The following is a 54,898-nucleotide window of genomic DNA, read 5'->3' as shown; positions in this document are numbered from 1 at the left end:
ACGTGCCGACGTCCGCACCGTGCCGACGTCCGCACCACGGCGGCGTCCGGACCGCGACGACGCCGGCAGGGAAACGAAGGAGACCACCCGCATGTCCAAGAAGAGCCGGACCACCAGCACCCTCACGCGCGCCCTGCTGCTCGGGGTCCTCAGCGGAGGCCGCTCGGCCACCCCGCTCGCCGTCCTCGGCCTGCACCAGGGCGACAAGCGCCTGTCCGGCGACTGGCAGAAGTGGAAGACCTTCGACTCGTCGCTCGGCCGCGCCGGGCTCGTCGCGGGCGCCGCCGGCGAGATCATCGGCGACAAGATGCCGAAGACCCCGAACCGCATCGCCCTCCCCGCACTGCTCGGTCGCATCGGCGCCGGCGCCTTCGTCGGCGCGGCGTTCGGGACCACCACGAAGTCCGGGAAGTCGGACCTGCGGATCGAGGGCGCCATCGTCGGCGCGATCGGGGCGCTCGTCGGTTCCTACGTCGCCTGGGCGGCCCGCAAGGCCGTCGGCACGGTCCTGCCGGACCCGGTGGTCGCCGTCGCCGAGGACGCGGCCGTCATCGCCGGTTCGCGTGCGGTGGTCCGCGGCGCCTGAGCCGCGGTCTGCCGGTCGCACGACCTGACGGACGGGAGGCCCGACTCACCTGGTGAGCCGGGCCTCCCGTCCGTCGTCGTGTCGGCGGCTACCAGCGTTCGTGCACGGTGGCGCGGAACCAGCGGTCGTAGAGGTCGCGGACCGTCGCCCCGAGGTCGGCGGGCAGCTCGAGCGAGCCGGCCTCGGCGTTCGACCGGGCCTGCTCGGCGTTGCGGGCACCGGGGATCGCCGCCGTGACGCCGTCCTGCGCGACGACCCAGGCGAGGGCCGCCTGCGGGACGCTGACGCCCTCGGGCAGGGCCGCCGCGAACTCCTGTGCCGCGCGGACGCCGTCCTCGAACGGGACGCCGCTGAACGTCTCACCCTGGTCGAACGCCTCGCCGTTGCGGTTGTACGTGCGGTGGTCCTCCGGGGCGAAGGTGGTGTCCGTCGTGTACTTGCCGGACAGCAGCCCCGAGGCCAGCGGGACGCGGGCCAGGATCGCGACCCCGGCCTCCCGGGCGGCGGGGAGCACGCGGTCGAGCGGCTTGAGGCGGAACGCGTTGAGGATGATCTGCACGCTCGCGACCCCGGGTCGGGCGATCGCGGTGAGGGCCTGGTCGGCGGTCTCGACGGAGACGCCGTACGCGGCGATCGACCCGTCGGCGACCAGCGCGTCGAGGGCGTCGTAGACCGCGTCGTCCTCGAAGACCGCGGTCGGCGGGCAGTGCAGCTGGACGAGGTCGAGGGTGTCCTGGCCCAGGTTCTCCCGCGACCGGTCCACCCACTGCCGGAAGTTCTGGGCCACGTAGTTCGACGGGACCTGGTCCACCCGGCGGCCCATCTTCGTGGCGACCGTGACACCGGCGTCGGCATGCGCGGCGATCCACCGGCCGATGAGCTGCTCGCTGCGGCCGTCGCCGTACACGTCGGCGGTGTCGAACAGGGTGATGCCGGCCTCGGCGGAGGCGTCCATCACGGCGAAGGCGTCCTCCGCGGCCACCGGACCCCAGTCACCGCCGAACTGCCAGGTGCCGAGGCCGATCACGGATACGTCGCGGCCGGTACGGCCGAGGGTGCGTCGCTGCATGCCCACGACGGTAGCCCCTGCTCGCCGAGGGCCCGCGCGTACGGTGACGGCATGGACAGCAAGCGCATCGTCGTCATCGGCGCGACCGGCCACATCGGCTCCTTCCTCGTCCCGCGCCTGGTGCGTGCCGGACACGACGTCGTGACCATCAGTCGCGGCAGCCGGTCGGCCTATGTCGACGCACCGGAGTGGCAGCACGTCGAGCAGGTCACCGCCGACCGCGAGCAGGAGGACCGCGACGGCACGTTCGGCAACCGGGTCGTGGCGCTCCGGCCGGACGTCGTCATCGACCTCGTCTGCTTCACGGTCGAGTCCGCCGCGGCACTGGTCGCGGCACTCCGCGGGACCGACGCGCACCTGGTCCACTGCGGGTCGATCTGGCGCGCCGGACCGAGTGCCGTGCTGCCGGTCACCGAGGACAACGCGACCCCGCCCGTCGGCGAGTACGGCATCGGGAAGGACGCCATCGCCCGACTGCTCAAGGAGGAGACCGCCGATGGGGGTGTCGTGACGACCTCGCTGCACCCCGGCCACATCAGCGGCCCGGGCTGGGCACCGATCGGCCCCGTCGGCAACCTCGACCCCACGGTCTGGCAGAAACTGTCCGCCGGCGAACCCCTGCTCGTCCCCGGACTCGGAGCCGAGTCGATGCACCACGTGCACGCCGACGACGTCGCCCAGGCCTTCGAACTGGCCGTCGAGCACCGGGACGCCGCCGCCGGCGAGGACTTCACCGTCGTCGCCCCGACCGCGCTCACGGCACGCGGGTACGCGGCGCTCGCGGCGTCCTGGTTCGGCCAGGAGGCCCGGCTCGAGTCCGTCACCTGGGACCGGTTCCGGAAGGTGGTGCCGGCCGAGCACGCCGACGCGAGCTGGGAGCACCTGTCCCGGAGCCACGTGTTCAGCATCGACAAGGCACGGCGGCTGCTCGGCTACGCCCCGCGGTACACCGCGGAGGAGACGGTGCTCGACGCGGTGCGCTGGCTCGTCGACAACGACGAGGTGGCGGTCGCGCGGCCCCTCGTCGTCTGAACCGAGGCGGTCTGACCTGCGCTGGTGGAACGGCAAGACCCGCTTGTCCACGTGTGTGGGGCGGGTCCGCATGCTGACGGTACCCGATCGGCGCCGGCGCCCGTTCCGTCGGCGCCCCGCGACATGTCGGTGTACGACATCATCGTCGCGGCCCTGTTCGCGGTCACCGTGGTCCAGCAGTACCAAGTCGACGCTGCCTCCGGTTGGGACGCCGTCTGGGAGTTCGCCGTCCTGCCGTTGATGGCCTCCGTCGGCTTCCTGACCGCCGTGTACGGGATCCTCGACCTGTACGGGCGTCCGGGCACGGACGAGGCGACCAGGACCAAGCGGACGGACGAGTGGGCGGCCGCGCAGGGATGACGACGACCTGGCCCTGCTGGTCCACCGATGGGAGGATCAGCAGCGTCTCCCGCCGCCCGAACACCCGAGGTCAGCACCGTGAAGTCGTACACGATCCGTCCGAGCCCGTTCGGGCCCGGCGAAGACGCCGTGCTTCGGGGTCCGTGGGACCCGAAGATCGGCAAGCTCGTGACGTCCGGCAAGGTGCAAGGCCTCAGCATCGGCGCGGGGTTCCCCGACACGCACATCGAGTTCGTCCGGGACCTCCCGCTCCGGCGCTTCTTCATGATCGCTCGGCACGTGGACGACGTCTCGGCGCTCGGGACGCTGCACGATCTGGAGTTCCTCCACCTGCACGCCGGGTTGAAGGTACGGATCGACCTCGCGGCGTTCCCGCGGCTGCGCCGGTTGGCCGTCGCCTTCTGGAAGTACCTCGACGGCGGGGTCACGAACGCGGCGCCGCTCGACGACCTGTACGCGGGGCACTACTCAGCGGACGACCTGCAGCCGCTCTCCGCGATGACCTCGCTCCGCAAGCTTCGTCTCGACGACTGGCCGAGCCTCCGGTCATTGCACGGGGTGGAGGCACTGATCGGGTTGGACGACCTGACCGTGGTCATCGCCCGACGACTCAGCGACGTCAGCGGAGTCCGCGGGCTCGCGGCAAACCTGCGGGAGTTGAACCTCGAGAGCAACCGGAAGATCCCGGACCTGGACCCCGTGGCCGGTCTGACACGGCTCCGTCATCTCAATGCCTCGAACTGCGGCGACTTCCCGACCCTCGACCCACTCCGGGGATTGACCGCTCTCGAGACGCTGCACCTGTACGAGTCGACTCGGATCGTCGACGGCGACCTGCGCGTGCTGCTCGAACTGCCCGGACTGCGGGACGTCCGGATGTCGAACCGCCGCCACTACGTGCCGACGGTCAGAGCGGTGCACGAGGCGCTCGGCGCTCGCTGGTCTGCCTGACCCTGGCCCTGCCGGTCCTACGACAACGGGTCGACTCCCTGCGGTCGTCGCCGAGCACGACGCTGGACCCATGACAACGACACTCATCACCGGGGCCACCCGCGGCCTCGTTAAGGAAACCGCCCGTCAGCTCGTCGAGGCGGGCCACACCGTCTGGATCGGCGCCCGCTCGGTCCAGCTCGACGTCCGCGACGACGACTTGGTCGCCGCGGCCTTCGCCCACGTCGACGCGGTCGGCGGACTCGACGTGCTGGTCAACAACGCTGGCATCGCCGTCTGGGGGGAGAGCCGCTGCCCTTCTGATCCACCCACCTCAAGGACCGCGATCGTCGATACGTGGATGCAGTTGCTTCTCCGAGAGCGTCCATCGCCCGGACCATCGCCGCAGAGGCTTCCCAGTCGATCGACCGGTCGTCGTTCATCACCGGCTCATCGGAGGGGCCACCCCTACCTGCCGAAGCGAGTTCGAACAACTGCACGAAGGCTCGGCGGGCAGCATCATCAGTCGGCTCGTTTCCCAACAAGGCCGCGCGTTCCCTGAGGTAGGACGCGGTCTCATCCGCGCCCCTCTTCCGGAACACCGGGACCAAGTCCTCACAGATTGCCGCAACCTCGCGTTGACGAGTGGGGCTGGTCCAGGGTCTCGTGAAAATCATGAGCGTGTCTCCTCACGGCCGAAGTGGCCACATGTCCGTCACTCGGACCGTAGCCCGGTCACGGGTCCGTCATGGAGTTCCGGTATGTGCCCTCGTTCTGCGAGCGTCGCGGCCAGGAGAAGGGCCAGGCTGCGGACAGCGCGCGCCGGGCCAGGTCGTGCGCCCGCGCCGCCCGTGCACCCTTGAGGAACAGGGACGCGGCGCCGAACATGACGAATGCGCTCACGCAGGCGAGGACGTAGTACAGGTAGCTGGCGAGGGCGGCGGCGGGATCGAGCGGGAACAGGTCGGGCATGGTTGCTCCTAGGGCGGGGTTCTCTGGCTGGACCGAGCGTTTTCCTCGGTGCAGGGTCTACGGCGATCGGCTTCGGTTCCTCCACCTCGCGTCCGAGAAGGGGCCAGCCGCGGGCTGCTGCTCACGGTTGGTGGGGATCCCCACCGTACGAAGAGCATGCGCCGGGCCCGGACCCCCGAACGGGGGGTTTCGTGACCTTTCGAGTCGATCGTCGAGTTGTCCTGTTGTTCTGAACCATCGACCGCTGCCGCCCTCACTGACGATCGTTTCTGACAGGATCGCCTACGTCGTCGACGGCCCTGGCGAATCCGGGGACGCGGTTCCTTCGAAACTCACCGTCAGAACAGTTCCAGTCAGAACCCCTGACCTACCGTTCTTGCAGTGGCCCGGGTAGAACCAGGGAACGACTGGGGAGGACCCGATGGCCACCACGACCAAGACCACGCAGCTCACTGGGGCGGAGCGTGTTCCGTCAGTAGATCGTCGACGAGACCCGTACGTCGGCCGCCCTCGAGGGCGGCCGCGCGTCCGACGTCACGCACGCCGCTCAGGACCGATGGATCCGTGGTGAGCTCACGTTCGACGAGATGGCGGCCGAGGTTCGGCGCGCGCACCCGTCGACTGCTGACCGCTGAAGAGACATGGCCTCCGAAGACCGGCCGTGGGTGACCGGCGCCCCATACGATGGGCGCTGGGCTGCCGCCTGAGCACGTCAGGATCGTCGTCGTCGACCGCGCCGCCCAGATGATGCACGGAGCCGGGCAACGAGTTCGCGTGGCATCGGTACGACAAGTCCCTCGCCGAGCGTGCTCCGTTGCGGTGTCCCCTGACGATCTGACCCGAACGCAGCGAGACCCCCTGGGCCCGCATGTGCGGAGGGGGTCTGCACTGACGACCATACCTGTACTCGCCGACTCCGCCCATGCCATGCCATGCCATGCCTCCGCTGCACCTGCGCCGCCTGCGTGACGTGAACTGGACGTCGAGCTCGGGCTGAGACCACGGCGTCGGCTGGGCGGTATGCAACATTCTCGGCTGCCGCCGTCCACGACTGTCACGCTCCCCGCTGAGCCCCGAGCGGGGCATGAGAGGAGACACACGTGGGGAACAGGAAGAGCGCAGTGGTGACCGGTCTGCTGCTGGCGACCGGGCTGGTCGTGGTACCGACCGCGGGAGCGTCGGCAGTCGACGTCCTCGGGTCCGCACCGGGATCCGGCGGGGTCGTCATCACGGACGACACCGGTCCCACCGGCGAGGTCAGGGGATCGGCGACCCGGCGCGACGGCGGTGGTGGCAGTTTCTGGCAGTGGGGTGTCGGCCGGGACGACACCTGGTCGAACTACATCCGCGAGCGCCGCTGTCACGGGGCGACGGCCGTCGGGCTGAAGACCAAGCGCGTCACCGGTGTCCCCGGCGGCCGGTACGCGCTGGCGACGACGCCGAAGGCCCGCAGCGGCAACAAGGCGTACTACCACAACTGCTGAGCGTCGGACACGGCAGTGGGCGTCTGCCCTGGCCCTTCGGGAAGGAGTCCTCGGTGATGCGGAGCGTGCGGATGGCGTACGTGGTCCCACCGGTCCTGGCCGTCGTGCTCGCCTTCCTCGGGTGCGTGCAGCTGAGCCAGACCGGCGTGGTCGGAGTCTCGACCGTCGTGACGGCGGCCGTGGGATCCGGCTCGACGTCGAACGAGATGATCGCCGGATCGCTCGAGCGGGTCGCTCAGGAGCACCGCGCGACGATCGTCCGGACGGTCGCCGATCGCTCGGCACCGACGAGTCGGCGGACGGCGCTCGTGACCGGTGCCCCGGGGACACGGGGAGCGGAGTGGCTCCAGGACGGCTACGACGAGTTCGACCCCTCGATCACGACGACGGTGCGTCCCATGTCCGCGCTCGACCGGTACGACCCGGCGGGGGCGTACGAAGTCGTCGGGGACGAGCAGGCGGGACGTGCGACGGCCGACGCACTCGTCGCCGCGGGGTTCGAGACGACGTCCGAGCGCGTCCCCCTCGCGACCCGGCTCGGGGTCACCGCCGGAACAGAGGGGACCGGTGGCCTCATCGGAGCCCTGGTGCTCGGCTGTGTCGTGCTCTGCCTGGTCGGCACCGTCGGCGCCCCGCGCAGGACGGTCGTCCGGCGACTGCACGGGCGCAGCACCTGGGCGGTCGTGCTCACCGAGGTCGCGGAGGTCCGGACGACGCTCGTCGTCACGGCCCTCCTGGCGCCGGTCGTCGCGCTGGGGCTCTGGGCACACAACGGACTCGCGACGTGGACGACCTTCGCCGTGGCAGCCGCCGTGTGCTGTTCGCCGCTGCTCGTCCCGGTCGTGGCCTGCCATGCACTCGGCACCGTCATCGCCTCCCGACGGCCGATCGCCCTGGCAGTTCGCGGTGACCGACCCTCCGCGGCTCTCGTGCTGGGCGCACAGGCTGCTCGGCTCCCGGCGGTGGTGGTGCTGGTGGCGGCGGTCTTCGACCTGACGTCCGCAGCGGCGGTCGCCCGGTCGGCGTCGGCGGCGCAGGACCTCCGGGCCGCCGGCGACACCGTCCAGCTCTGGGTGACGCCGGACCCGCGCCCGGGATCGGACACGCAGCCGTACTGGGACCGGATCGGGGGCGTCGCGGGTGCGGCACTCGACCAGCACCGGGCGCTGCTCTCCGCGGCCACCGAGGTCTCGACCGGCGTCGGTCGTGGCACGGTGCCGGCCCTGTTCGTCGACCCCGGGTACCTGCGGCGGCAGGACCTCCGGACCGCCGCGGGGGATCGGATCACCGGGACCGGGGACCGGATCACGGTCTGGACGCCCTCCGGCTCCGACATCGACCGCGCTGCGCTCGTCCGGGCCCTCACGGAGTGGGAACTCCGCGGGGCGACGGGCACGGAGAAGCGGGAGGTCGGTGGTGGCGAACTCGCTCCCCGTCGGATCTACACGTACCCGTGTGACGCATCGACGGCGTCCTGGCTCACGGATGTCGTGGTCGTCGTCGTCCCCGCTCCCTCCCGCGTGTTCACGGCAGACCAGCTCGGTGCCTGGTTATCGACCGGGGACGTGGTGTTCACCTCCGAGCGCGCGGCGGACCGGGCGATCGACGCGGCGGGCCTGCGGGACGAGTTCAGCGCCGTCGTGCCCGTCGGGCAGGCGGCGGCGGAACACCAGCGCCGCGCGACGACCGGCGTGGCCATCGGCGTCCTCGCGGTGGTCAGCAGTGCGGTGGTGGCGGTCGTGCTCGCCGGCCTCGCCGTCGTCGCGCACCAGCGACGCAACGGACGGTCGGTCTTCGCCGACGTCGCTGCCGGCAGGTCGTTCGTCCACACACACCGGCTGCTCCTGACGGTCGAAGGAGTCCTCCTGACCATCGCCACCGTCCTCATCCTGGACACCTGGTCGCAACGCAGACCGGACGGCACGGGCGCGGCCTCCGTGCTCGACCCCGCGGCGCAGGCTGCCGGTCCGGCAGCAGTGGGCGCTGCGCTCGTCGTCCTGCTCGTGAGCGTGGTCTCCGTCGTGGTGACGACGCGGTCATCCCGGTCGGTCGTCCGACTCCGAGGGACGGGATCGTGATGATCGCCGTCCGCGAGGCCCGCAAGCAGCGCGGAGGCCGGACCCTGTGGGAAGGCCTCTCGTTCGACGTCGCGCGGGGCGAGGTCCTGGCACTGACGGGTCCGAGCGGCGCCGGCAAGTCGACGCTCTTGGACTGCATCGGGCAGATCGACGTGCTCGACGTCGGGACCGTCAGCATCGACGGCGTCACGGCCGGGCGGAGTGGGCGCCGTGCGCGGTTGCTCCGTCGGGACCACCTGGGGTACCTCTTCCAGGACTTCGGGCTCGTCCCCGACCTGTCCGTGCAGGCGAACATCGAGATCGGGCGCGTGCGCTGGCGGGATGGCGTGCACCGCGGAGTCCGGACCGCCGAGGCGCTGGAGCGGGTGGGGCTCGCGGGTCGCGCGACCGACCGTGCGCACGAGCTCAGCGGCGGTGAGCAGCAGCGCGTCGCACTCGCGCGGCTCCTCGTGAAGCAGCCGGACGTCGTCCTCGCCGACGAGCCCACGAGTGCCCTCGACGAGGAGAACGCACGGATGGTCCTCGACCTCCTCGATGAGTTCGCCTCCGGAGGCGCGGCCGTGGTCATCGCGACACACGTCCCTGCCGTCGTCGTCCGGGCGGCGACCCGGCTGCACCTGGACCCTGCCTGCGCGACGTGATCCGGGCCTCCCGGCCACCGCGCGAGCGGGCGGCGGAAGAGGGCACCGGAATACACCCAGGCGACAGGTGTTGTCTCCGGTCCACCGCCCCCACGGAAGGACCCGCATGACCGCGACCCCGCACGCCCTCGTCGTCGGCGCCACCGGCATCGCCGGATCGGCGATCGTCGACCACCTCGTGAGCGACGGCTGGACCGTCACCGCGCTCTCGCGCCGACCCGGAGCCGAGCGCCCCGGGGTCACCTGGCAGTCGGCGGACCTCCGGTCGGCGGCGTCCCTCGCGGCGGCGCTCGCCGACGTCCCGGCGACACACGTGTTCTTCACGGCGTGGTCCCGCCAGGCCACTGAGGCCGAGAACATCGCGGTGAACGGCGGCATGGTGCGCGACCTCCTCGCCGCACTGTCCGGTGCGCCGGTGCAGCACGTGGCGCTGATGACCGGCCTGAAGCACTACCTCGGTCCGTTCGAGGCGTACGGCCAGGGCGCGATGCCGGACACCCCGTTCCACGAGGACGAGCCCCGGCTGGACGTCGACAACTTCTACTACGCACAGGAGGACGAGCTGTTCGCCGCCGCCGCACGTCAGGGCTTCACCTGGTCGGTGCACCGCTCGCACACCGTCCTCGGGTACGCCGTCGGCAACGCGATGAACATGGGTCTGACGATCGCCGTCGCCGCCGCGATCAGCCGCCACACCGGGCGCCCGATGGTGTTCCCCGGCAGCGAGACGCAGTGGAACGGGCTGACCGACGTCACCGACGCCGACCTGCTCGCCGCGCAGATGGTGTGGGCCGCGACCGACCCGGCCGGTGCCGACGAGGCGTTCAACACCGCGAACGGCGACGTGTTCCGCTGGCGCTGGATGTGGCCGCGGATCGCCGCGCACCTGGGCGTCGAGGCCGAGGGTTTCGACACCGCGCCGCGGCCGTTCGAGCAGCAGATGGCCGACGCCGCACCGGTCTGGGCGGAGGTCGTCGCCGAGCACGGTCTCGTCGAGCCCGACCTGGAGCGCCTCGCGTCGTGGTGGCACACGGACGCCGACCTCGGCCGCGACATCGAGGTGATGACCGACATGTCGAAGAGCCGGCTCGCCGGGTTCACCGAGCACCACCGGACGCTCGACTCCTTCACCCGGCTGTTCGACCGGTACCGGGCGGAGCGGCTCGTCCCTTGACGTGGGGACGTGACGACGTGACGACGGGCCGGCCGGTCACCCGGTCGGCCCGTCGGTCGTCCGGCCGGTCAGTCGGTCAGCCCGTGGTCAGCGGGACCTGCACGATCCGGTCGTCGCCCTCACCCGGGTCGCCGCGGCCGTCCGTGTTGTTCGTCACCAACCAGAGCGTGTCGTCCGGGCCGGCGAGCACCGTGCGGATCCGGCCGTACTCCCCGGCGAAGTACTCGTGCGCGGTGCCGGGGTCGTCGACCGGGACGCCGCGGAGCACCCGGCCCTGCAGGTTCGCGATGAACACGGTGTCCCCGACGACGGCGAGGCCGCTCGGACTGGCGTCGTCGGTCGACCACTGCTGGACCGGGTCGACGAACCCCTGGTCCTCGCCCCCGGTGCCCTCGACCTCCGGCCAGCCGTAGTTGCTCCCCGGCTCGATGACGTTGAGCTCGTCGCGGGCGTCCTGCCCGAACTCGGACGCGAACATCGTCCCGTCCGCGCTCCACCCGAGGCCCTGCACGTTCCGGTGCCCGAGGCTCCACACGGGGGAGCCGGGGAACGGGTTGTCGTCGGGCACGTCGCCGTCCGGGGTGAGGCGGAGGATCTTGCCCGCGAGCGAGTCCCGGTCCTGCGCGTCCTCGCTCGCGCCGGCGTCGCCGACACTGGCGTAGAGCATGCCGTCCGGGCCGAACGCGATCCGCCCGCCGTCGTGGAACGTGTTCGCGGGCAGGTCGTCGATGAGCGTCGTGGCGTCCCCGAGCACGGTCGACCCGGCTCGTCCCTCCAGGTCGTAGCGCTCGATGCGGTTGCCGTCCTCGCCGGTCGAGTACACGAACAGGTCGTCCTCGTGCAGGGCGAGTCCGAGCAGGCCGCCCTCGCCCCCGTGTCGGACACCGGGGACCGTCCCGACCGTGCGGCGTTCGCCGTCGGCCGTCAGCTCCAGCACCTCCGCGGAGTCCCGGAGGCTGATGAGCGCGTCGGGACCGTCACCGGTGCGCACGACGGACCAGGGGGCCTCCAGTCCGGTGACGACGTCGGTCGTCTCGCCGTCCGGCGCCAGCTGCCCGGCAGCCAGGTCGGCCGGTGCGGAGGCCCGGGGCACGCGGTCCGGGCCGGCCTCGGATGTACCCGTGCAGGCGGTGAGGGTCAGGGCGACGAGCGCGACGCTCGCGGCCGAGACGGTACGACGTGTCCTGCCCATGGTGTGCCTCCCGGTGCGTGTCCGTCGATTGCACCCCGCGCAGGTGCACAACCGCTGGGTGGAGCGTCGCCGTCGCCGTGGCCGTGGCCGTGGCCGGCAGCCGCTACCGCGCCAGCACCCGCATGGCGAGCGCGGTGACGGCACGGGTCGGCAGCAGCCGCAGCACGGTCGCGGCGAGCGTGTTCGCCCGCCCGTCGACGACGGACGGGCCGGAGCCGTCGAGCGCCGCGAGGACGGTCGCGGCGACCTGCTCGGGTCGGCGTCCCCACCGGCCGGTGGCCGCGTTCATCGGGGTCCGCGTCGGGCCGGGACTGACGGCGACGACCCGCACGCCGCTTCGCCGTGTCTCGGCCCAGAGCGCCTGCGTGAACGACAGGACGTACGCCTTCGAGGCCGCGTAGGCCGCCAGGACCGGTGCCGGGGCGAACCCGCCGGTGCTCGCGATCGAGACGACGGAACCGTGCCCCCGCTCGACCATCCGCGTGACCACCGCCGTCGTGAGTTCGGTGAGTGCTCCGACGTTGAGGTCGACGAGGCGGCGCAGGGCGACCGGGTCGCTGTCGACGACGAGGCCCCGCGAAGCCACGCCGGCACTGCCGACCAGCAGTTCGATCTCGGTCCCGTCGCCTGCCAGGCGGTCGAGCAGGCGGGCGACGGCTCCGTCCTCGGCCAGGTCGAGTGCGATGGTCGTGACGGGGACACCGTGCCGGTCGCGGATGCCGTCGGCGGTCTGCTCGAGCCGGGTGGCGTCCCGGGCGACGAGGACGAGGTGCGCTCCCGCTCGCGCGAGGGCGTCGGCGACGGCGGCCCCGATCCCGGTGGAGCCCCCGGTGACGAGGGCGGTGCGGTCGCGCATCTGTGCTGCTGTGGTCATGCGGGTACCGTAGACATTGACGTCAGCGTCAAGGTCAAGCGGAGGGCGGCGGGATCGTGCTGATCGGCGAGTTGAGCGCGGCGACGGGTGTGAGCACGCGGGCGCTGCGGTACTACGAGCACGAGGGGCTCATCACGAGCAGACGGCGTCCGAACGGGTACCGGGACTACGACCCGGACGCGGTCGAGATGGTCGCGCTCATCCAGGACCTCTTCGCGGCCGGGCTCTCGTCGGGACTCCTCCGTGACGTGGTGCCCTGTGTGGCCGGAGACGCCGGGGGACCGCCGCCGGCGGACCTCCTCGCCCGGGTCGAGCAGGTCCGGGACGACCTGCTCCGGCAGGAAGCGCGGCTCCGGGCTCGGCGGGAGACGCTCGACGACTACCTGTCCGGCCGGCGGCGACCGGCGCGCATCGACGCCCTGGTGTCGGCCGACGCGTGCCTGCCGGACCGGACCTGACTGCCGCAGGAGGCCGCCTGGTTCAGTGGAACGACCACCACCAGTCCCTGGAGGACCACATGACCACCATCGCCATCGTCGGCGCCGGCAAGGGCCTCGGGCTCGCCGTCGCCGAGCGTTTCGCCCGTGAGGGCTTCGCCGTCGCCCTGATCTCCCGCAACCAGGCCCGCCTCGACGAGCTCGCCGCCTCGCTCCGGGAGCAGGGGCACCAGGCCGCCGGGTTCGCCGCGAACGTCCGCGACGGGGACTCCCTCCGCCGCGCGCTCGAGCAGGCCACCGAGCAGCTCGGCCCGATCGAGGTCCTGCAGTACAGCCCGCTGCCCGCGAAGGAGTACATGCGGCCGGTGCTCGAGACGACCGCCGAGGACCTCGTCGGCCCGATCGAGTTCTCCGTCTACGGCTCGGTGAACGCCGTCCGCCAGGTCCTGCCCGGCATGCGCGCGATCGGCTCCGGCACGATCCTGTTCGTCAACGGCGGCAGCGCGGTCCGTCCGGGCGCGCGCGTCACCGGCACGTCGGTCGCCTTCGCCGGCGAGAGCGCCTACGCGCAGCTGCTCCACGACGCCGTGCGGGACGAGCAGGTCCACGTCGGCCAGCTCATCATCCCGTTCGGCATCGACGACGGGCAACAGGACCACTCGGGCGCCGCGATCGCCGAGCGGCTCTGGTCGATCCACACCGAGCGCGGCGACTTCCGCACGTACGCGGAGCCGCTCCCCGAGTAGACGGTCGCGGCGCCCGACATCGCGCAGCGGACCCGGCACCGCGCGAGTGCCGAGCGCGGTTGCCGTTCCGGGGTGTCGACGACCCCACCGGCGGGCTACCGTGGTGCGCATGCGACGCAGGGACCGGCCGACCGGTGACACCGCGCTGACGGTGGACGAGGCCACCGCGATCGCCGACCACGCCGAGGCCGGCCGTCTCGACATGGAGGACCCGGAGGTCCGCCGCCTGGTCGGCGAGGCGAACCGTGTCCTCGTCCGGGCCGGCGTGTGGGGCGTCGACGAGACCCCTCGGCAGCGCCGACGCCGACGGATCCTCGCGGTCGGCGCGTCGGTGCTGGTGCTGTCATGGCTGGCCGGGCTCTTCCTGCCCCTGCTCGCCCGGCTCGCCGACTAGCGCGTCGAGTCCGCTGCCGGCGACGTGACCGCCGGACGGGAGGCTCGCAGCCAGCTGGCAGCGGGCCTCCCGTCCGTCAGGCGGTCCGTCGGACCGCCACACGCCGTCGCCGACCGGCGACCGCCCAGACCCCCGCGGTCACGAGGACCGGCAGCCCGAGTCCGAGCACCGCGAGCGACACCGGGTCCGGGGCGAACGGCATGTGGACGACGCCGTCCGGTGTCGGTGTGAACCGGAGCGTCAGGGCGCGGAGCGGCAGGGTCCCGAGCGCGACCCCGACCAGCGAGCCGACCAGCGTGAGCAGCGCGGCCTGCCACGTCGAGACCAGGCGGCGGACACCGGGCGAGGCGCCGACCGCGTCGAGCACCTCGTCGTCACGACGCCCGTCGGCCCGCGCCAGCCCGATCGCCACGGTCGTGGCACCGAGCGTGACGATCCCGGCCAGGAGTGTGACGACGACCGCGATCGGTCGGAACGGGTCCTCGGGGCCGTTCTCCACCGAGAACCACGGGTACCAGAGGTCGGCGTCGGCACCCGCCGCGGTCTGCCAGGTCGCCGCGAGGGTGTCCGTCTGCTCGTCGGTGATGCCACCCGGGAAGGACCCGACCAGGAAGGAGCGCTCGGTCTCGAGCCCGTGCCGCTGGGCGCCCTGCGGCGTGAGGAACAGTCCGAGGTGGAGGGGTTGGTCGGTGTGCTCGACCACGGCCGGCAGGGTCGTCGAGCTCGTCGCCCGCGAGGTCGGCTGCTCGCCGTACGCGGTGAACTGCGAGAAGGGTCGGGTGTCGAGCCGGACCACGCCGTCGCGCACGTACTCGGGCCGCATGGAGACGGCGTCACCGCGTTCGAGTGAGGCGCGTGCGACCCGGGACGGCCGGTGGCCGAGGAGCTCGGCGAGGTCGTCGACGTCTCCGGTCAGGACGTGCGGGCGCGAGGCGTCCGGTGCGCTCAACCAGTCGGAGCACGCTCCGGTGCTGCTGTCGGCACAGTCCCGCTGGTGCACGTCGACGGGCAGGGTGACCGGGGCGTCGTCGGACCCGGTCTCGACGCCCGCGCCGAGGAGTCGGACGTCGGCGTCGGGCAGGACCTGGCGCACGACCCGGAGTGCCCGGTCGCGGAGCGCCGCGTCGATCCCGTCCCCGGTGATGGACGCGGTGCCCACGCCCTCCGCGGTGGAGAACTCGTACTGCGCGTCGGTCTGCGCCTGTCCCGCGGCCGCGAAGGTCAGCACGACGGTCGAGACGAACACGACGCTCATCACGCTCGCGAGCACGGGGACCGTCCGGACCGGGTTGCGGACGGCGTCGCGGACGGCGATCCGGGCGGGCAGACCGAGCCGCTCCCCGATCCGGGCGACCCCGGCGAGCAGCCGACGCGCGGCGAGGACGATGCCGAGCTGCGCCAGGCAGGGGCCGACCGCCACGCCGACGCCGACCACGAGCGCGAGGTGGTCGTCCTGCACCGGACGGTCGTTGAGCATCAGCACGCCCACGCCGCAGGCCATCGTCATCAGCACGCCGACCCCGGCGAGCACGGGTCCCGCGGCTGCGGCCCACCGACGCCGGGACGCGGGCGCGGGGCGGGTGGCGCCACGGAGGGCACTGTCCACGTCGACGCGGCTCGCGCTCCTGGCGGCGACGAGCGAGGCCGCCCACCCGGCCAGGACCCCGAGCGCCACGACGGCGAGCAGCACGAGCCATGGCAGGTGCACCCCGGGGTAGCGAGCGCGGTCCCCCGAGTCGAGCAGGTGGAAGGCCGCGACACCGCCGCCGATGCCGAGCACGGTGCCGCACACCGCTCCGACGGCACCGAGCACGAGGCCGGAGGACGACACGACCGTGAAGAGGAAGCGCCGGTCGCCGCCGACGCTCGCCAGCACCGCGTGCGAGCGGGTGTCCGCACGGGAGCTCACCAGGAACGCCGCAGCCGCGAGCAACCCGACCTCGAACAGGGCGAACGCCCCGGCGAGGCCGACGTACCCGTAACTGACGATCGGGTCGTACCCGCCGGAGCTCCTGCTGGCGAAGGGCGGGTCGAGCACGACGGCCCGGGACTCGACCACGATGCCGTGGTCGTTGTACCGCTGGACCTCGGGCCAGGTCACGCTGTGGTCGGGGAGGAACACCTGGGTGGCGTCGTCGTCGCCGAGCCCGAGGGACCCCCACGGGCCGAACACGGCGAGGGTGGACGACGGTCGACCGAGGTCGCGGAGTGTGCCGACGATCGTGACCTGCCGCTGCACCGGGTCCTCGAGCTCGAGTGTCTCGCCGACGGCGACGTGCAGGCGGTCGAGCGTGGCGGGTGTCACGAGCACCTGGCCTGCGGCGCGCGGGACGGCGCCGTCGATCCGGTCCCAGTGCCCGTGGAGGGCGCCGGCCCAGGTCTCGCCCTCGACCGCGGTGACCGTCACGGGGACCTCCGGCCCGGCGACGACCGCGGAGCCCTCCCGCACCGGGATGGACGCGGCTCCGTCCGGGACAGAGGTGAGCAGGTCCGCGGTCGGCGGGGCCGGGGTGTCGGCGTCGGTGCTGGTGGGGTCGTCCTGCCAACGCTGGAGCGGCGTGCCGGGCCGCGTCACGGCGGCGTAGCGGTCGACCGGGTCCTGCCGCATCCCGACCAGGTCCGGGCCGTTCGACTCGAGGAGCGCGGCGGACCGCCCGAGCTCGACGGTCAACTCGTCCTCGGTGCTCTGTGTCGTCGACGCGATGAGCACGCTGCCCGCCGCGAGTCCGGCGATCGGCAGCCCGATGAGCGACGCGACGAGCACCGCGCGACCGGTCCGGGCGAACGCCAGACGCCGGGCCAGCAGGAGCGCGGGCCGGAGGGCGAACGGGGAGCGGCTGCGGATCGTCGGACGGTGCGTGTCCCGACGGGGCCGCTCGCTCACGACCGGTCCTGCGCGTCCGACAGGGCCAGCTCCACGCCGGCGTAGGCGGTCTCGTCGACGATGCGGCCGTCGCGGAGGAACACGATCCGGTCCGCCCAGGCTGCGTGCCGGGCGTCGTGCGTGACGAGCAGCGCGCCGGCACCGGAGTCGACGTGTCGGCGGAGCATGCGCAACACGACCTCGCCGGTCTGCGAGTCGAGGGCACCGGTCGGCTCGTCGGCGAGGACGAGCTTCCGGTCGCCGACGACCCCGCGGGCGATCGCGACCCGCTGCCGCTGGCCGCCGGAGAGGTCGTCCGGCCAGGCGTCGAGGCGGTGCCCGAGCTCGACGCTCTCCAGTGCGAGCTGTGCGGCCTTCCGGGCACGCCCGGTGCGCCAGCCGTCGAGCTCGAGTGGGAGCGCCACGTTCTCGACCGCGGTCAGCGAGGGGATGAGGTTGAAGTCCTGGAAGACGAAGCCGAGCACCCGCCGACGCAGGGCCGCGAGCTCCCGGGCCGGACGGTCGGACACCCATTCGCCGTCGATGCGGACCTCACCGCTCGTCGGCGGCATGAGCGTCCCGGACACGGACAACAGGGTCGACTTGCCCGATCCGGAGGTCCCCATCACGGCGACCATCTCGCCCGGACGGATCGTCAGGTCGACACCGGCCAGAGCGGTCACGGCCTGCGCACCGCTGCCGTACTGCACGGCCACGGCGTCGAGTTCGAGGAGCGGGGTCGAGGTCATCGGACGGCCTCGCCGGAGCGACGGCCGGTGGGCTCGCTGCCGTACGCGTCCTCGTCGTCGGGCTGGCCGAGGGTCCCGCGCGACGTCGGCTGGTACCGCGCGACGCTCGACTCCACGTGGTCGAGCCAGCGGACCTCGGACTCGGCCTGGAACACCATCGACTCGAGGACGAGCGACCATGCCAGGTCGGTCGCCGGGTCCGTGGTGCGCTTGAGGCGCGTCAGGTCCTGCAGTGCCCGGACCGCTGCCGTGCGCTGCACCTGCACGAGGCGTTGCACGTCGACGCCGGGGACCGTGACCGCGATCGCGAACTTGATCGCGAGTTCGTCCCGTCCGCGCTTGGCCGGGACCGGCTCGCTGAACCACCGGTCGACCGCCTCGCGGCCCGCGTCGGTCGCCGTGTAGACGACGTGTCCGTCGTCGTCGGCGTCCCCGCGGGCCACGAGGCCGTCGCGCTCCAACCGATCGAGCGTCGTGTAGACCTGGCCGATGTTCAGCGGCCAGCTGCCCCCGGTCCGGTGCTCGAACTCCCCCCGGAGCTGGTAGCCGTAGCCCGGCTCGGCCACCAGCAGTGCGAGTACGCCCATGCGGACACTCATCGTTCCCCCTCCGCCCCGGCGGAGCGCTTCTCCCCGGGCATACCGAGTATGCACATACCCGGTATGCCGGGACAAGCGGGTCGGGCGGAAGTCATCCTGCAGACGGACGGGAGGCCCGTGGCGATCCCGCCACGGGCCTCCCGGTCGGAGCGGGACAGCTCAGCTGTGCAGCTTCGACAGCTCCTGGAACTCCTCGTCGCTGAGCTCGATCGTCGCGCCCTGGAGGTTGTCCTCGAGGTGGTCGACGCTCGACGTGCCGGGGATCGGCAGCATGACGGGCGAACGCTTGAGCAGCCACGCGAGCGCGACCTGCGCCGGGGTGGCGTCCTTCTGCTTCGCGAGTTCGGTGAGCGGCGAGTCCGCACCGGTCAGGCCGCCGGTCGCGAGCGGGAACCACGGGATGAAGCCGATGCCCTGCTCCTCCGACCAGTCGAGGAGCTCCTCGGCCGAACGGTCGGTGAGGTTGTAGAGGTTCTGCACGGAGACGATCGTGGCGATCTGCTGCGCGGCCTTCACGTCGTCGACCGAGACCTCGGACAGCCCGATGTGGCGGATCTTGCCCTCGTCCTGCAGCTTCTTCAGCTCGCCGATCTGGTCCTCGAGCGGGACCTTCGGGTCGATGCGGTGCAGCTGGAACAGGTCGATGCGCTCGAGGCCGAGGCGGCGGAGGCTCATCTCGGCCTCCTGGCGCAGGTACTCCGGGCGGCCGACCGGCGGCCACTCGTTCGGGCCGGTGCGGGTCAGGCCGGCCTTCGTGGCGATGACGACGTCGTCGCCGTAGGGGTGGAGGGCCTCCTTGAGGAGCTCCTCGGCGACGTAGGGGCCGTACGAGTCGGCCGTGTCGAAGAAGTTCACGCCCAGCTCGACGGCGCGCTTCAGGACGCGGATCGCCTCGTCGTGGTCCTTCGGCGGTCCCCAGACGCCGGGGCCGGTGAGCTGCATGGTGCCGTAGCCGAGGCGGTTGACCTCGAGGTCCCCGCCGATGCGGAAGGTGCCGGAGGACGCGGCCGGACGGTTCGTGGTGTCAGTGCCAGTGGTCATGCATCCCGGTCTACGCCTCCGGGTCGATGACCCGTGGAGGCTGCGCACCGGGACGGGGGTACGGCGTCTCCCCACGCGTGAGGCCACCGACGAGCTTCGCGATGCGGTTCGCCCGCGCGGTCTCACTCGGGGCGGTCACCACTCGGTGCACGACGGCGTACCGGTTCGTCGCGTCGAGCTCCGCGAACAGAGCGGCGGCCGTCGGTGCGGCGTCGAGCGCTGCCCGCAGGTCCTCGGGCACCTCGGCGGTCGCAGCCCCCGCGTACGCGCGGTCCCACCGACCGTCGTCCTTCGCGCGGTCGACCTCCGCCTGCCCGCGCGGCCGCATCCGTCCGGCCTCCACCAGCGCGGCGACGAGTCCGACGTTCCGCTTCGACCACAGGGACGCCTTCCGCCGCGGGGTGAACCGCTGCAGGAACGTGGCCGCGTCGAGCCCGCGCTTCGACCCGTCGATCCACCCGGAGCAGAGCGCCTCGTCCAGGGCTTGCGCGTACGTCAGGCTCGTCGGGCTGGTCGTGCCCTTCTTGGCGAGGACGAGCCAGACCCCGTCGGACGTGTCCTCGTGCCCGTCCAGCCAGGCGCGCCAGGCGGCGGCGTCGGCGACGACGAACGGCTCGATCTCCATGCCGGTCATGGTCGCACGCGGTCGCATCCCGAGCCACTGATGCGGACGGCGTCGGCCCACGCGGACACCCAGTCCGGCAGGGTCAGGTCACGGGGTGCGCCACCGGCGGCGGCGAGCAGCTCGTCGGGCCGGACCGTGCCTCCAGTCCGGCGGAGGAACCGGGCCTGCACGACCGCCCGGGCCACGACGTCCCCGTGCCGCGTGAACGTCTGCTCCATGTACACCGCCCGCTCGTCCACCCCGAGCACCCGCGAGCGCAGCTCGAAGCGCTGCCCGAGCGTCAGCGACCGTTTGTAGGTGATCGTCTGTGCGGCCACGACGGGGTACCAGCCGCGCGCGCCGACCACCTGCCAGAAGCCGGAGCGCAGCATGAGGTCGAGTCGGCCGAGGTCGAGCAGCGACAGGTACTTCCCGTTGTTGACGTGCCGCAGCGGGTCCAGGTCGGTGAGCGTCACACGGAACGGCGTCCGCGATTCGTCCCACAGCGACAGCCGCCGCCGGGACAACCGGATGCGCAGGGTCAGCAGCAGGAGCCGGAAGGTCAGGTTCACGGGGTCGATCCGACCACCACCGGGGCCCCGGCGCGAGGAGCTTGGAGGTTCCCCACCACGACGGTGCCGTCGCCCGCCTCGACCTTGCCGTTTCCCGCTCTCCGCTTGCCGCTCCGCGGTGCATTCCCGGCAGACGGGCACGGTCAGGGCCTCCCTCCACGACGACCCGGGCGAGTACACCGGGACCTGCAGACAACGGACCTGATGAAAGGACCACGCATGCAGACACGCTTCCTCTCCGACCTCCAGGTCGGCGCGATCGGCCTCGGCACCATGGGCATGAGCGCCTTCTACTCCGGCGCCGGCTCCGACGACGCCGAGTCGATCCGGACCATCCAGCGCGCCATCGACCTCGGCGTCACGCTCTTCGACACCGCCGAGGCGTACGGCCCGTACACGAACGAGGAACTCCTCGCCGAAGCCCTCAAGGGCCGTCGCGACGAGGTCGTCATCGCCACGAAGTTCGGGCTCTACCACCACGAGGCCGACGAGCAGACGCCGACCCAGACCCGGGCGATCTCCAGCGCCCCCGAGTCCGTCCGGGTCGCCCTCGAGGGGTCGCTCCGCCGCCTCGGCACCGACCACATCGACCTGTACTACCAGCACCGCGTCGACCCGGCCGTCCCGATCGAGGACGTCATCGGGCAGCTCGCCGGCTTCGTGCAGGAGGGCAAGATCCGCCACATCGGGCTGTCCGAGGCCTCCGCCGCGACGATCCGCAAGGCCCACGCCGTGCACCCGATCACCGCGCTGCAGAGCGAGTACTCGCTGTGGACGCGCGACCCCGAGGGTGACGTGCTCGACACCCTGCGCGAGCTCGGGATCGGCCTCGTGCCGTACTCGCCGCTCGGCCGCGGGTTCCTCACCGGCGCGATCACGAAGCCGTCGGACCTCGGCGAGGACGACTTCCGGTCGGCGAACCCGCGCTTCCAGGAGGAGGCCTTCGCGGCGAACATGCGGATCGTCGACGCGGTGAAGGGCATCGCGGACGAGGTCGGCGGCACCCCCGCCCAGGTCGCCCTCGCGTGGCTGCTCGCGCAGGGCGAGGACATCGTCCCGATCCCGGGCACGAAGCGCGTCACCCGGCTCGAGGAGAACGTCGGCGCGGCCGACGTCACGCTCTCGGCCGACCAGGTCGAGCGCCTGTCGGCGCTGCCGCTGCCGACCGGGGACCGCTACCCCGACATGTCGAGCATCGGGCGCTGACCCTCCCGCAACACGCACCGTGGGCGGCAGCGTGCAACGCGATCGCGCTGCACGGCGCCGCCCACGGTGCGTCCTGCGTGCCGCTGGACGCGCGTCAGACCTCGGCTGCGAAGGCCGCGACGCGCAGCTGCAGGTCCTCCATCCGCCGGAGGCGCGCGGCCTCGACGTCGTAGCCCTCGTACGCCGGCGGCGGGGTCGTCCGGACGTTGCGCGAGCACTGGAAGTCCTGGCAGACCAGTGTGCCGACCGTGTTGCCCTTCCGGCCGGACGACCCCGAGTGCTTCGCGGCGTAGAAGACGACGTCGTTCGGCAGCTTCACGTCCTGGCACCACGAGCACTGGGCCCGGGACCTGGGCGAGGCCTCGGCCTGCCGGAACAGGATGCCGACGAGGTCGCCGTCGAGCGTCGGGACGACCACGTAGGCGCGGCGGGCGGTCTTCGGGTCACGCCACCCGAGGAAGGTCAGGTCGTCCCACACGACGGCGTCGAGGTCGGGGACGGTCATGTCGGCGAGTTCGCGACGGGAGGCGTTGACGAAGGAGGCACGGACGGCCTCCGGGGTGATCGGGAGCATGGTGAGCCTGTCGTTCTGGCACCGGCGCAGTGTCGTGCGTCAGCGGTGCGGTCGTTCAGAGGGGTCGATGACGGCGCCGTGTCGGACGACACGGCGGGGGCGTCAGGCCCTGATGCCGGCGCTGGCGCCGACGACCTCCTCGGAACGGGTGCTCACGTCCTCCACCCTACGGTCGCGCGACGACGAGCACCAGCGACCCCTCGTAGGACGGCTGCACCCGGAGACGGCCGTGCCGGGCGTCCCACGAACCGTCCTCGATCGCGGTGCGGAGCGCGTTGACCGAGCGCGCCGCCGTCATCTCGTCGACGAACGCCCACGCCGAGTTCGCCTTGCGGGCGCCCGGGTCGAGGAGCCGTTCCGGTCGGCCGTAGTACGCCTCCGAGAACCCGTCGACGCACGTGAACGGGATCGGCAGGCGCGTGGTCGTGACGTCGCCGCCGAGGGCAGCGGTGATGCGGTCCAGGGACGGGTAGCGGCGGGCCTCGGTCGCCATCACCTCGGGGGCGTACTCGGCCAGCCAGAGGTCCTCGACGCGCGTGGGGTCGCAGGTGAGCAGGACGACCGGGCCCCGGGTGACGCGCCGCACCTCGGCGAGGCCGCGGTCGAGGTCCGCCCACTGGTGCACGGAGAACGTCGCCATCGCCGCGTCGAAGGCGTCGTCGGCGAAGGGCAGGTCCTCGGCGGACGCGTCCACTGCCTCCGGCAGGTCGCCCGGACGCTGCGCCCGCATGGTGGCGGATGGCTCGACGGCGGTGACCTCGCGGTCCCGCGGCTCGTACGACCCGGCACCCGCTCCGACGTTCAGCACGGTGCGGGCCTGCCCGAGTGCCGACCGGATCGCTCGTTCGAACGACGGTTCCGGCCGGCGGTACCGGGTGTACCCGTCGCCGATGGTGCCGTAGTCGGCGTCCCCGGCCGATCCGTCCGCAGTCCTCGTCACGCCGTCAGCCTACGGCGGCGGACCCGCGCCGCGACCGGTCGGAGGCGGAGCCTCAGTCGACCGACTCGGACGACCGTGACGCCGCCCGCTGCTCGGCGAGCTCGGTGGCCGCCCACGTGCCGAGCAGGGAGAGGGAGCGCTCGGACTCCGACCCGGGGTCGGCTCCGTAGGTGAACACCGTGAGCCCGGGGTCCGCGACGAGGTCGAGCGCCTCGAACGACAGCTCGAGGTCGCCGACGATCGGGTGGTGCAGGTGCTTCCGGCCGGAGCGGTGCACGTGCACGTCGTGCTCGGCCCACCACGTCCGGAACTCCTCGCTCTTCACCGACAGCTCGCCGACCAGGGTCATCAGGCCCGGCTCGCAGGGGTTCGAGGCCGCCGTCGTCCGCAGCACGGCGACGGCGTCGCGGGCGGTCTGTTCCCAGCGCGGGAAGAAGTCGCGGGCGGCCGGGTCGAGGAACGCGAACCGGGCGGTGTTGACCGGACGTCCGGTCCCGGCGAAGACGGGCGCGTAGAGCGCGCGGCCGAGGGTGTTCGTCGCGACGATGTCGAGCCGCTCGTTGCGGATCCAGGCGGGTGCCCCGGTGATCGCGTCGAGGAGTCGCTGCACCGCGGGGCGGACCGACGTGGGCACGGCGCGGTGGGTGCTCTTCACGCCCGCGTTCGCGAGTCGGGCGAGGTCGGCCAGGTGGGCGCGCTCGGCCTCGTCGAGCTGGAGCGCGGTGGCGAGACCGTCGAGCACGCCCTCCGAGACGCCCTTCAGGGTGCCGCGTTCGAGCCGCGTGTAGTAGTCGACGCTGACACCGGCGAGCATCGCGACCTCGTGACGACGGAGGCCCGGGACGCGCCGGGTGCCGCCGCCGAAGGACGGCATACCGGCCTGGTCGGGGGTGAGGCGCGCTCGCCGGCTGGAGAGGAAGTCGCGGATCTCGTTGCGGACGTCGATACCCATGACGCCAGGCTACGGGGCGGAGCCGGGACCGGTGCGGGTACCGCCGGTGCCGGCCACGGCGGCGCGACGCGGTGACCGCCGGACGGGAGGCCCGACTCCGGTCCGGTGTCGAGCCTCCCGTCCGGCGCTGGTCACCCCGCGGCCTCGGCGGCCGCCGAGACGGCGACGGCGGTGATCCGCACGCGGGAGACGCGGTGACCGGCCATGGCGGTGACCTCGAGCCGGTGTCCGGCCACCTCGACCACGTCGCCGACGCGCGGGACACGGTCGAGGGCGACCTGCACCAGGCCGCCGACGGTCTCGTAGTCCCCGTCGGGCAGGGCGGGGCCGCCGTCGGCCGCGAGGTCCTCGAGGACGAGTGCCCCGTCGACCTCGTCGTGGCGGGTCGGGGTGCGGTCGTCGTACTCGTCGCGGATGGTCCCCACCAGGTCCTCCAGCAGCGCCTCGAGCGTGACCATGCCGGCGCTGCCGCCGTACTCGTCGACGACGAGCGCGATCTGGTGGCCGTCGGCGCGCATGTCCGCGATCGCCCCGGTCAGCGACTTCGTCTCGGGCATCGCCAGCACCGGGCGGACCACGGTCGCGACGGCCGCGCCGGGGTCGGTCGGTCGCAGGAGGTCCCGGAGGTGCACGAACCCGACGACGTCGTCCCGGGACCCGCCGGTGACGAGGTACCGCGTGTGGCCGCGGTCGATCGCCTGGTCCGTCGCCCGGGCGAGCGGCAGGCCCGCGTCGAGGACGTCGACGTCGAACCAGGGCCGCATGGACTCGCGGAGGATGCGGTCCCCGGCGTCGAGGGCACTGCGGGCGATCCGGCGACCCTGCGCGTCGATCGCGTCGTGGTCGGTCACGAGGCCCCGGAGCTCCTCGGTGCTCATCGACTCGCTGCGGGCGTCGGGGTCGCCGCCGAGGAGTCGGACGACGGCGTTCGTCGACGTCGACAGCACCCAGATCACGGGGCGCATGAGCACGGCGAACCGGTCGAGCGTCGGTGCGACGAGCATCGAGAACCCCTCGGCGCGCTGGAGGGCCAGCCGCTTCGGCACGAGTTCACCGAACACGAGCGAGAGGTAGGCGATGACGAGGGTCATCGCGACGAGGGCGACGGCCTCGGCAGCGCCCTGCTCGAGCCCGAGCCCGGTGAGGAGCGGGGCGACGTCCGGCGCGATCGACGCGGCACCGTAGGCGGCCGAGAAGAACCCGGCCACCGTGACGCCGATCTGGACCGCGGACAGGAAGCGGTTCGGGTCACGGCCGAGCGCGGCGACGCGTGCACCCCGGGACCCGCGGCGTTCGAGCTGCTGCAATTGGGATTCGCGGAGCGAGACGAGGGCGATCTCGGCGGCGGCGAACACACCACCGACGAGCACGAAGAGGACGACGAGTCCGAAGGCGATCCAGGTGTCGGCACCCATCAGCGGGGCTGCGCGGAGTGGGACGCCTGCGGCGACGTCGGGTGGGCGGGCGGTCTGTGGTGATCGTCCATCCTGTGATCATGCACAGGGAGACTGAGACGGTGCCGCGGGGCGGCTGTGTCCTCGCTGTCCGCCGCGGTCGTGGCAGCCGGACAGGGGACGGAACGGGATCTAGAGCGGTTGCCCGGTGTGCGCGGCGATCCACGCTGCCGGGTCGATGGGGAGCGTGCCGTCCATCAGGACCTCGAGGTGCAGGTGTGCCCCGGTCGAGACCCCGGAGGAGCCGACGCTGCCGATGAACTGGCCGGGCTCGACGCGGTCGCCGACCTGCAGCGGGGAGGAGCCGGGGATCATGTGCCCGTAGAGGGTCGAGACCTTCCGACCGTCCACGACGTGGTCGATGATGACGGTCTCGCCGTACGAGAAGTACACGCCCGAGACCCGGACCGTCCCGGCGGCCACCGCCCCGATCGGCGCACCCATGCCGGGGTTGAAGTCGAGGCCCTGGTGCAGCGACGAGCACGCGCCACAGGGAGCCGTGCGGTACCCGAAGCCGGAGCTCATCCGCACGGGACCGGGGAACGGCGAGCGGACCGCGCCGCCGTACGTCACCGAGGCTCCGGGCTTCGCGTCGGCCGCGGCGACGCCACCACCGACCGTGAAACCGTCGCGGCTCGTGCTCGCCAGGGCGACCTGGGTGACGGCGAAGTCCTGGGTGGTCACGGTCGGCGCGAGCGTCGAGGTCGCGACGGAGGGACCGGTGCCGGCGTGCGCAGGCATGGCGGAGGCGCCGAACATGACGAGGGCGGCGACGGCGCTCGTCACCGTGAGGCTGCTCGCCCGGGCGGCGCGACGGGGGCTCCGGGGGGTCGGGGCGGCGACCGCGGCTGTCCGACGCGGCGCGAGTGCGACCTGCCGACGCGGAACCCGGCGGATGCGGGTGTCGGCGTGGCGCTCCGATGCGGGAGCGGCGACGTGCGGCCGCTCGGTCCGGCCGCTCGGCTCGGTCCGGCCGGTCTGCTCGGTCCGGCCGCTCTGCGCAGCGCCCGCCGCCTGCTCGTCCCACACCGCTTGCTCGGCCGGCACGGTGTTCCCGACCTGCTCGGTCTGACGGGCCCGCGCGGCCCGTTCGGCGGCGAGGGCAGCACGGCGGGTCAGGTGCACGACGGGCGTGCTGCTGGAGTGGTCTGCGTCAGGGGGAGTCATGGCCGCAGCCCATTCTGCACGAAGCTGTCCGCTTGTACAGCCCCTCTTCCGACACCCTGCAGCGTCGCCGGTTGCCCCCGGCGCGGTGGGGTGGCAGCCGGCCCCGCTGGGAGTCGACCCGGCGGACACAGGCGATCCGGGCCTCCCGGCCGGTCCGTCAGTAGGGTCGGGGGAAGCGACGGAGAGGACCCCTCATGGCCCGATCGCCGCGGGAGCGGCACGAACCCATCGACCTGCGGTCGGCGGAGGTCGTGCTCGCCGGTACCCAGGACCTCCTCCCCGTCCTCCGGTCGGCGGCCGTCCGCGCCGGGGTGGACGCGGCGCGCATGCGGGTGGTCGGCGTCGACGACGTGCCGGACCTCGACGGCGAGGCGGACGCCGAGCTGGCGGTCATCGCGATCCGTCGCTCCGGTGACGACCCCGCGTTCCTCCGCGCGCAGGAGACCGCCGAACGGCTCGCCCCGTTGCTCCGACCCACTGCCGTGCGCATCGTCATCACCGTGTCGGGCCGGACCCGGCTGGTACCGAAGCTCGAGCGCGCCCTCACGGCGGAGGTCCTGCACCAGCTCGGAGCGGCCACGGCGGTGTCCGGCTTCCGGCGGCCCTTCCGCAACCTGCGGACCCGGCTCGGGACCGCCGGGCTGCGCACCGCCGGGCTGCGGGTCTTCCGTCTGACGGTCTGACGACCGGGAGGCCCGCGGCGCCTCCGGCGGCACGGCCGCCGTCCACAGATGGGAGCCTGGCCGACAGTTTCCCCAGCGTCGGTGTCTTGACGTCGAGACATCTCGCGCCGCGAGTAGCGTGGGGGGCACGGACCGCGCGAACAAGGGAGTACCCGCCAGCATGGCCAAGATCATCTACACGCTCACCGACGAGGCCCCGTTCCTCGCGACCCACTCCTTCCTGCCCGTCATCGCGTCCTTCGCGAAGACCGCGGGTGTCGAGGTCGAGACCCGCGACATCTCGCTCTCGGGACGGATCATCGCCCAGTTCCCGGAGCGGCTCACCGACGAGCAGCGCCTGGACGACGCCCTGGCCGAGCTCGGAGAGCTGGCCGGGACGCCCGAGGCCAACATCATCAAGCTGCCGAACATCTCGGCGTCGATCCCGCAGCTCAAGGTCGCGATCGCGGAGCTCCAGGCGCAGGGCTACGACCTGCCGGACTACCCGGACGAGCCGACCACGGACGACGAGCGCGACGCCCGCGCCCGGTACGACCGCGTCAAGGGCAGTGCCGTGAACCCGGTGCTGCGCGAGGGGAACTCGGACCGCCGGGCCCCGCTGTCGGTCAAGAACTACGCCCGCAAGCACCCGCACCGCATGGGTGCGTGGCGTGCCGACTCGAAGACGAACGTCGTCACGATGGGCGTCGACGACTTCCGGTCGAACGAGAAGACCTGGGTCGCCCCGGCCGAGGACACCCTGACCATCACGTTCGTGGCACAGGACGGCACCGAGCAGACGCTCGGCCAGCCGATCCCGGTGCTCGCCGGAGAGGTCGTCGACGGCACCGTGCTGCACGTCGCCGCGCTCGAGGCGTTCCTGCGGAAGCAGATCCAGCGTGCCGCGGACGAGGACGTCCTGTTCTCGGTGCACCTCAAGGCCACGATGATGAAGGTCTCCGACCCGATCATCTTCGGGCACGTCATCCGCGCGTTCTTCCCCGACGTCTTCGCCCGCTACGGCGCAGACCTCGCCGCGGCCGGGCTCACCCCGAACGACGGCCTCGGCTCGATCCTCGCCGGGCTCGACGCCCTGCCGAACGGCGCCGAGATCAAGCAGGCGTTCCAGGACGGCATCGACGCCGGCCCCGACCTCGCCATGGTCGACTCGGACAAGGGCATCACGAACCTGCACGTCCCGAGCGACGTCATCGTGGACGCCTCCATGCCCGCGATGATCCGCACCTCCGGCCACATGTGGGGCCCGGACGGCGAGGAGCACGACACCGTCGCAGTCATCCCGGACTCGAGCTACGCCGGCATCTACCAGGCCGTGATCGAGGACTGCCGCGCGAACGGCGCGTTCGACCCCGCCACCATGGGCTCGGTGCCGAACGTCGGTCTCATGGCGCTCAAGGCGGAGGAGTACGGCTCCCACGACAAGACCTTCGAGCTCCCGGGCGCCGGTGTGGTCCGCGTCACGAACGCGGCCGGCGAGACCGTCCTCGAGCACGACGTCGAGCAGGGTGACATCTGGCGCGCCTGCCAGACCAAGGACGTCGCCGTGCGTGACTGGGTGAAGCTCGCGGTCACCCGTGCCCGCGCCACCGGCTCGCCCGCGGTGTTCTGGCTCGACGAGACCCGTGCGCACGACGCCGCGCTGATCGGCCTCGTCCGGACGTACCTGCAGGAGCACGACACCGACGGCCTGCAGATCGAGGTCCTGTCGCCCGAGGACGCGATGCGGTTCTCGCTCGAGCGCATCCGCCGCGGCGAGGACACGATCTCGGTCACGGGCAACGTGCTCCGCGACTACCTGACCGACCTGTTCCCGATCATGGAGCTCGGCACCTCGGCCAAGATGCTCTCGGTCGTCCCGCTCCTCGGCGGTGGCGGACTGTTCGAGACCGGTGCCGGCGGGTCCGCGCCGAAGCACGTGCAGCAGCTCGTGCAGCAGAACTACCTGCGCTGGGACAGCCTCGGGGAGTTCCTCGCGCTCGCCGTCAGCCTCGAGCACCTCGCCGGGGTGACCGGCAACGCCCGGGCGAAGGTCCTCGCGGACACGCTCGACCGCGCCACCGGGACGTTCCTCGACGAGGACAAGTCGCCCGGCCGCAAGCTCGGCTCGATCGACAACCGCGGCAGCCACTTCTACCTGGCGAAGTACTGGGCCGAGGAGCTCGCCGCGCAGACCGAGGACGCCGAGCTCGCTGCGGCGTTCCAGGGCCTCGCCACGACCCTCGCCGAGCAGGAGGACACGATCGTCCACGAACTCGTCGAGGTGCAGGGCCACCCGGCGGACATCGGCGGGTACTACCGGCCCGACGACGCCAAGACGAGTGCGGTCATGCGCCCGTCGGCGACGCTGAACGCGGCGCTCGCGAGCCTGTAGGCGCGGTCCCACGCGGACGGGAGGCCCGGTGCCGGCTGGCACCGGGCCTCCCGTCCGTCCGCGCTCGGCGGGCCCGCTGACCCGATGCGGCCCGACGCGGACCCCGGCGCGGAAGCGACAGTCCGCGGGGATCTTTCCGCGCACAACTGTCGCTTTCGTGACCCGGTCGCTTCCGGACCCCGTCCCGCGCGCGACCGGTCCTGCGCGCGAGCCGGCCGGCGGCCTGCCGTCAGCGGGACGGCACTGGCGGACCGAGCACGAGCAGCACGCCGAACACGGCCGCGACGAGCACGACGCCGACCACGGCCGCGAGCACCGGGTGCCGCACCACGAGGAACAGCAGCCGGTCGAGCGGCCCCTGTCGTTCCCCGGCCGACGGCCCGCGACGCCACGCGCCGTCGAGCATGCCGCGCCGGGCGACCGCGACCTCGAACGGCAGCGTCGTGTACGGCACGACCGAGCTGAGCCACCCGAGGGCCGTGGCGCCGAACGACCAGCGCTGGTTGACGGCGACGACGGTCGTGGCGACGAGGTAGGCGAGGAACACGAAGCCGTGCACGCCGCCGCCGACGCGGACCGGCCAGTCCCCGGCGCCGAGGCCGTACTTCAGCAGCATGCCCACCAGGAGCATCGTCCAGGTCACGAGTTCCGCGATCGCGAGGCCGCGGAACAGGGATCGAGGCGTCATGCCGACCATCGTGGCGGACTCCGCTGAGGGACAGCACGACGCCCCGACCGTGGTCGGCCGGGGCGTCGTGTGGGTCCTGGTCAGCGTCGGACGGAGACGACCTGCTGGAGGTCGTTCACACCGGTGCCGGCCTTCCACGTGCCGACGTTGGCGGTCCGGATCGCGAAGTCCGGGTTCCGTGCGATCGACCGCTCCGGAGCGGGCAGTGCCAGTGCCACCCGCCAGGTACCGGACGGGACCCGCGCGAGCGAGGCGGTGACCGTCGCGGTCGTCCCGGGCTGCCAGGACGACGCATCCGCACGGACGGGGACGGTCACGCGGCGGTGGCCGTTCGTCAGCACGAGCTGCACCGGACGGGGGTTGTACGGCGCGGCCCAGCCGTCGTTGCGGACCGACACCGACACCGACGCGTGCTTCCCGGAGGTCACGGTGCTCGACGTCATCGTGAACCGGTAGCCGAGCTTCTTCGCGGCGTCCGTCATGCCCGCATCGCCCCACGACGCCAGGACGTCCTGGTTGTAGTCGAGGTTCAGGTAGCTGTAGTGGTACTTCGCCATCTCGGCCGAGGCGGACGGGTACTCCGACCGCGGGGCGTTCACCGCGCAGGTCTCGCCACCGACCGGGACGTACCGCGACTCAGCGGCCAGGTAGTCCTGGTCGAGCGACAGCGGATCGGTCAGGAACGTGCCGAAGTCGTCCGGCGAGGCGAGGAAGCAGTCGTTGTGGTGGCCGATGCGCGACGCCGCGGAACCGTCGTGCGCCTGGGCGGCAGTGAGCGCGCCGGCGGTGCCGGACGGCGTGCGGAGGGCGTCCTGCTTCATCTGCATGGTGCGCACCTGGATGGAGCGGCTCGACGGCAGTGCGGCGAGCTCGGCCTCCACGACCTGGCGCCTGGCGTCCTTGTCCGCCTCCGTCAGCACGCCGGGGTTCGCCGGATCACTGGCGAAGTGGTCCGTGTAGTAGCCCTCGCCCCAGAGGCCGATGAACCCCTCCTGCAGCGTGGGGATGACGTCCGCGTTCCGGCGGAGGGTCGGCGTGAGCTGCTCGATGTGCGCGAGCACGGTGGGCAGGTCGGCGTCACCGTACGGTGCCGAGTACGGGTAGTCGCCGCCCTGCACGTAGGCGAACCGGGTGATCACGCCCACGCCGGCCGCGCGGGCGGTGTCGTAGTCGCGCTGCACCAGGCGGAGCCAGGCCGGGCTGAGCCGTCGCTGGTCGGCGAACGCCTCCATGTAGAACACCCGGACGATCTGCGTGACGCCCTCCGACCGGTAGCCACGGAGCGTGGCGGCGTCGAGCGGGGTGTACCCGCTGCCGTCGGCGCGGTAGTGCGTCGCGGTGGTGTGGTCGAACCCGCGGGAGGGGTTCGGGATGACCGCGTCGCTCGCCGTGTACGTCACGGTCGAGCTGGTCGGTGCCGGATGATGGTGACCGCCGTGCGGGGACGCCCACGCGTTCGTCGGCACGGCGAGAGCGATGACGGCCGCGAGTGCGGCGGTGGTGATGGTGCGGTGCTGCATCGGACGAGCCCCTGTCCTCGGCGCGGACGCTGATCGGCACCCCCTGGTGTCGACGCCTGCGCGGATGTGATCAAAAAGTAGGCCAAACGGTCAGGAAAGACCAGCACGAGCTCGTCGTATCGATTCGACCGGAATCTCGGTAGCGTGGAGGCATGTCGCAGACGACTGATGCATCGAAGACGCTGCGCGTGGGGGTGGTCGGCCTCGGTTTCGCCGGGACCACGCACCTCGACGCATTCACCGCACTCCCCGGCGTGGAGGTGATCGCCCTCGCCGGACAGGAACCCGAACGGCTCCGCGAACTCGCGTCCAGCCGAGGCGTCCCGAACGCGTACGCCGACTGGCAGGACCTCGTGGCCCGCGACGACCTGGACATCGTCTCGATCGGCGTGCCGAACAGCCTCCACCACCCGATCGCGATCGCCGCACTCGAGTCCGGCAAGCACGTGTTCTGCGAGAAGCCACTCGCCACGACCGGTCAGCAGGCGCAGGAGATGGTCGACGCGGCCGTCCGCAACGACCGCGTCCTCGAGGTCGCCTACAACCACCGTCGCCGTGCCGACGTGCAGTTCCTCGCGACGCACCTGCGTGGCGGGCAGACCGCCGGTACCGCCGTCGACACCACCGACGACGGCGCCCTCGCCGAGCCGGGCACCGGCCCGATCGGGGACGTCTACCACGCCCGCGCGAGCTGGATGCGCCGTGCCGGCATCCCGGGCATCCGCAGCTGGTTCGTCAACAAGGAGACCGCGGGCGGTGGTCCGCTCATCGACCTCGGCTCGCACGTGCTCGACATCGCCCTGCACCTCATGGGCGAGCCCCGCGTGGTGACCGCCAGCGCCGTGACCTACAACGAGCTCGGCCGTGCCGGTCGGGGCGGGAGCGACCGCGACCCGGTGTCCGCCGCCACGGGGCGCCCGTTCGACGTCGAGGACTTCGCCAGCGCCCTGCTCCGCTTCGAGAACGGCGCCAGTCTGCTCCTGCAGGCGTCGTGGGCGAGCTACTCGAAGGACGTCGAGGACATCGAGGTCGAACTGCTCGGCTCGACCGGCGGCGCGCGGCTGTTCGTCCGCGACTACGCCACCGAGGGCACCGTGACCCTGTACTCCGACGAGCAGGGCGTCCCGACGGTCACCCGCCCGGGCGTGCAGGTCCCCGCGGGTCACCACCAGCGCGTCATCGAGGAGTTCCTCGCCACCATCCGCTCCGGTCTGCACGACGGGCACCACGGCGAGTTCGCCCTGCACCGCAGCCGCGTGGTGGACGCGATCTACGCGTCGGCGCAGGCCGGGCACGAAGTGGAGGTCGTCCGGTGAACATCGTCGTCTGGAACGAGAACGTCCACGAGACCCGCGGCGACGAGACGGTCCGCGAGCACTACCCGGACGGCATCCACGCGGTCGTCGCCGCCGGCCTGGAGGCCCGACTCGCCCCCGGCGCGGACGGCGCCGACGGCTCGCACCCGACCCACGGCCAGCACGCGTCGACGCACACCGTCACGACCGCCACGCTGCAGGAGCCGGAGCACGGCCTGACCGAGGAGCGGCTGGCCGACACGGACGTCCTGTTCTGGTGGGGGCACATCGCCCACGACCAGGTCGCGGACGAGGTCGTCGAGCGCGTCGTCCGCCACGTGCACGCCGGCATGGGGCTCGTGGTGCTGCACTCCGGTCACTACTCGAAGCCGTTCACCCGGCTGATGGGCACGACGTGCTCGCTGAAGTGGCGGAACGACGGGGAGCGGGAACTCGTCTGGACGATCGCGCCCGAGCACCCGATCGCCGCCGGGGTCCCGCACCCGATCGTCATCGACCGCCAGGAGATGTACGGCGAGTACTTCGACATCCCGCGCCCCGACGAGGAGGTCTTCCTGTCGACGTTCGCCGGCGGCGAGGTCTTCCGCTCGGGGGTCGCCTACCGCCGCGGCCTCGGCAAGGTGTTCTACTTCTCGCCCGGCGACCAGGAGTACCCGGTGTACCACCACCCGGACATCCAGCGGGTGCTGGCGAACGCCGCACAGTGGGCGGCGCCGACCGGGCCACGTCGGCAGCTCACCGCCGACCCCCACCCGAGGGACTGGTTCACGGACGAGGGAGCGCGTAGACAGGGCGTGTGAGCACACCGCAGGACGCCGAGCACCGCACGGCACTGGTCGAGGCGCTCGGCGTCCTCGGTGCCGGGCCCGAAGAGCGCTTCGACCGGATCACCCGGATGACGCACGAGGCGTTCGGCGTGCCGTTGACGTTCCTCAACCTCGTCCACCACGACCTCGTCACGACGCAGTCGACCTTCGGGTGGAACCAGGGGTCGAGCGTGCCCGCGAGTGAGCAGTTCTGCGCCACCACCGTGCTCACCCCGGCGCCGATGGTGATCCCGGACACGACCCTCGACGAGCGGTTCGCCCACACCGCTGCCGTGGCCGAGCACGGCATCCGGTTCTACGCGGGTGCGCCGCTGTCGATGGACGACGGGACCCGCGTCGGGACGCTCTGCATCATGGACGCGCAGCCGCGCGCGTTCTCCGACGAGGACCTCGCGCTGCTGCGCGACCTGGCGCACTGGGCGGAGCGCGAGCTCGGCCACGCGCTCGAGCGCGACCGTCTCGGACGGGTCCGGACCGGCCTGGTGCCCGACCCGGTGGCGGTCCCCGGACTCGAGCTCGCGACGGTGACGGCACGACGTCCGGACGGCGGCGGTGACGTCGCCGACTGGCGGGTCGCGGCGGACGGGACCCTCGCGGTCACGGTCGGCACCGTCGCGACCGGCGGTGCGGCCTCCGCGCTGCTCGCGGCGACCGTCCGCGGGGCACTCGTCGCGCGGGTGGACGAACCGCTCGCGTCCGCACTGCCCGGCCTGGAGGCGCAGGTCGCCCCCGACCTGCGGGTCGCGGACGCGGTCGCCCGGCTCGTGCACGCCCGGCTCGACCCGACGTCGGGCCACGTCGACCTGGTGGACGCCGGGCTCGGGACCGCGCTGCTCGTCCGGTCGGACGGAACGCACCGGGCGCTCCCGTCCGCGCTCCCGATCGGGGTCGGCGGTGCGGCGGAGGAGCACCCGGTGGTGGCGCTGGACCTCGCCGTCGGTGACCGGCTCGTCGTGTCCTCGGACGGCCTGACGACGCTGCCCGGGTTCGCGACCCTCGACGAGGTCGCTGCGGCGGTCGCCGGTGCGGCGGACACGGCGGCCCTGGTCGACCGGGTCCGCGGACTGCTCGGGGACGAGGACCCGCCGACGGACGTGACGCTCGTCGTCGTCACGCGCCGGGGGACCGCGGAGCAGCCGACCGCCTGACGGCACGCGATCCCGTGCGCCCGGACCGTGCACCCGGGCCGGCCAGCGCGCCCGGACGCCTCAGCGGACGGTGCGGCGCGGCCCGTCGGTGAACGCGGCCACGAGCAGGGTCGCGAGCAGCCCGAAGCCGGTCAGGACGACGCCGAGGGCCGCGAGCTGCCAGTAGGCGCTCCCGACGTGCTGCGGCTGCGTCAGGACCTCCGGCCACCACGGGTCGAGGAACGGCACGGATCCCGGGAACGGGTCGAGCCCGAACATCGCCAGGCCACCGAGGAGCATGAGGACCCCGAGCGCCGCCATCGTGCCGCGCCGCCGTCCGAGCGCGCGGACGACGAGCGCCGCACCCATGCCGACCAGCCCCACGACGGCGATCGAGAACGCCACCACGAACACCACCTGCGGCACGAGGGCGAACCAGTCGAGCACGGCGATCGGCACCAGCAGCCACCGTCCGGTCCTGGCCCACCGCGCGGGCTCCCGCCAAGCATGCATGGCGGCACGGTACGACACGAACCCGGACGACCGCCGGGCTAGCATCGCGACGTGCCCACGCCCGAAGCCGAGGTCGACGTCGACGTCCCGCTCGTCCGGGCGCTGCTGGCCGACCAGCACCCGGACCTCGCCGACCGCCCACTCACCGTCGTCGCGAACGGCTGGGACAACGTCCTCCTCCGGCTCGGCCCCGACCTCGCCGTCCGGCTGCCCCGGCGGGCCGCCGCGGCCACGCTGGTCGAGCACGAGCAGCGGTGGCTCCCCGGGCTCGCCCGTCTCGTCGGCGGGGTCGTCCCCGTCCCGGTCCCCGTCCGCACCGGTCGACCCGGCTCCGGCTTCCCGTGGTCGTGGAGCGTCGTGCCGTGGTTCCCCGGCGTGCCCGTCGGCGCCCGGACCGGCAGCCCGTCCGTCGCCGGGACGCTCGCCGCGTTCGTCGCCGCACTGCACGTCCCCGCGCCGGCCGACGCACCGACCAACCCGGTGCGCGCCGTCCCGCTGCACACCAGGACCGAGGCGGTCACCGAGCGGCTGTCGTCGCACCCCGTACCGCGAGCCGTGGAACTGGCCGCGCTCTGGCGGACGGCGGCGGACCTGCCCGAGCACGCCGGGCCTCCCGTCTGGGTGCACGGCGACCTGCACCCGTTCAACGTGCTCGTCGCGCCCGGCCCGACCGGGGACCGGCTGTCCGCCGTCGTCGACTTCGGCGACGTGACCGCGGGGGACCCGGCGGTCGACCTCGCCACCGCCTGGCTCACCTTCGGCCGGGAGGCCCGAGCCGACTTCCGACGTCGGGTCACCGCGCAGGACGCCAGCCTGGACCCGCACACGTGGGGCCGGGCGCGTGGTTGGGCCGTCTCGATCGCCTCGGCGCTCGCCGTGAGCGACGAGGCGTCGTCCCGCGCGGTCGCACGGCGGGCGATCGACGCCGTGCTCGACGACTGACCGACCGGCCCTCCGGTTCGCGCACGACCGTCGGGCGGGGGCTACCGCCGCCGCGGGCACGGGGTTAGCGTGCCCCCACACCATCCGTGCACGTGAAGATCGGGAGGGGCCTCATGACCCTCGAGTTCCGCGTCCAGCACGACGTCGCCACCGACGCCGCTCCCTCCTCCCGAGCCGTCCCCGACCGGCGTGGCCGGGTGCGGCGGGTCCTCGACCACCTCGCCGCCCGACGGACCGCCGCACGACTGCGGCGCCTCGAGGCGGAGCAGGCCGAACTGGTGGACCTGCAGCGCGTGCTGTCGGACGCTCGGGCCGTCGTGGAGCGCGGCTGGGTCCAGCACGCGTGGTTCGCCTACCTCGACGACCGCGGACGCACCCGGACCGCCTCGAGCGCCGCCGCCATCGAGGTCGTCGGCCGACCGCTCGTCGGGGCCTGTCTGGTCGGTGCGGTCGTCGACGCGGCCGGCGGCCCGCACGCCGTGCACGCCCAGTCGGTGCAGCGTTCGCTCGACCTGGTGTGGCACGCGCTCGCCGTGCCCGAGGGGTCCCCGGTGACGTGGTGTCCCGCTCCGGACGTCCGGATGGCCCGCGTGCGAGACCTCACCCGGTGGAACGACGGTGGTGACCGGACCGCGGAACAGGTCGCCGGCCTGCTCCTCACGGCCGAGCGCGTCGCCGTGCACGAACAGGCACGGGTGGCCCTGCGGTCGGTCGCGCTCCGGGCAGAGGCCGGCAGGCGCGGATCCGGCCTGTAGCCGACCGTCCCGCCCGATCGTTACCGTTCTCCCAGGGTCCCCGGTACAGCTGTGCCCTCATCAGGGGTTCTCCTCGCGCGTTCCATGGGTGTCCACCCAGGAACGGTCGCCAGCCCGCCGGTCCGACGTCCGCGACCTGCGTAGCTTGGGGCCGTCCGTACCCCGTTCCGTGGGACGGACAGCCGACCGGAGGGAGCGGAGAACCGGTGTTCCAGTACATCGCCGAGCGATGGGACCAGATCTGGTTCTCGTCCTGGCAGCACTTCTCGCTGGTGGTCCAGTGCGTCGTGCTCGCGACCGTCATCGCCGTGGTCCTCGCGGCGCTCGTCTACCGGATCCCCGGTCTGCGGTCCGCCGCGAACGAGGTGTCCACGATCGGGCTGACGCTGCCCTCCTTCGCCGTCATCGGCCTGCTGCTCGTGCCGCTCGGGTTCGGCGTCGTGCCGTCCGTCGTCACCGTGACGTTCTTCGCCGCGCTGCCGATCCTCCGGAACGCGGTCGTCGGGCTCAACGAGATCCCGCCGGCCGTCGTCGAATCGGCCCGCGGCATCGGGATGAGCCGCTTCCGCACCCTCGTGCAGGTCGAACTGCCGATGGCGTGGCCGATCATCCTCACCGGCGTGCGGGTCTCCGCGCAGATGGTGATGGGCGTCGCCGCCGTGGCCGCGTACGCGCTCGGTCCGGGACTCGGCAGCTTCATCTTCTCCGGGCTCTCCCGTCTCGGCGGCGCGAACTCCCTCAACTCCGTGATCGTCGGGACCGTGGGCGTCGTGCTGCTCGCCCTGGTCCTCGACCTCCTGCTCCTCGGCCTCGGCCGCCTGACCACCTCGAGAGGTATCCGTGTCCAGCACTGACTCCCCGACCACCGCGCCCGACACCGACGTCACCGGCCGGAGCATCCTGCTCGACCAGGTCACGAAGCGGTACCCGGGCCAGGCGAAGCCCGCGGTCGACGGCATCACGCTCGAGATCCCGGCCGGCAAGATCGTCATGCTCGTCGGCCCCTCCGGCTGCGGCAAGACCACCACGCTGAAGATGATCAACCGCCTCATCGAGCCGACCGAGGGCCGCATCGTCGTCGGCGACGACGACGTGACGAAGATCGACGGCGACGAGTTGCGCCGCCGGATGGGCTACGTCATCCAGGCCGGCGGGCTGTTCCCGCACATGACGGTCGCGGCGAACATCGCCGTCGTGCCGAAGATGCTCGGCTGGTCGAAGGAGAAGATCGCCGCTCGCGTCGACGAGCTCCTCGACCTCGTCTCGCTCGACCCGGACACATACCGCGACCGCTACCCGCGGGAGCTCTCCGGCGGTCAGCAGCAGCGCGTCGGCGTCGCCCGCGCGCTCGCCGCGGACCCGCCCGTCCTGCTCATGGACGAGCCCTTCGGCGCCGTCGACCCGATCACCCGGCAGCGCCTGCAGGACGAGCTCATCCGCATCCAGGCCGAGCTGCACAAGACGATCGTCATCGTCACGCACGACTTCGACGAGGCCGTGAAGCTCGGCGACTGGATCGTCGTGTTCTCCGAGGGCGCGCACATCGTGCAGTACGACTCCCCGGAGCGCATCCTCGCCGAGCCCGCGAACGAGTTCGTGGAGAACTTCATCGGGTCGGGTGCCGGTCTGAAGCAGCTCACGCTCACCCGTGTCCGCGAGGTCGGGCTGGCCGACGCCGTGACGTGCTCGCCGGGCGAGCAGGCCGAGGCCGTCCTGCAGCGCATGCGCGAGGCAGGCGGCCACGGGCACGCCGTGGTCGTCGACCGGCGGCAGCGGCCGATCGGGTGGCCGTCGCGCCGCCAGCTCGAGCGCCTCGACCGGATCCCGGAGGGCATCGAGGCGGACCTGCCCGTCGTCTCCGAGGCGTCCACCCTGAACGACGCGCTCGACACCATGCTCGTCTCGAGCGCCGGGGCCGCGCTCGTGACCGGTCGCCGGGACGCCTTCCAGGGCGTCATCACGGTCGAGACGGTCATGGACGCGATCACCCGTACCCGCGCCGCGGCCGCCGAGGACCAGGCGTACACCCCGGTCGGGACGAACACGAACCCCCTCCAGGCGATGCCGAGCAGCGCGGCCGCCGACCTCGGGGACGAGCCCGCCGGGTCCGCCGACGACTCGTTCGACGCGGACACCGTCCCGTCCGACGGCCGGGACGACCGGTGAGCGACGTCGTCACCGCGTCCCCGGCGACCGGGGAGCGGACGAGCTGGCGCGGGCTGGTCATCCAGCCGGTCGTGATCCTCGTCGTCCTCGCCGCGTTCGCGGTCTGGCTCGCCAACGCGGACCTGACCGCGACCGAGCGCAGCACCCTCAACCCCTCCGGGCTGCTCGACCTGGCCTGGCAGCACGTCCTGCTGACCGTCGTGTCGACCGTCATCGTGCTCGTCGTCGCCATCCCGCTCGGCGTCGCGCTGACCCGCGGACCGCTGCGCAAGGCGAGCGGGGCGATCCTGGCGGTCGCGAACTTCGGTCAGGCGGCCCCCGCCGTCGGGCTCGTCGTGCTCCTGGCCTTCTGGCTCGGGTTCACGTTCTGGGCCGCCGTCGTCGCGCTCGTCCTCTACGCGATCCTGCCCGTGCTGCGGAACACGATCATCGGCATCGAGAGCGTCGACGCCCGACTCGTCGAGGCCGGCCGGGGCATGGGCATGAGCGCGGCGTCCGTCCTGCTCAAGGTCGAACTGCCGCTCGCCGTGCCCGTCATGCTCGCCGGCATCCGCACCGCGCTCGTGCTCCTGGTCGGCTCGGCCGCCCTCGCGACGTTCATCGGTGCCGGTGGCCTCGGGCTGCTCATCACCACGGGCGTGAACCTGTTCCTGCCGAAGGTGCTCGTCTCCGGCGCGCTCCTCATCGCCCTGCTCGCCCTGTCCATCGACTGGCTCGGCCGCATCGTCGAGACGTTCGCCCGACCGAAGGGACTCCGATGACCCGCACGGCACGCACCCGCAGCCCGCGACCCCGCCGCCTGCTGACCGCCGCCGCCCTGGCGGGCGTCACCACGAGCCTCCTGGCCGGCTGCGGACTGCAGCCCGCCGCGTCCTTCGTCCCGGCGGCGGCGCCGGGCACGATCGAGCGGATCGACAGCCTGCCCGAGGACGCCCCGCTCACGGTCACGTCGAAGAACTTCACCGAGCAGCTCGTCCTCGGGAAGATCGCGGTCCTCGCCGCCTCGGCGGCCGGCTTCGACGTCACCGACGAGACGAACGTGCCCGGGTCGGTCGCCGTCCGGCAGCTCATGACCTCGCACGACGCCGACATGACGTACGAGTACACCGGCACGGCGTGGCTGACCTTCATGGCCCACAAGGAGGGCATCCCGGACAAGACCGAGCAGTGGCAGGCGGTCAAGGACGAGGACGCCGGCAACGGCCTCACCTGGCTCGCCCCGGCGCCGATGAACAACACCTACGCGTTCGCGGTGCGGGAGGAAGCGGTCGACGACCTCGGCGGCATCACGAAGCTGTCGCAGATCGCGGAGCTGCCCGCCGACGAGCGCACGTTCTGCGTCGAGTCCGAGTTCAACTCCCGCGCGGACGGCTTCAAGCCGATGCTCGAGAAGTACGGCCTCGATCTCGGTGGCTCCGGCGACAGCGCGGTGGCGAAGGACGCGGTCGACATCCTCGACACCGGAACCGTCTACACGGCGACCGACCGCGGCACGTGTAACTTCGGCGAGGTCTTCACCACCGACGGCCGCATCAAGTCCCTCGGGCTGAGCGTCCTCGAGGACGACCGCGGGTTCTTCCCGGCGTACAACGTCGCCCCGGTGCTGTCGACCTCGACGCTGGAGGAGTACCCGCAGCTCGAGGGCGTCTTCGACCAGATCTCGCCGGAGCTCACCGACGCGGTGCTCCAGGAACTCAACCGCCAGGTGGACGTCGAGGGACGTGAGCCCGCCGACGTCGCGTTCGAGTGGATGGTGAAGAAGGGCTTCATCACGGAGCCCTGAGGTCGCGAGGTCGCGATGACGGACGGGAGGCGCGGTGCCAGCAGGCACCGCGCCTCCCGTCCGTCACGACCCCTGGACGACCGACTGCCAGGTGGCGAGGACACCCAGCCCGAGCCCGAAGACGAACAACAGGATCCAGAAGGCCAGCGCGACGAGGTTCAGCAGGATCCCCCACCCGGCGCGGCCGCGCGCGGCGGGTTCCCGACCGCGGGACGCGATGCCGAGGCAGAGCCCGACGACGGGGGCGACGAACGTCCAGCCCGCGAGCAGTGAGCAGATTCCGAGCACCAGGCTCGCGGTGCCCAGCCCGGTGCGCTGGGAGTCGTGCGTGATGACCATGACCTCGACGGTACGAGCGGGGCGGACCGGTGGCGTCCTTCCAGGCGGTGATCCGTGTCCGTCTCCGGGCGGACCGTCGTCCGTCGCCGGTATCGTCGTCGCATGGCACTGTTCGGACGACGCAAGCCCGACGTGCGCGACCGACCCGTCAGCCAGGTCGAACTGAAGCGCGCCGTGGACGAGGGCTTCCTCATCGCGAAGGCCGCCGTCACCGTGGCCGTGGCGAACCGCATCATCACGAACGCCCTACGCGACCAGGGGTACTTCGACCACGCCCTCATCGCCGACGCCGCCCGCCAGGAACTGCACCGGATGGCCGAGGAGCAGCGTGCCGACGCCGAGCGGATGCGGGCGATCCGGGTCCGGTCGAGCAAGCAGGGCGGCCGCTCGCAGCACCAGCACGACTACCGCCGCGGCGACGACCTGAAGCTCCGGACGCGCGAGGCCACCTACGAGGAACTCGCCGAGCGGCTCGACGCCCGGCGTGACGACCAGTACTTCGTCGACGGCATCGTGCTCGCCGCCCGGGCCCGGGCCTGGGACGACATCGGCACCACGGTCGTCGGACGACTCGGGTGGGCGCAGCGGCCGGCCGACGACTACGAGATCGGGCGGGAGGAGCGCGTGCAACAGCTCCTCGACGAGGACTTCGCGGCCCTGGTCGCCGAGCACCCGGTGGGCACGGGCCGACCGGTGGGCGACGACGACCCGACGGACGTGGACGGGTCGGACGACGGCACGGACCCGGCCGAGGCGGACACCACCACGAGCTGACCGGGTGCCGGTACCACGTCCAGCCGCCGCTCCGTAGGCTCACCCGCATGGTTGATGCGGTGGTCGTCGGAGCCGGACCGAACGGGCTGGCCGCGGCGGTGACCCTCGCCCGCGCCGGGCTCAGCGTCGAGGTGGTCGAGCGGAACGACACCATCGGCGGTGGTGCCCGGACGAAGGAACTGACCCTCCCGGGCTACCTGCACGACGTCTGCTCGGCCGTGCACCCCATGGCGCTGCAGTCCGAGTTCTTCCGGGCCTTCGGCATGGAGCAGCGGATCGAGCTCCGCCTGCCCGAGGTGCAGTTCGGCCACCCCCTCGACGGCGGCCGGGCCGGCATCGCGTACCAGGACCTCGACCGGACCGCCGACGCCCTGGGCCTCGACGGCCGCGCCTACCGGCAGCTCATGGCCCCGCTCGTGCGGAACGCCGACCAGGTGTCCGACTTCGCCACCGACGCCCTGCTGCACGTGCCACGACACCCGGTGACCGTGGCCCGCTTCGGACTCCGTGCGCTCGAGCAGGGGACCCGCGCGTGGAATGCTCGCTTCCGCGACGAGGTCGCCCCGGCGATGATCAGCGGCGTCGCGGCGCACTCCATCCAGCACATGCCGTCGCTCGCCACGGCCGCCGCGGCACTCTCGCTCGGCGTCTACGCCCACGCCCGCGGGTGGCCGGTGCCCATCGGCGGGAGCCAGGCGATCGTCGACGCGCTCGCCGCGGACCTCGTCGCGCACGGCGGCACGATCGAGACCGGCCGCGAAGTGCACGCGCTCGGGGACCTGACCCCGGCCAAGGCGGTGTTCTTCGACACGAGCGTCCCCACCATGCTCGCCATCGCCGGGGACCAGTTGCCGACACCGAAGCGCGGGGCCCTGCGTCGGTTCCGGTTCGGCAACGCAGCGGCCAAGGTCGACTTCGCACTGTCCGAGCCGGTGCCGTGGACGAACCGGGAGCTCCGACGCGCCGGCACCGTGCACATCGGCGGCACGCGTGCCGAGATCGCCGAGGCCGAGGCGCAGGTCGCCCGCGGGCAGGACCCCGATCGCCCGTACGTCCTCGGCTCCGAACCGACCGTCGTCGACCCGGGCCGGGCACCGGAGGGCGGTCACGTCTTCTGGGCGTACGCGCACGTCCCGGCCGGCTCGACCGTCGACCACCAGGAATCCGTCATCCGCCAGATCGAGCGCTTCGCCCCGGGCTTCCGGGACACCATCGTGGCGACGAACAGCCGGACCGCGGCGGACATGGCGCAGTACAACCCGAACTACGCCGGCGGCGACATCGCCTCCGGTGCCGCGAGCTTCTGGCAGCTGGTCAAGCGTCCCGTGCTCTCGAGCGACCCGTGGCGGATGGGCGGCGGCATGTACCTGGCCTCGCAGTCCGCGGCTCCCGGGCCCGGGGTGCACGGCATGGCAGGCTGGCACGCGGCGAAGAGCGCCCTCCGGCACACCTACGGGCTGCCGGTGGACGTCGACCTGGCACCGAGGAGCTGACATGGCGAAGAACGTCCGGATCATCCACTGCACCCCCGAAGAGGTCTTCGACGTCCTCCGCGACGGCTGGCTCTACCCGACGTGGGTGGTCGGCGCGTCCCGGATGCGCGGCGAGGACCCGGGGTGGCCCGCGGTCGGCACGGAGATCCACCACTCGTTCGGCGTCTGGCCGTTCGTCATCAACGACACGACGACCGTCCTCGAGTACGACGAGCCACGCCACATGGTGATCCAGGCGCGGGGCTGGCCGGTCGGTGAAGCGCGTGTCGAGGTCGACGTCGAGCCGCACCCGCGCGGCTGCCGCGTGACGATCCGCGAGAACCCGGTGAAGGGCCCCGGGTCGCTCGTGCCGGGCTTCATCGCGCAGCCCGGCATCTGGTTCCGGAACCACGAGACCGCCCGCCGACTCGGCTGGGTCGCCGCGGGGCGCGCGCGCAGCCACTGACGCTGGCGAGCACCGGGACGCCCCCGTCCGCGTGCGACGCCGCGGCCTGCGCGAGACGCCGCCGGATCCGGCGGCGTCTCGGCGAGGCGACGGCGTCTCGCGGCGACGGGGGCGCCTCGCGCTACTCCTCCCGCGAGAACGCGCTCGCGCGGGCGACCTGGTCGGCCGTCAGCGCCACGCCCGTGTACCGCTCGAACTGCCGGGCGGCCTGCAGCGCGATGACCTCGGCGCCCGTGATGACGTGTGCACCGGCCTCCCGACCGGCCCGGACGAGCGGGGTCTCGGCGGGGAACGCGACGACGTCGAAGACCGTGTGCGCGGCGGTGATGCGTTCCGGCGTGAACGACAGCGTCGCCTCGTCGTCGCCGCGCATGCCGAGCGGCGTGACGTTGACGAGCAGGTCGGCATCGCCGGCACCGTCCTCGTCCGCGACCCAGGCGTAGCCGTACTGGTCGGCGAGGGCACTGCCGGTCGCCTCGTTGCGGGCGACGACGGTCAGGCGCTCGAACCCGGCACCACGGAACGCTGCGGTGACGGCCTTCGCCATCCCGCCCGAGCCGCGCAGCAGGACCCGTGCGGAGCGGTCGACACCGTGCGAGTCGAGCAACGACGCGACGGCCTCGTAGTCGGTGTTCGACGCGGTGAGGACGCCCCCGTCGTTGACGATCGTGTTGACGGAGCGGATCGCGCGGGCAGACTCCTCGAGTTCGTCGACGAGGGGGATCACGTCCTCCTTGAACGGCATCGACACCGAGCAGCCGCGGATGCCGAGCGCCCGGATCCCCGCGACGGCGCCGGGCAGGTCCGTCGTGGTGAACGCCTTGTAGACGAAGTCGAGGCCGAGCTCGTCGTAGAGGAAGTTGTGGAAGCGGGTGCCGATGTTGCTCGGACGGGCGGCGAGCGAGATGCACAGCTGCATGTCCTTGTGGAGGATGGGCATGGCGTCAGTGTCCCACGACACCGCCGATGGAGCGGTCCACGTGGTGTCGCTCCGGGCGCGGGACAGCGTGCTGGCGTACCGTGACGCGGGATGACTGCTCTCCCTGACACCATGCGCGCCGTCCGCTTCGACGAGTGGGGCGACCGTTCGGTCCTGCACGTGGCCGAGGTCCCCGTCCCCGAGGTCGCCCCCGGGCGGGTCCTCGTGAAGGTCCGCGCCGCCGGCGTCAACCCCGGCGAGACCGCGATCCGCCAGGGCCTCGTCGACGACCACGACCCCGAACGGCTGCCGTCCGGGCAGGGCACCGACCTCGCCGGCACCGTCGCCGCGATCGGCCTCGACGTCGACGGGTTCGAGGAGGGCGACGAGGTCCTCGGGTGGTCGTGGGAGCGATCGAGCCAGGCGGAGTACGTCTCCGTCCCCGCCGGACAGCTCGTCCCGAAGCCCCGCCTGCTCTCGTGGGAGGCCGCCGGTGGCCTCGACGTGATCGCCACCACCGCCGCGGCGGCCGTCCGCGCCGTCGACCCGCGGCCCGGCGAGACCGTCGTCGTGTCCGGTGCCGCCGGGGGCGTGGGCGGGTTCGTCACGCAGCTGCTCACCAACGAGGGCGTCGACGTCATCGCGATCGCCTCCGAGGCGAACCACGAGTGGCTGCGCGAGAAGAAGGCCCGCCCGGTCGCGTACGGCGACGGCCTCGAGGACCGGATCCGCGGACTCGCCACCAACGGCATCGACGCGCTCATCGACACGTTCGGCCCGGAGTACGTGCACCTCGGCATCACGCTCGGGATCCCCGCTGACCGCATCGAGACCGTCATCGCGTTCGACGCCGCGGCCGAGGTCGGCGCGAAGGCCTCGGGCAGCGCCGACACGGCGGACCCGGAGATCCTGTCAGCACTCGCGAACATGGTCGCCGACGGGTCGATCGAGGTCCCGATCGCCGCGACCTTCCCGCTCGACGCGGTGCAGGACGCCTACGCCCAGCTCGAGGAGCGGCACACCCGCGGCAAGATCGTCCTGCTCCCCTAGGGCGACGGCCGGGAGGCCCGTACAGCGCGGGTGGGGTTGCCCCCACCCCGGGGCGGGGTGCCGCCCGGGTGCCGCCGTGCAGCGGGACACCGTAGCGTCGGGGACATGACGAACACACTCCACCGTCCCCGCTCCGGTCGCCTGCTCGCCGGGGTCTGCGCCGGCATCGCCGACCGCTTCGGCTGGTCCCGCACCGCCGTCCGCGTGCTCTGGGTCCTGCTGAGCCTGTTCCCCGGGCCGCTCTGGATCGCCTACGTGGTGCTCTGGATCGTGATGCCGACCGAGGGGAAGCGCCGCTGACCTCCCCGGGGTCGCCCGCACGGGGCCCGGCTCCGGAGCCCTGCCGTCCCGTCCGGACGGCGTAGGCTCGTCGTCGTGCCGGTCTCCGTCTTCGAGCTGTTCAGCATCGGTGTCGGCCCGTCGAGCTCCCACACCGTGGGACCGATGCGCGCCGCCGCAGACTTCGCCGCGCGGACGGCGGACGGACCCGTCGAGTCCATCCGCGTCGACCTCTACGGCTCGCTCGCCTCGACCGGTCACGGACACGGCACGCTCGGCGCCGTCGCGGTCGGGCTCATGGGGCACCGCCCGGAGGACGTCGACCCCGACGTGATGACGGCCGCGCTCGCCGCCCTCGAGTCCACCGGACGCCTGACCCTGGCGAGCGGGACCGTCGTGCCGTTCCGGCTCGCCGACGTCGTGCTGCACCCGCTGACGATGCTGCCGCGGCATCCGAACGCGATGCGCCTCCGGACGTTCGACGCGACCGGGACCGAGACCGCCGTCGAGACGTACTACTCGATCGGCGGTGGGTTCATCGCCCGCGACGGGGACGAGGAGCCGGGCGAGGACGTCGCCGGCACCGCGATCCCGGTCGAGACGGACGCGGTGCCGTACCCGTTCTCCAGCGGAGCCGAGCTGCTGTCCGCCTGCGCGACCACGGGCCTCCCGGTCAGCGGTGTGGCGCTCGCCAACGAGACGGCGCACCGCAGCGAGGACGATGTCCGTGCCGGGCTCCTGCGCATCCACGCCGTGATGGAGGACTGCGTCGAGCGCAGCGTCCGACGCACCGGCACGCTGCCCGGCGGGCTCGAGGTCCGCCGTCGTGCGGCCGACTGGTACGAGCAGCTCACGCGTGACGACCCGGACCACGACCCGCTCTTCGCGATGGAGTGGGTGAACCTCACGGCGATGGCGGTCAACGAGGAGAACGCCTCGGGCGGCCGCGTCGTCACCGCGCCGACGAACGGTGCCGCCGGGATCATCCCCGCGGTGCTCGCCTACGCCCTGACCTACGTCGGACCGGTCGCACGCGGGTCCCGGGCGGAACGCGACGACGCCGTCGTGCGGTTCCTGCTCACCGCCGGTGCGATCGGCTCGATCTACAAGGAGCGCGCCTCCATCTCCGGCGCCGAGGTCGGCTGCCAGGGCGAGGTCGGTTCCGCGGCGTCGATGGCGGCGGCCGGGCTCGCCGAGGTCCTGGGCGGGACCCCCGAGCAGGTGGAGAACGCGGCCGAGATCGCCATGGAGCACAACCTCGGGCTGACGTGCGACCCGATCGGCGGCCTCGTGCAGATCCCCTGCATCGAGCGCAACGCCATCGCCGCGAACAAGGCCGTGAACGCCGCCCGGATGGCGCTGCGCGGCGACGGGGTGCACCACGTCTCGCTCGACCAGGTCGTCGAGACGATGCGGCAGACCGGTGCCGACATGTCGACGAAGTACAAGGAGACCGCGATGGGTGGTCTCGCGGTGAACGTCCCGCTCTGCTGAACCGCGGCCGCAGCCCCCGGAACTGGGGCTGCGGCGGTCGTGCCGCCCCGCGTTAGCGTGCAGCGTCCGTCACCGCTCGGACCGACGGTCAGGGACGGCCGTCGTCGCCGACCTCCGGGAGCGATCGCTCATGTCACCCCGCACGCCGACCCTCCTCGCCACCGCCGTCGTGGTGGCGCTCGCCGTCACCGGCACGGGGCTCCCCGCGCAGGCGCTGCCCGCCGCCACCGCTCCTGCGGCCGCCACCGCGACCACCGCTCCTGCTGCCGGCACCGCTGTGCCCGCTCCCGCGACCGGTGGCGTGCCCGCCCCGGCCGACGCCACCGTCGGCGCGACACCCGGCGACACCGCGGTCGACCTGACGCTCGTGCTCCGGCCGGTCGACCCGGCCGCCCTCACCGCGCTCCCCGGGGCGACCACCGGGGACACCGCCGACCAGCGCGCGGACGCCGTGGCGGCGGTCGCACCGGTCGAGGACGCCCGGTCGCGCGCTCGGACCGTGCTGACTGACGCCGGTTTCACGGTGACCGACCCGGACACGTGGGAGGTCGAGGCGCACGGCACCGCAGCCCAGGCGGAGGCCCTGTTCGGCGTCGACCTGGTCGGCACCGGCGACGGCATGCACCCGACCGCCGAACCGACCCTGCCACAGTCCTTCGGCGGGAGCGTCGTCGCCGTGCTCGGGCTCGACGTGCGCCCGGCGCTGGCGCACGCGGCCGTCCCCGCCGGGTACGGCCCTGCCACCTTGGCGAGCGCGTACCGGTCCTCGGGGTCGGCCACCGCGGGCGCCGGCGCGACGGTCGCGACCGTGCAGTTCTCCGGCTGGGACCGCAACGACCTGAGCGCCTACGCCGCGGCGACCGGACGGAAGCTCCCCGCACTCGACCAGATCGCGGTCGACGGCGCCGACCCGCACCGGGGCGACGGGTACCAGGGCGAGACCGAGGTCGCGCTCGACCAGCAGGCGCTGCTCGCCGTCGCGCCGGGTGCCCGTCAGCGGGTGTACGTCACGCCGAACTCGTTCCAGGGCAGCTACGACGCCTACAGCCGCATCGCCGACGACGTCCGCACCGCCGGCATCACCGCGGTCAGCATCTCGTGGGGCAGCTGTGAGACGCAGACCCCGGCCGGGGCACGGGCGGCGCTCGACGCGGCGCTGTCGCGGATCGTCGCAGCCGGCGCCACGGTCTTCGCCGCCACCGGTGACGACGGCGCCCGCTGCCCGACCGGCCCGAGGACGACCATCCGCGACGTCTCGTACCCGGCGTCCTCGCCGGCGGTCGTGGCCGTGGGCGGCACGTCGCTCAGCAAGACGAAGGCCGGGTGGACCGAGTCCGGGTGGTCGAACTCCCTCGGCGCGGGCGGCGGTGGCACCTCGTCGGCCTACGCCCGGCCCGCGTGGCAGACCGGCACCGGCATCACTGGCACGAAGCGCATGCTGCCCGACGTCGCCGCGCTCGCCGACCCGGCGAAGGGTCCGGCGGTGTACATGTCGACGGCGCACGGCTTCGTGCTCGGCGGCGGCACGAGCCTGGCGTCCCCGGTGCTGGCCGGACAGCTCGCCGTCGCGCTGACCGCACGTGGGTGTGCCGTCGGCGTGGGCGACGTGCACCAGGCGCTGTACGCGAACCCGACCGCGTTCCGGGACGTCGTCACCGGCAGCAACGGCACCGCGCCCGCTACCCGGGGCTGGGACGCGGCGACCGGGCTCGGCTCGCCGAAGTGGTCCGCCCTCGGACGGCTCCTCCCGACCGCGGCGGACTGCACGCGGCCGACCACCACCGCGGCCGCGGCGGGAGCGGGCGCGACGGCCGTGACCTCGGGGACCCGGACCGTGCCGTCCGGGACGTCGATCCACTCGCCGAACGGCCAGTACTGGCTCGACGTGCAGGCGGACGGCTCGCTGGTCGAGTGGGGCAACGGCCGCCGGCTCTGGCAGAGCAGCGGGCGTGCCGCGGGTGCCGGTCTGCGGCTCGGCACCACCGGGCGGCTCGCCGTCGTGGCGCCGTCCGGTGCGGTCCTCTGGTCCACGTCCGCACGGACCGCCTCCGGCGGCGCACGTCTGACGGTGACCGACGCCGGCGACGTCCGCGTGACCGCACGGGACGGTGCCGTGCTGTGGCACAACCGGGCCCCCGGTGCCGACCGGCTCGTCCCCGGGGCCACGCTCGTCCCGGGTCAGTCGCTGCGGGACGCCTCCGGCGGCCGACGGCTCACCATGCGCTTCGACGGGGACCTGGTGATCGGCTCCGGCAGCCGGGTGCTGTCCCGGAGGTCCGGCGGTGGCGCGGGGGCGTCCCTCCTGCTGCTGCCGAGCGGCGACCTGGTGCTCGCGGCTCCGCTCGGCCAGACGCGGTGGTCCACCGGCACGGCCGAGCGCGGGGGAGCCGGCATGGTCCTGCGGATGCAGTCGGACGGCAACCTGGTGCTCCGGAAGGGCACGACGGTGGTCTGGGCGAGCCGCACCCGGGGTTGAGCGGACCGGACCGCTCGACGTGCTCCGCGTGACCGACGGCGGGTCCGCCGGTGGTGCTCGTCCGGCTCAGCCGGCCAGGAGCGTGAGCAGCCGGGCGGTCTCGGCGGCGACGGCGTCCCGACCCGCGGCCACGTAGCGGCGCGGGTCGACGAGGTCCGGCCGGTCGTCGAGGACGTCCCGCAGCGCCCGGGTGAACAGGCCGTTCAGGTGCGTGGAGATGTTGATCTTCGTCATGCCCGCGTGGACGGCACCGCGGAGCTCGTCATCGGACAGGCCCGACGAGCCGTGCAGGACGAGCGGCACCGGGACGGAGGCCCGCAGCCGGCCGACCAGGTCCCGGTCGACGGACGCTTCACGGGTCTGCATCGCGTGGGAGGTGCCGACGGCCACCGCCAGGGCGTCGACACCGGTCGCCGCGACGAACGCGGCGGCGTCGTCCGGGTCGGTGCGGACGCCGGGTGCGTGGACACCGTCCTTGCCACCGACCTCGCCGAGTTCGGCCTCGATCGCGATCCCGGCGGTGTGGCACGCGTCGGCGAGCTCCCGGGTCGCCGCGAGGTTGGCGTCGTAGTCGAGGCGCGAGCCGTCGTACATGACGGAGTCGACGCCGAGGTCGATGCCGGCGTGGACGAGTGCGCGGTCCTCGACGTGGTCGAGGTGCACCAGGACCGCCACGTCGGCGGATCGTGCGATCGCCTGGGTCGCGGTGACGATCGGCGTCACCCCACCGTGGTAGCGGATGCAGTTCTCGCTGATCTGCAGGACGACCGGCAGTCCGGCCTGCTCGGCACCGGCCACGATGGCCTCGGCGTGCTCGAGGAGGACGACGTTGAAGGCGCCGACGCCCCGGCGGGCGGTGCGGGCGGTGTCGAGGAGGCCGGTGAGGGCGAGGGCGGTGGTCATGTGGTGCTCCCGGTTCGGTCGAGCTGGGTCAGGAATCGGTCGACGGCGTCGAGGTCGACCTCGCCCGCGACGGGACGCAGGACCGCGGCGGCGCCGTACGCCGCGGCGGAACGCAGGGCGTGGCGGACGACGTCGTGCCCGAGGGGGTCGTGCCCGAGGAGGTCGTGCCCGGGGAGGTCGTGCCCGAGGGGGTCGTGCCCGAGGAGGTCCGACCGCTGGGCGCCCGACGTGGTGCGGCTGCCGGCGGCGGTGAGGGCGAGGACGAGCCCCGCCGTCGCGGCGTCGCCCGCGCCGGTCGGGTTGCCGTGGACGTCAGGGACGGCCGGAACGGTGACGACTCCGGCAAGCGTGTGCGCACTGATGCCCGCGGCACCCGCGGAGACGACGACCATCCCGGCTCCGCGTGCGAGCAGGTCGAGGGCGCCGGTCCGTTCGTCCCGGGCGCCGGTGGCGTCGAGGAGCTCGTCGCGGTTCGGCTTGCAGATCGACGCCCCGGCGGACGCGGCCTCGAGCAGCGCCGGACCCGACAGGTCGGCCACGACGAGCACCCCGGCGTCGACCGCGTCGCGCACCCAGGCGCGCACCACGTCGGGGTCGGTGCCGCGCGGGAGGGACCCGGACACGACGAACGCGGACGCCGTGGCCCAGCTGTGGCGGAGTGCGACGCCCACCGCGGCCCATTCGTCCGCGGTCACCGCGGGTCCGGGTTCGCCGTACATCGTCGGGTGCACGAGGTCGTCGACGACCGTGACCGTGGTGCGCGTGTCCCCGGCGACCGGCACCGCGGTGACCGCGAGTCCGTCGCGCTGCAGGGCCGCGGCGGTCCAGGCGCCGGTGGTCCCGCCGAGCGGCAGGACCGATGTCGTCGCCACGCCGGCGGCGTCGAGCACCCGCGCCACGTTGACGCCCTTCCCGCCCGGTCGGCGGGCGACGTCGAGCACGCGCTGGGTGACGCCCACGGACTGTTCGGCGACGCGGTAGGTCACGTCGACCGCCGGGTTCGGGGTGAGGACGACGATCACGCGGGGACCTCCAGGACGACGGGACGGCCGGCGGGGTCGATGACGACCAGGTCGGTCGCAGCACCGACGGTGAGTGGTGGACGCAGGCCGAGCACGGCGGACGCCCGGACGGACGAGGCGACCACGGCCTCCCGGACATGGCCGGGACGGTCGCTGTCGGGACGAGCGGCGAGGACCCGGGCGACGGCGTCGCCGACGGTGATGGTGCTGCCGGCCAGCGAGGACCGGTCGGCGAGCATCGCGACACCGCCCTCGACGACCACGGCGGACCCGGCGATCCGGTACGCCCCGTCCGCGCAGCCGGTGGCGGCCATCGCGTCCGAGACGAAGACCATGCGGTCACCGGCGGCGCGGCGGACCAGGTCGACGGCGACCGGGTCCAGGTGGTGGCCGTCGACGATGCACTCCACGGTCAGCCGCTCGTCCGCCAGGGCGACCCCGACCGGACCGGGTTCACGGTGGTGCAGCGGGGGCATGCCGTTGAAGAGGTGGGTGACCAGGGTCGCGCCGGCGTCGGCCGCTCGCTGCACCTGCTCCGTGTCGGCGTCGGTGTGCCCGATCGCGGCGACGACCCCGGCGTCGACCAGTCGGCGGATCGCGTCGATCGCGCCGGGGAGTTCGGGTGCGAGCGTGACGACCCGGAGGGCCGCGCCGCCGGCGTCGACCAGGAGGTCGACCTCGCCGGCGGTCGGCGCGTGCAGCAGGGACACCGCGTGCGCGCCGCGTCGAGCGGGCGACAGCCACGGCCCCTCCAGGTGCAGCCCGGCGAGGGTCCCGTCGGCGACGAGCGGTCGGAGGCGGCGGAGCGCGGCGACCGTGTCCGGGACGGTCCCGGTCGCGATCGAGGCGACGAGGTGCGCGGTCCCGAGTCCGGCGTGGTGCGCGGCGGCGGCGCGGGCCTCGTCGGCCGAGCACGAGGCGAAGTCGTGACCGAGGGCGCCGTGCGCATGGAGGTCGACGAACCCCGGGACGACGGTGCCGGGTGCCTCGAGCACGCGGTCGGACGTCGGCGCCGGGCCGCTCCCGACCGCGGTGACACGACCCCCCGTCACCGCGATCCAGCCGTCGACCAGGTCGGCCTCGGCGGTGACCACCCGTGGCGCGCGGACGAGCGTCGTCACGCCGACACCGCCGTGGGCCCGTCGTCGTGCTGCTGCGAGCGGTCGTCGTCCCGCCGGTGGCGGGTCGGCAGGTCTCGTTCCAGCAGCTCCTCGGCGAGGAGGCCCGCACCGATCGCGCCAGCTGCGTCGCCGTGCCGTGCACCGACGACGGCCGGGACCCTGACGCCCACCAACCGGTCCGTCAGCGCCGCGGTGAGCGGGTCGAGCAGGAGCGGGCCGGACTGCGCGAGTCCACCGCCGATGACCAGCGTGTGACAGCCCGCGACGGCCGTCAGCCAGGCCAGCGCGTCCGTGAGCACGTCGACGCAGTCGTCCCACACCTGCCGGGCACGGAGCTCGCCGTCGCGGACGCGGAGCATCGCCGCGTGCGCGGTCGGTACGCCGCACCGGCGGGCGACGGCACCGGCCGAGGCGACCTCCTCGACCCGGAGGCCGGCGAGCGGCCCGTGGGGGATGCGGACCTGGCCGATCTCGCCGGCCCAGCCGTCACCGCTGACGACCCGGCCGTCGACGACCAGGGCGCTCGCGAGCCCGGTGCCGACCGGGACGAACGCGACCGTGCCGCGGTCGAGTCCGCCGGCCCGCACCTCCGCGAGTGCCCCGGCGCGGACGTCGTGGCCGAACGCGAGCGGGACGTCGGTGCCCGACGCGCGGAGCGCCGCGGCCACCCGCTGGCGCACGGGCACGTCCTGCCAGCCGAGGTTCACCGACAGCACCGAGCGGCCGGCGGCCTCGTCGACCACTCCGGGGACGACCAGGCCGACGGCGCCGAGGCCCGTGCCGTGCTGTCGGGCGACCGAGCCGGCGCGCACGGCGAGCTCGGCCACGACGACGGCGAGGGCATCGGCAGCGGGGTCGTCGCGGGGAGTCGGGACACGCTGCTCGTCGAGCACCAGTCCGTCGTCCGCGGTCAGTCGGGCCTTGATGCCCGTGCCGCCGACGTCGACTCCGAGCACCGCCCCGCGCGCGGTCATCAGGTGAGGATGACCGAACGGGTCAGCGATCGCGGGTGGTCCGGGTCGAGCCCGCGGCGCTCCGCGAGGGCGACGGCGAACCGGTGGACGACGACGAGTCCGGCGAGCGGGTCGAGGTCGTGGTGCACGAGGCGGGCACCGGTGGCGGCGACCTCGTCGGCGAGACCGTCCGGCACGGCGCCGAGGGACCAGACGAGGCGACCGGGCTGCGCGATCGCGATCGGGCCG

General features: G+C 73.1%; 57 protein-coding genes (1 of these 57 cut by a window edge). 32 read left to right on the top strand and 25 right to left on the bottom strand.

The features are described from left to right. The first annotated feature begins 91 nt into the window (after positions 1-91). Entirely contained in the window at positions 92-586 is a 495-nt protein-coding gene (locus DEJ16_RS05680) for a DUF4126 family protein (RefSeq protein ID WP_110824391.1), read from the top strand. A gap of 88 nt (positions 587-674) precedes the next feature. Here DEJ16_RS05680 and DEJ16_RS05675 read toward each other — a convergent pair whose 3' ends face one another. Then, positions 675-1,655 carry an aldo/keto reductase gene (locus tag DEJ16_RS05675; protein ID WP_110824390.1) on the bottom strand — a complete coding sequence of 327 codons (981 nt, stop codon included), beginning with the start codon at positions 1,653-1,655 and terminating at the stop codon, positions 675-677. A 51-nt stretch (positions 1,656-1,706) separates the two neighbouring features. On the opposite strand from DEJ16_RS05675, the gene DEJ16_RS05670 reads away from it, so the two are divergent. From DEJ16_RS05670 to DEJ16_RS16100, 4 genes are all read left to right on the top strand, one after another. After that, on the top strand, positions 1,707-2,687 hold the full coding sequence (locus tag DEJ16_RS05670) for an NAD(P)-dependent oxidoreductase (RefSeq protein WP_110824389.1): 981 nt from the start codon (positions 1,707-1,709) through the stop codon (positions 2,685-2,687). A gap of 123 nt (positions 2,688-2,810) precedes the next feature. Beyond that, positions 2,811-3,047, top strand: a complete 237-nt coding sequence (locus DEJ16_RS05665; RefSeq protein WP_110824388.1) for a hypothetical protein — start codon at positions 2,811-2,813, stop codon at positions 3,045-3,047. Between the two features lie 78 nt (positions 3,048-3,125). Continuing rightward, complete coding sequence (locus DEJ16_RS05660; protein WP_110824387.1) at positions 3,126-3,998, top strand: leucine-rich repeat domain-containing protein; 873 nt, start codon at positions 3,126-3,128, stop codon at positions 3,996-3,998. A 70-nt stretch (positions 3,999-4,068) separates the two neighbouring features. Further along, positions 4,069-4,539: a hypothetical protein gene (locus DEJ16_RS16100; RefSeq protein WP_375232101.1), complete on the top strand. Its 471-nt coding sequence runs from the start codon at positions 4,069-4,071 to the stop codon at positions 4,537-4,539. A gap of 173 nt (positions 4,540-4,712) precedes the next feature. On the opposite strand, the gene DEJ16_RS05650 is transcribed toward DEJ16_RS16100, so the two are convergent. Further along, positions 4,713-4,949, bottom strand: coding sequence for a hypothetical protein (locus tag DEJ16_RS05650; protein WP_110824386.1), 237 nt, complete (start codon positions 4,947-4,949; stop codon positions 4,713-4,715). Between the two features lie 479 nt (positions 4,950-5,428). On the opposite strand from DEJ16_RS05650, the gene DEJ16_RS16095 reads away from it, so the two are divergent. The 5 genes from DEJ16_RS16095 (at position 5,429) to DEJ16_RS05630 (ending at position 10,326) form a co-directional block, all read left to right on the top strand. Next, the gene (locus tag DEJ16_RS16095) at positions 5,429-5,584 is read left to right on the top strand and encodes an antitoxin VbhA family protein (RefSeq protein ID WP_181419516.1); all 156 of its coding nucleotides are present in this window, start codon (positions 5,429-5,431) and stop codon (positions 5,582-5,584) included. Between the two features lie 465 nt (positions 5,585-6,049). Beyond that, complete coding sequence (locus DEJ16_RS05645) at positions 6,050-6,433, top strand: lactococcin 972 family bacteriocin (protein WP_110824385.1); 384 nt, start codon at positions 6,050-6,052, stop codon at positions 6,431-6,433. Between the two features lie 56 nt (positions 6,434-6,489). Beyond that, positions 6,490-8,511, top strand: coding sequence for a hypothetical protein (locus tag DEJ16_RS05640; RefSeq protein ID WP_110899782.1), 2,022 nt, complete (start codon positions 6,490-6,492; stop codon positions 8,509-8,511). Next, positions 8,511-9,152 (top strand): ATP-binding cassette domain-containing protein, encoded by a 642-nt coding sequence (locus DEJ16_RS05635; protein ID WP_110824383.1) that lies wholly within the window; start codon positions 8,511-8,513, stop codon positions 9,150-9,152. Before DEJ16_RS05640 ends, DEJ16_RS05635 begins: the two co-directional genes overlap by 1 nt. Positions 9,153-9,258: 106 nt before the next feature. Continuing rightward, positions 9,259-10,326, top strand: a complete 1,068-nt coding sequence (locus DEJ16_RS05630; RefSeq protein ID WP_110824382.1) for an SDR family oxidoreductase — start codon at positions 9,259-9,261, stop codon at positions 10,324-10,326. A 76-nt stretch (positions 10,327-10,402) separates the two neighbouring features. On the opposite strand, the gene DEJ16_RS05625 is transcribed toward DEJ16_RS05630, so the two are convergent. Continuing rightward, the gene (locus DEJ16_RS05625; RefSeq protein WP_110824381.1) at positions 10,403-11,518 is read right to left on the bottom strand and encodes a sorbosone dehydrogenase family protein; all 1,116 of its coding nucleotides are present in this window, start codon (positions 11,516-11,518) and stop codon (positions 10,403-10,405) included. Between the two features lie 103 nt (positions 11,519-11,621). After that, a complete protein-coding gene (locus DEJ16_RS05620) occupies positions 11,622-12,392 on the bottom strand; it encodes an SDR family oxidoreductase (protein WP_110824380.1) in 771 nt (256 codons plus the stop codon). A gap of 56 nt (positions 12,393-12,448) precedes the next feature. Here DEJ16_RS05620 and DEJ16_RS05615 point away from each other — a divergent pair, with 56 nt between their 5' ends. The 3 genes from DEJ16_RS05615 to DEJ16_RS05605 all read left to right on the top strand — a co-directional run bounded on the left by DEJ16_RS05615 (position 12,449) and on the right by DEJ16_RS05605 (position 13,969). Then, the gene (locus DEJ16_RS05615; protein WP_110824379.1) at positions 12,449-12,850 is read left to right on the top strand and encodes a MerR family transcriptional regulator; all 402 of its coding nucleotides are present in this window, start codon (positions 12,449-12,451) and stop codon (positions 12,848-12,850) included. 59 nt (positions 12,851-12,909) lie between these two features. Further along, positions 12,910-13,575 (top strand): SDR family oxidoreductase, encoded by a 666-nt coding sequence (locus DEJ16_RS05610; RefSeq protein ID WP_110824378.1) that lies wholly within the window; start codon positions 12,910-12,912, stop codon positions 13,573-13,575. A 109-nt stretch (positions 13,576-13,684) separates the two neighbouring features. Further along, complete coding sequence (locus tag DEJ16_RS05605) at positions 13,685-13,969, top strand: hypothetical protein (RefSeq protein WP_110899783.1); 285 nt, start codon at positions 13,685-13,687, stop codon at positions 13,967-13,969. Between the two features lie 76 nt (positions 13,970-14,045). Here DEJ16_RS05605 and DEJ16_RS05600 read toward each other — a convergent pair whose 3' ends face one another. From DEJ16_RS05600 to DEJ16_RS05575, 6 genes are all read right to left on the bottom strand, one after another. After that, on the bottom strand, positions 14,046-16,853 hold the full coding sequence (locus DEJ16_RS05600) for an ABC transporter permease (protein WP_110824376.1): 2,808 nt from the start codon (positions 16,851-16,853) through the stop codon (positions 14,046-14,048). Further along, complete coding sequence (locus tag DEJ16_RS05595) at positions 16,850-17,581, bottom strand: ABC transporter ATP-binding protein (protein ID WP_110824375.1); 732 nt, start codon at positions 17,579-17,581, stop codon at positions 16,850-16,852. The genes DEJ16_RS05600 and DEJ16_RS05595 overlap by 4 nt, the downstream gene beginning before the upstream one ends. Then, positions 17,578-18,168, bottom strand: a complete 591-nt coding sequence (locus DEJ16_RS05590) for a PadR family transcriptional regulator (RefSeq protein WP_110824374.1) — start codon at positions 18,166-18,168, stop codon at positions 17,578-17,580. Before DEJ16_RS05590 ends, DEJ16_RS05595 begins: the two co-directional genes overlap by 4 nt. A gap of 171 nt (positions 18,169-18,339) precedes the next feature. Next, positions 18,340-19,221, bottom strand: coding sequence for an aldo/keto reductase (locus DEJ16_RS05585; protein WP_110824373.1), 882 nt, complete (start codon positions 19,219-19,221; stop codon positions 18,340-18,342). Positions 19,222-19,231: 10 nt separating this feature from the next. Further along, positions 19,232-19,846: a YdeI family protein gene (locus tag DEJ16_RS05580; RefSeq protein ID WP_220032659.1), complete on the bottom strand. Its 615-nt coding sequence runs from the start codon at positions 19,844-19,846 to the stop codon at positions 19,232-19,234. A 5-nt stretch (positions 19,847-19,851) separates the two neighbouring features. Continuing rightward, a complete protein-coding gene (locus tag DEJ16_RS05575; protein WP_110824372.1) occupies positions 19,852-20,397 on the bottom strand; it encodes a thioesterase family protein in 546 nt (181 codons plus the stop codon). A gap of 219 nt (positions 20,398-20,616) precedes the next feature. Here DEJ16_RS05575 and DEJ16_RS05570 point away from each other — a divergent pair, with 219 nt between their 5' ends. Next, positions 20,617-21,603: an aldo/keto reductase gene (locus DEJ16_RS05570; protein WP_110824371.1), complete on the top strand. Its 987-nt coding sequence runs from the start codon at positions 20,617-20,619 to the stop codon at positions 21,601-21,603. Between the two features lie 94 nt (positions 21,604-21,697). On the opposite strand, the gene DEJ16_RS05565 is transcribed toward DEJ16_RS05570, so the two are convergent. The 5 genes from DEJ16_RS05565 to DEJ16_RS05545 form a co-directional block, all read right to left on the bottom strand. Further along, positions 21,698-22,177, bottom strand: a complete 480-nt coding sequence (locus DEJ16_RS05565) for an FBP domain-containing protein (protein WP_110824370.1) — start codon at positions 22,175-22,177, stop codon at positions 21,698-21,700. Positions 22,178-22,343: 166 nt separating this feature from the next. Beyond that, on the bottom strand, positions 22,344-23,117 hold the full coding sequence (locus tag DEJ16_RS05560; RefSeq protein WP_110824369.1) for a class I SAM-dependent methyltransferase: 774 nt from the start codon (positions 23,115-23,117) through the stop codon (positions 22,344-22,346). A gap of 52 nt (positions 23,118-23,169) precedes the next feature. Further along, entirely contained in the window at positions 23,170-24,069 is a 900-nt protein-coding gene (locus DEJ16_RS05555; RefSeq protein ID WP_110824368.1) for a helix-turn-helix transcriptional regulator, read from the bottom strand. Positions 24,070-24,200: 131 nt separating this feature from the next. After that, complete coding sequence (locus tag DEJ16_RS05550; protein WP_110824367.1) at positions 24,201-25,484, bottom strand: hemolysin family protein; 1,284 nt, start codon at positions 25,482-25,484, stop codon at positions 24,201-24,203. Between the two features lie 171 nt (positions 25,485-25,655). After that, the gene (locus tag DEJ16_RS05545) at positions 25,656-26,690 is read right to left on the bottom strand and encodes a M23 family metallopeptidase (RefSeq protein WP_110824366.1); all 1,035 of its coding nucleotides are present in this window, start codon (positions 26,688-26,690) and stop codon (positions 25,656-25,658) included. 194 nt (positions 26,691-26,884) lie between these two features. On the opposite strand from DEJ16_RS05545, the gene DEJ16_RS05540 reads away from it, so the two are divergent. Together DEJ16_RS05540 and DEJ16_RS05535 are read left to right on the top strand one after the other, a co-directional pair. Next, positions 26,885-27,373: a hypothetical protein gene (locus DEJ16_RS05540; RefSeq protein WP_110824365.1), complete on the top strand. Its 489-nt coding sequence runs from the start codon at positions 26,885-26,887 to the stop codon at positions 27,371-27,373. 160 nt (positions 27,374-27,533) lie between these two features. Beyond that, positions 27,534-29,744: an NADP-dependent isocitrate dehydrogenase gene (locus DEJ16_RS05535; protein ID WP_110824364.1), complete on the top strand. Its 2,211-nt coding sequence runs from the start codon at positions 27,534-27,536 to the stop codon at positions 29,742-29,744. A gap of 229 nt (positions 29,745-29,973) precedes the next feature. On the opposite strand, the gene DEJ16_RS05530 is transcribed toward DEJ16_RS05535, so the two are convergent. Both DEJ16_RS05530 and DEJ16_RS05525 read right to left on the bottom strand, forming a co-directional pair. Further along, positions 29,974-30,432, bottom strand: coding sequence for a DUF3817 domain-containing protein (locus DEJ16_RS05530; protein ID WP_110824363.1), 459 nt, complete (start codon positions 30,430-30,432; stop codon positions 29,974-29,976). Positions 30,433-30,512: 80 nt separating this feature from the next. Then, positions 30,513-31,952, bottom strand: a complete 1,440-nt coding sequence (locus DEJ16_RS05525) for a DUF4832 domain-containing protein (protein WP_110824362.1) — start codon at positions 31,950-31,952, stop codon at positions 30,513-30,515. A gap of 152 nt (positions 31,953-32,104) precedes the next feature. On the opposite strand from DEJ16_RS05525, the gene DEJ16_RS05520 reads away from it, so the two are divergent. Genes DEJ16_RS05520 through DEJ16_RS05510 form a run of 3 tightly spaced genes read left to right on the top strand, consistent with a single transcriptional unit; the run spans position 32,105 to position 35,243 of the window. Then, positions 32,105-33,268: a Gfo/Idh/MocA family protein gene (locus tag DEJ16_RS05520; protein ID WP_110824361.1), complete on the top strand. Its 1,164-nt coding sequence runs from the start codon at positions 32,105-32,107 to the stop codon at positions 33,266-33,268. Further along, complete coding sequence (locus DEJ16_RS05515) at positions 33,265-34,068, top strand: ThuA domain-containing protein (RefSeq protein ID WP_110824360.1); 804 nt, start codon at positions 33,265-33,267, stop codon at positions 34,066-34,068. Before DEJ16_RS05520 ends, DEJ16_RS05515 begins: the two co-directional genes overlap by 4 nt. Beyond that, positions 34,065-35,243, top strand: a complete 1,179-nt coding sequence (locus DEJ16_RS05510; RefSeq protein ID WP_110824359.1) for a GAF domain-containing protein — start codon at positions 34,065-34,067, stop codon at positions 35,241-35,243. The genes DEJ16_RS05515 and DEJ16_RS05510 overlap by 4 nt, the downstream gene beginning before the upstream one ends. Positions 35,244-35,303: 60 nt before the next feature. Here DEJ16_RS05510 and DEJ16_RS05505 read toward each other — a convergent pair whose 3' ends face one another. Then, positions 35,304-35,735 (bottom strand): hypothetical protein, encoded by a 432-nt coding sequence (locus DEJ16_RS05505; RefSeq protein WP_146232822.1) that lies wholly within the window; start codon positions 35,733-35,735, stop codon positions 35,304-35,306. 51 nt (positions 35,736-35,786) lie between these two features. Here DEJ16_RS05505 and DEJ16_RS05500 point away from each other — a divergent pair, with 51 nt between their 5' ends. The 6 genes from DEJ16_RS05500 (at position 35,787) to DEJ16_RS05475 (ending at position 41,381) form a co-directional block, all read left to right on the top strand. Further along, complete coding sequence (locus DEJ16_RS05500; RefSeq protein ID WP_110824357.1) at positions 35,787-36,677, top strand: aminoglycoside phosphotransferase family protein; 891 nt, start codon at positions 35,787-35,789, stop codon at positions 36,675-36,677. A gap of 92 nt (positions 36,678-36,769) precedes the next feature. After that, positions 36,770-37,432, top strand: coding sequence for a hypothetical protein (locus DEJ16_RS05495; RefSeq protein WP_146232821.1), 663 nt, complete (start codon positions 36,770-36,772; stop codon positions 37,430-37,432). A gap of 206 nt (positions 37,433-37,638) precedes the next feature. Further along, the gene (locus DEJ16_RS05490; RefSeq protein WP_110824355.1) at positions 37,639-38,286 is read left to right on the top strand and encodes an ABC transporter permease; all 648 of its coding nucleotides are present in this window, start codon (positions 37,639-37,641) and stop codon (positions 38,284-38,286) included. After that, positions 38,273-39,598 (top strand): ABC transporter ATP-binding protein, encoded by a 1,326-nt coding sequence (locus DEJ16_RS05485; RefSeq protein WP_110824354.1) that lies wholly within the window; start codon positions 38,273-38,275, stop codon positions 39,596-39,598. Before DEJ16_RS05490 ends, DEJ16_RS05485 begins: the two co-directional genes overlap by 14 nt. Beyond that, complete coding sequence (locus DEJ16_RS05480; protein ID WP_110824353.1) at positions 39,595-40,359, top strand: ABC transporter permease; 765 nt, start codon at positions 39,595-39,597, stop codon at positions 40,357-40,359. The genes DEJ16_RS05485 and DEJ16_RS05480 overlap by 4 nt, the downstream gene beginning before the upstream one ends. Further along, entirely contained in the window at positions 40,356-41,381 is a 1,026-nt protein-coding gene (locus tag DEJ16_RS05475) for a glycine betaine ABC transporter substrate-binding protein (protein WP_110824352.1), read from the top strand. The genes DEJ16_RS05480 and DEJ16_RS05475 overlap by 4 nt, the downstream gene beginning before the upstream one ends. 63 nt (positions 41,382-41,444) lie before the next feature. Here the strand turns inward: DEJ16_RS05475 and DEJ16_RS05470 are convergent, their stop codons facing one another. Further along, a complete protein-coding gene (locus DEJ16_RS05470) occupies positions 41,445-41,720 on the bottom strand; it encodes a hypothetical protein (RefSeq protein ID WP_110824351.1) in 276 nt (91 codons plus the stop codon). Positions 41,721-41,822: 102 nt separating this feature from the next. Here DEJ16_RS05470 and DEJ16_RS05465 point away from each other — a divergent pair, with 102 nt between their 5' ends. From DEJ16_RS05465 to DEJ16_RS05455, 3 genes are read left to right on the top strand one after another with little or no spacing between them, the layout of a single operon-like run. After that, positions 41,823-42,494, top strand: a complete 672-nt coding sequence (locus DEJ16_RS05465; RefSeq protein WP_110824350.1) for a hypothetical protein — start codon at positions 41,823-41,825, stop codon at positions 42,492-42,494. A gap of 47 nt (positions 42,495-42,541) precedes the next feature. Further along, positions 42,542-43,987, top strand: coding sequence for an NAD(P)/FAD-dependent oxidoreductase (locus DEJ16_RS05460; RefSeq protein ID WP_110824349.1), 1,446 nt, complete (start codon positions 42,542-42,544; stop codon positions 43,985-43,987). A 1-nt stretch (position 43,988) separates the two neighbouring features. Further along, a complete protein-coding gene (locus tag DEJ16_RS05455) occupies positions 43,989-44,432 on the top strand; it encodes an SRPBCC family protein (protein ID WP_110824348.1) in 444 nt (147 codons plus the stop codon). A 121-nt stretch (positions 44,433-44,553) separates the two neighbouring features. Here the strand turns inward: DEJ16_RS05455 and DEJ16_RS05450 are convergent, their stop codons facing one another. Then, positions 44,554-45,372, bottom strand: coding sequence for a shikimate 5-dehydrogenase (locus DEJ16_RS05450; protein ID WP_110824347.1), 819 nt, complete (start codon positions 45,370-45,372; stop codon positions 44,554-44,556). A gap of 90 nt (positions 45,373-45,462) precedes the next feature. On the opposite strand from DEJ16_RS05450, the gene DEJ16_RS05445 reads away from it, so the two are divergent. The 4 genes from DEJ16_RS05445 (at position 45,463) to DEJ16_RS05430 (ending at position 50,650) form a co-directional block, all read left to right on the top strand. Further along, a complete protein-coding gene (locus DEJ16_RS05445; RefSeq protein ID WP_110824346.1) occupies positions 45,463-46,401 on the top strand; it encodes an NADP-dependent oxidoreductase in 939 nt (312 codons plus the stop codon). 105 nt (positions 46,402-46,506) lie between these two features. Then, positions 46,507-46,701, top strand: a complete 195-nt coding sequence (locus DEJ16_RS05440; protein ID WP_110824345.1) for a PspC domain-containing protein — start codon at positions 46,507-46,509, stop codon at positions 46,699-46,701. A 75-nt stretch (positions 46,702-46,776) separates the two neighbouring features. Further along, positions 46,777-48,174, top strand: a complete 1,398-nt coding sequence (locus tag DEJ16_RS05435; RefSeq protein WP_110824344.1) for an L-serine ammonia-lyase — start codon at positions 46,777-46,779, stop codon at positions 48,172-48,174. Between the two features lie 130 nt (positions 48,175-48,304). Then, positions 48,305-50,650, top strand: a complete 2,346-nt coding sequence (locus DEJ16_RS05430; RefSeq protein ID WP_110824343.1) for a S8 family serine peptidase — start codon at positions 48,305-48,307, stop codon at positions 50,648-50,650. Between the two features lie 66 nt (positions 50,651-50,716). On the opposite strand, the gene DEJ16_RS05425 is transcribed toward DEJ16_RS05430, so the two are convergent. The 5 genes in view from DEJ16_RS05425 to DEJ16_RS05405 are tightly spaced (each overlapping or abutting the next) and all read right to left on the bottom strand, a layout consistent with a single transcriptional unit that may run on beyond the window. Beyond that, entirely contained in the window at positions 50,717-51,553 is an 837-nt protein-coding gene (locus tag DEJ16_RS05425; protein WP_110824342.1) for a class II fructose-bisphosphate aldolase, read from the bottom strand. Next, the gene (locus tag DEJ16_RS05420; protein ID WP_110824341.1) at positions 51,550-52,575 is read right to left on the bottom strand and encodes a 1-phosphofructokinase family hexose kinase; all 1,026 of its coding nucleotides are present in this window, start codon (positions 52,573-52,575) and stop codon (positions 51,550-51,552) included. The genes DEJ16_RS05425 and DEJ16_RS05420 overlap by 4 nt, the downstream gene beginning before the upstream one ends. Then, positions 52,572-53,696: an N-acetylglucosamine-6-phosphate deacetylase gene (locus DEJ16_RS05415; protein ID WP_110824340.1), complete on the bottom strand. Its 1,125-nt coding sequence runs from the start codon at positions 53,694-53,696 to the stop codon at positions 52,572-52,574. The genes DEJ16_RS05420 and DEJ16_RS05415 overlap by 4 nt, the downstream gene beginning before the upstream one ends. After that, a complete protein-coding gene (locus DEJ16_RS05410; protein WP_110824339.1) occupies positions 53,693-54,670 on the bottom strand; it encodes an ROK family protein in 978 nt (325 codons plus the stop codon). Before DEJ16_RS05410 ends, DEJ16_RS05415 begins: the two co-directional genes overlap by 4 nt. Beyond that, on the bottom strand, positions 54,670-54,898 hold the 3' portion of the coding sequence (locus DEJ16_RS05405; RefSeq protein WP_110824338.1) for an SIS domain-containing protein. Its footprint extends 650 nt past the window's final position; 229 of the gene's 879 nt are visible here — the last part of the coding sequence; the start codon falls outside the window, past its right edge; it ends in the stop codon at positions 54,670-54,672. The genes DEJ16_RS05410 and DEJ16_RS05405 overlap by 1 nt, the downstream gene beginning before the upstream one ends.

It is taken from the genome of Curtobacterium sp. MCJR17_055, from assembly GCF_003224335.1.
Lineage (GTDB): Bacteria > Actinomycetota > Actinomycetes > Actinomycetales > Microbacteriaceae > Curtobacterium.
The sequence above is the reverse complement of the archived record's forward strand: the minus strand, read 5'-3'. Positions and strand labels throughout refer to the sequence as shown.

Bases quoted from the DNA above. Each gene is read 5' to 3' on its own strand.
- DEJ16_RS05505 (WP_146232822.1), bottom strand. From the start codon at position 35,735: ATGCATGCTTGGCGGGAGCCCGCGCGGTGGGCCAGGACCGGACGGTGG.
- DEJ16_RS05555 (WP_110824368.1), bottom strand. From the start codon at position 24,069: ATGGGTATCGACGTCCGCAACGAGATCCGCGACTTCCTCTCCAGCCGG.
- DEJ16_RS05535 (WP_110824364.1), top strand. From the start codon at position 27,534: ATGGCCAAGATCATCTACACGCTCACCGACGAGGCCCCGTTCCTCGCG.
- DEJ16_RS05570 (WP_110824371.1), top strand. From the start codon at position 20,617: ATGCAGACACGCTTCCTCTCCGACCTCCAGGTCGGCGCGATCGGCCTC.
- DEJ16_RS05475 (WP_110824352.1), top strand. From the start codon at position 40,356: ATGACCCGCACGGCACGCACCCGCAGCCCGCGACCCCGCCGCCTGCTG.
- DEJ16_RS05630 (WP_110824382.1), top strand. From the start codon at position 9,259: ATGACCGCGACCCCGCACGCCCTCGTCGTCGGCGCCACCGGCATCGCC.
- DEJ16_RS05410 (WP_110824339.1), bottom strand. From the start codon at position 54,670: ATGACCGCGCGCGGGGCGGTGCTCGGAGTCGACGTCGGCGGCACGGGC.
- DEJ16_RS05430 (WP_110824343.1), top strand. From the start codon at position 48,305: ATGTCACCCCGCACGCCGACCCTCCTCGCCACCGCCGTCGTGGTGGCG.
- DEJ16_RS05540 (WP_110824365.1), top strand. From the start codon at position 26,885: ATGGCCCGATCGCCGCGGGAGCGGCACGAACCCATCGACCTGCGGTCG.
- DEJ16_RS05625 (WP_110824381.1), bottom strand. From the start codon at position 11,518: ATGGGCAGGACACGTCGTACCGTCTCGGCCGCGAGCGTCGCGCTCGTC.
- DEJ16_RS05595 (WP_110824375.1), bottom strand. From the start codon at position 17,581: ATGACCTCGACCCCGCTCCTCGAACTCGACGCCGTGGCCGTGCAGTAC.
- DEJ16_RS16100 (WP_375232101.1), top strand. From the start codon at position 4,069: ATGACAACGACACTCATCACCGGGGCCACCCGCGGCCTCGTTAAGGAA.
- DEJ16_RS05440 (WP_110824345.1), top strand. From the start codon at position 46,507: ATGACGAACACACTCCACCGTCCCCGCTCCGGTCGCCTGCTCGCCGGG.
- DEJ16_RS05665 (WP_110824388.1), top strand. From the start codon at position 2,811: ATGTCGGTGTACGACATCATCGTCGCGGCCCTGTTCGCGGTCACCGTG.
- DEJ16_RS05520 (WP_110824361.1), top strand. From the start codon at position 32,105: ATGTCGCAGACGACTGATGCATCGAAGACGCTGCGCGTGGGGGTGGTC.
- DEJ16_RS05675 (WP_110824390.1), bottom strand. From the start codon at position 1,655: ATGCAGCGACGCACCCTCGGCCGTACCGGCCGCGACGTATCCGTGATC.
- DEJ16_RS05670 (WP_110824389.1), top strand. From the start codon at position 1,707: ATGGACAGCAAGCGCATCGTCGTCATCGGCGCGACCGGCCACATCGGC.
- DEJ16_RS05445 (WP_110824346.1), top strand. From the start codon at position 45,463: ATGACTGCTCTCCCTGACACCATGCGCGCCGTCCGCTTCGACGAGTGG.
- DEJ16_RS05650 (WP_110824386.1), bottom strand. From the start codon at position 4,949: ATGCCCGACCTGTTCCCGCTCGATCCCGCCGCCGCCCTCGCCAGCTAC.
- DEJ16_RS05590 (WP_110824374.1), bottom strand. From the start codon at position 18,168: ATGGGCGTACTCGCACTGCTGGTGGCCGAGCCGGGCTACGGCTACCAG.
- DEJ16_RS05635 (WP_110824383.1), top strand. From the start codon at position 8,511: ATGATCGCCGTCCGCGAGGCCCGCAAGCAGCGCGGAGGCCGGACCCTG.
- DEJ16_RS05425 (WP_110824342.1), bottom strand. From the start codon at position 51,553: ATGACCACCGCCCTCGCCCTCACCGGCCTCCTCGACACCGCCCGCACC.
- DEJ16_RS05680 (WP_110824391.1), top strand. From the start codon at position 92: ATGTCCAAGAAGAGCCGGACCACCAGCACCCTCACGCGCGCCCTGCTG.
- DEJ16_RS05620 (WP_110824380.1), bottom strand. From the start codon at position 12,392: ATGACCACAGCAGCACAGATGCGCGACCGCACCGCCCTCGTCACCGGG.
- DEJ16_RS05565 (WP_110824370.1), bottom strand. From the start codon at position 22,177: ATGCTCCCGATCACCCCGGAGGCCGTCCGTGCCTCCTTCGTCAACGCC.
- DEJ16_RS05470 (WP_110824351.1), bottom strand. From the start codon at position 41,720: ATGGTCATCACGCACGACTCCCAGCGCACCGGGCTGGGCACCGCGAGC.
- DEJ16_RS05640 (WP_110899782.1), top strand. From the start codon at position 6,490: ATGCGGAGCGTGCGGATGGCGTACGTGGTCCCACCGGTCCTGGCCGTC.
- DEJ16_RS05605 (WP_110899783.1), top strand. From the start codon at position 13,685: ATGCGACGCAGGGACCGGCCGACCGGTGACACCGCGCTGACGGTGGAC.
- DEJ16_RS05585 (WP_110824373.1), bottom strand. From the start codon at position 19,221: ATGACCACTGGCACTGACACCACGAACCGTCCGGCCGCGTCCTCCGGC.
- DEJ16_RS05550 (WP_110824367.1), bottom strand. From the start codon at position 25,484: ATGGGTGCCGACACCTGGATCGCCTTCGGACTCGTCGTCCTCTTCGTG.
- DEJ16_RS05530 (WP_110824363.1), bottom strand. From the start codon at position 30,432: ATGACGCCTCGATCCCTGTTCCGCGGCCTCGCGATCGCGGAACTCGTG.
- DEJ16_RS05455 (WP_110824348.1), top strand. From the start codon at position 43,989: ATGGCGAAGAACGTCCGGATCATCCACTGCACCCCCGAAGAGGTCTTC.
- DEJ16_RS05545 (WP_110824366.1), bottom strand. From the start codon at position 26,690: ATGACTCCCCCTGACGCAGACCACTCCAGCAGCACGCCCGTCGTGCAC.
- DEJ16_RS05460 (WP_110824349.1), top strand. From the start codon at position 42,542: ATGGTTGATGCGGTGGTCGTCGGAGCCGGACCGAACGGGCTGGCCGCG.
- DEJ16_RS05465 (WP_110824350.1), top strand. From the start codon at position 41,823: ATGGCACTGTTCGGACGACGCAAGCCCGACGTGCGCGACCGACCCGTC.
- DEJ16_RS05610 (WP_110824378.1), top strand. From the start codon at position 12,910: ATGACCACCATCGCCATCGTCGGCGCCGGCAAGGGCCTCGGGCTCGCC.
- DEJ16_RS05525 (WP_110824362.1), bottom strand. From the start codon at position 31,952: ATGCAGCACCGCACCATCACCACCGCCGCACTCGCGGCCGTCATCGCT.
- DEJ16_RS05580 (WP_220032659.1), bottom strand. From the start codon at position 19,846: ATGGAGATCGAGCCGTTCGTCGTCGCCGACGCCGCCGCCTGGCGCGCC.
- DEJ16_RS05450 (WP_110824347.1), bottom strand. From the start codon at position 45,372: ATGCCCATCCTCCACAAGGACATGCAGCTGTGCATCTCGCTCGCCGCC.